At 72.7% G+C, this 54,156-nt stretch carries 46 protein-coding genes, 1 pseudogene and 1 riboswitch; of the genes and pseudogenes, 2 read left to right on the top strand and 45 right to left on the bottom strand.

All coding sequences use genetic code 11. The features are described 5' to 3' along the window. From CED_RS25410 to pyrR, 32 genes and pseudogenes are all read right to left on the bottom strand, one after another. A pseudogene (locus CED_RS25410) lies at window positions 1–351 on the bottom strand (ornithine carbamoyltransferase); the annotation flags it as partial. Next, entirely contained in the window at window positions 348–1,682 is a 1,335-nt protein-coding gene (locus CED_RS15205) for an acetylornithine transaminase (RefSeq protein WP_084680820.1), read from the bottom strand. The gene CED_RS15205 and the pseudogene CED_RS25410, both read right to left, overlap by 4 nt. Further along, window positions 1,679–2,785, bottom strand: a complete 1,107-nt coding sequence (argB, locus tag CED_RS15200) for an acetylglutamate kinase (RefSeq protein ID WP_035911646.1) — start codon at window positions 2,783–2,785, stop codon at window positions 1,679–1,681. Before argB ends, CED_RS15205 begins: the two co-directional genes overlap by 4 nt. Further along, window positions 2,782–3,948, bottom strand: coding sequence for a bifunctional glutamate N-acetyltransferase/amino-acid acetyltransferase ArgJ (gene argJ, locus CED_RS15195; protein WP_035911643.1), 1,167 nt, complete (start codon window positions 3,946–3,948; stop codon window positions 2,782–2,784). Before argJ ends, argB begins: the two co-directional genes overlap by 4 nt. 140 nt (window positions 3,949–4,088) lie before the next feature. Then, window positions 4,089–5,117, bottom strand: a complete 1,029-nt coding sequence (gene argC, locus CED_RS15190) for an N-acetyl-gamma-glutamyl-phosphate reductase (protein ID WP_035911638.1) — start codon at window positions 5,115–5,117, stop codon at window positions 4,089–4,091. 64 nt (window positions 5,118–5,181) lie between these two features. Continuing rightward, window positions 5,182–7,728 carry a phenylalanine--tRNA ligase subunit beta gene (pheT, locus tag CED_RS15185; protein WP_035911635.1) on the bottom strand — a complete coding sequence of 849 codons (2,547 nt, stop codon included), beginning with the start codon at window positions 7,726–7,728 and terminating at the stop codon, window positions 5,182–5,184. 3 nt (window positions 7,729–7,731) lie between these two features. Beyond that, entirely contained in the window at window positions 7,732–8,835 is a 1,104-nt protein-coding gene (gene pheS, locus CED_RS15180; RefSeq protein ID WP_035911681.1) for a phenylalanine--tRNA ligase subunit alpha, read from the bottom strand. A 165-nt stretch (window positions 8,836–9,000) separates the two neighbouring features. Then, window positions 9,001–10,146: a PAS domain-containing sensor histidine kinase gene (locus tag CED_RS15175; protein ID WP_011437563.1), complete on the bottom strand. Its 1,146-nt coding sequence runs from the start codon at window positions 10,144–10,146 to the stop codon at window positions 9,001–9,003. After that, window positions 10,146–11,039 carry an RNA methyltransferase gene (locus CED_RS15170; RefSeq protein ID WP_011437564.1) on the bottom strand — a complete coding sequence of 298 codons (894 nt, stop codon included), beginning with the start codon at window positions 11,037–11,039 and terminating at the stop codon, window positions 10,146–10,148. The genes CED_RS15175 and CED_RS15170 overlap by 1 nt, the downstream gene beginning before the upstream one ends. Window positions 11,040–11,059: 20 nt before the next feature. Next, window positions 11,060–11,440 (bottom strand): 50S ribosomal protein L20, encoded by a 381-nt coding sequence (gene rplT, locus CED_RS15165; protein WP_011437565.1) that lies wholly within the window; start codon window positions 11,438–11,440, stop codon window positions 11,060–11,062. A gap of 125 nt (window positions 11,441–11,565) precedes the next feature. Beyond that, window positions 11,566–11,760, bottom strand: coding sequence for a 50S ribosomal protein L35 (gene rpmI, locus CED_RS15160; protein ID WP_011437566.1), 195 nt, complete (start codon window positions 11,758–11,760; stop codon window positions 11,566–11,568). Window positions 11,761–11,857: 97 nt separating this feature from the next. Continuing rightward, window positions 11,858–12,448: a translation initiation factor IF-3 gene (gene infC / locus CED_RS15155; protein WP_070982428.1), complete on the bottom strand. Its 591-nt coding sequence runs from the start codon at window positions 12,446–12,448 to the stop codon at window positions 11,858–11,860. Window positions 12,449–12,791: 343 nt separating this feature from the next. Then, window positions 12,792–13,679 (bottom strand): SseB family protein, encoded by an 888-nt coding sequence (locus CED_RS15150; protein WP_035911632.1) that lies wholly within the window; start codon window positions 13,677–13,679, stop codon window positions 12,792–12,794. A 2,316-nt stretch (window positions 13,680–15,995) separates the two neighbouring features. Next, window positions 15,996–16,478, bottom strand: coding sequence for a 6,7-dimethyl-8-ribityllumazine synthase (gene ribH, locus CED_RS15140; protein WP_011437570.1), 483 nt, complete (start codon window positions 16,476–16,478; stop codon window positions 15,996–15,998). Beyond that, a complete protein-coding gene (locus CED_RS15135) occupies window positions 16,475–17,995 on the bottom strand; it encodes a bifunctional 3,4-dihydroxy-2-butanone-4-phosphate synthase/GTP cyclohydrolase II (RefSeq protein ID WP_011437571.1) in 1,521 nt (506 codons plus the stop codon). Before CED_RS15135 ends, ribH begins: the two co-directional genes overlap by 4 nt. Beyond that, window positions 17,992–18,699, bottom strand: coding sequence for a riboflavin synthase (locus tag CED_RS15130; RefSeq protein ID WP_023841500.1), 708 nt, complete (start codon window positions 18,697–18,699; stop codon window positions 17,992–17,994). The genes CED_RS15135 and CED_RS15130 overlap by 4 nt, the downstream gene beginning before the upstream one ends. 127 nt (window positions 18,700–18,826) lie before the next feature. Further along, window positions 18,827–18,956: riboswitch (FMN riboswitch) on the bottom strand. Between the two features lie 69 nt (window positions 18,957–19,025). Continuing rightward, window positions 19,026–19,736, bottom strand: a complete 711-nt coding sequence (rpe, locus tag CED_RS15125; protein WP_011437573.1) for a ribulose-phosphate 3-epimerase — start codon at window positions 19,734–19,736, stop codon at window positions 19,026–19,028. Between the two features lie 33 nt (window positions 19,737–19,769). Beyond that, on the bottom strand, window positions 19,770–21,245 hold the full coding sequence (locus CED_RS15120; RefSeq protein WP_035911629.1) for an RsmB/NOP family class I SAM-dependent RNA methyltransferase: 1,476 nt from the start codon (window positions 21,243–21,245) through the stop codon (window positions 19,770–19,772). Beyond that, window positions 21,242–22,255, bottom strand: coding sequence for a methionyl-tRNA formyltransferase (gene fmt, locus CED_RS15115; protein ID WP_035911627.1), 1,014 nt, complete (start codon window positions 22,253–22,255; stop codon window positions 21,242–21,244). The genes CED_RS15120 and fmt overlap by 4 nt, the downstream gene beginning before the upstream one ends. A gap of 293 nt (window positions 22,256–22,548) precedes the next feature. Then, window positions 22,549–24,795 carry a primosomal protein N' gene (locus tag CED_RS15110; protein WP_035911626.1) on the bottom strand — a complete coding sequence of 749 codons (2,247 nt, stop codon included), beginning with the start codon at window positions 24,793–24,795 and terminating at the stop codon, window positions 22,549–22,551. 128 nt (window positions 24,796–24,923) lie between these two features. Next, complete coding sequence (gene metK / locus CED_RS15105) at window positions 24,924–26,120, bottom strand: methionine adenosyltransferase (protein ID WP_035911622.1); 1,197 nt, start codon at window positions 26,118–26,120, stop codon at window positions 24,924–24,926. Between the two features lie 41 nt (window positions 26,121–26,161). After that, a complete protein-coding gene (coaBC, locus tag CED_RS15100; protein ID WP_152569765.1) occupies window positions 26,162–27,472 on the bottom strand; it encodes a bifunctional phosphopantothenoylcysteine decarboxylase/phosphopantothenate--cysteine ligase CoaBC in 1,311 nt (436 codons plus the stop codon). An 18-nt stretch (window positions 27,473–27,490) separates the two neighbouring features. Then, on the bottom strand, window positions 27,491–27,775 hold the full coding sequence (rpoZ, locus tag CED_RS15095; protein ID WP_035911673.1) for a DNA-directed RNA polymerase subunit omega: 285 nt from the start codon (window positions 27,773–27,775) through the stop codon (window positions 27,491–27,493). 155 nt (window positions 27,776–27,930) lie between these two features. Then, window positions 27,931–28,476: a guanylate kinase gene (gene gmk, locus CED_RS15090; RefSeq protein ID WP_035733409.1), complete on the bottom strand. Its 546-nt coding sequence runs from the start codon at window positions 28,474–28,476 to the stop codon at window positions 27,931–27,933. A gap of 250 nt (window positions 28,477–28,726) precedes the next feature. Further along, the gene (gene mihF / locus CED_RS15085; RefSeq protein ID WP_011437581.1) at window positions 28,727–29,044 is read right to left on the bottom strand and encodes an integration host factor, actinobacterial type; all 318 of its coding nucleotides are present in this window, start codon (window positions 29,042–29,044) and stop codon (window positions 28,727–28,729) included. A 227-nt stretch (window positions 29,045–29,271) separates the two neighbouring features. Beyond that, a complete protein-coding gene (pyrF, locus tag CED_RS15080; RefSeq protein WP_035733391.1) occupies window positions 29,272–30,096 on the bottom strand; it encodes an orotidine-5'-phosphate decarboxylase in 825 nt (274 codons plus the stop codon). Then, window positions 30,093–33,500 carry a carbamoyl-phosphate synthase large subunit gene (carB, locus tag CED_RS15075; RefSeq protein ID WP_035911619.1) on the bottom strand — a complete coding sequence of 1,136 codons (3,408 nt, stop codon included), beginning with the start codon at window positions 33,498–33,500 and terminating at the stop codon, window positions 30,093–30,095. Before carB ends, pyrF begins: the two co-directional genes overlap by 4 nt. Continuing rightward, the gene (carA, locus tag CED_RS15070; RefSeq protein ID WP_200875416.1) at window positions 33,487–34,707 is read right to left on the bottom strand and encodes a glutamine-hydrolyzing carbamoyl-phosphate synthase small subunit; all 1,221 of its coding nucleotides are present in this window, start codon (window positions 34,705–34,707) and stop codon (window positions 33,487–33,489) included. The genes carB and carA overlap by 14 nt, the downstream gene beginning before the upstream one ends. A 35-nt stretch (window positions 34,708–34,742) precedes the next feature. Then, window positions 34,743–35,798: a hypothetical protein gene (locus CED_RS15065; RefSeq protein ID WP_035911615.1), complete on the bottom strand. Its 1,056-nt coding sequence runs from the start codon at window positions 35,796–35,798 to the stop codon at window positions 34,743–34,745. Further along, complete coding sequence (locus tag CED_RS15060; RefSeq protein ID WP_235187095.1) at window positions 35,795–37,171, bottom strand: dihydroorotase; 1,377 nt, start codon at window positions 37,169–37,171, stop codon at window positions 35,795–35,797. Before CED_RS15060 ends, CED_RS15065 begins: the two co-directional genes overlap by 4 nt. Continuing rightward, entirely contained in the window at window positions 37,168–38,091 is a 924-nt protein-coding gene (locus CED_RS15055) for an aspartate carbamoyltransferase catalytic subunit (RefSeq protein ID WP_023841496.1), read from the bottom strand. The genes CED_RS15060 and CED_RS15055 overlap by 4 nt, the downstream gene beginning before the upstream one ends. A 49-nt stretch (window positions 38,092–38,140) precedes the next feature. Beyond that, a complete protein-coding gene (gene pyrR, locus CED_RS15050) occupies window positions 38,141–38,761 on the bottom strand; it encodes a bifunctional pyr operon transcriptional regulator/uracil phosphoribosyltransferase PyrR (protein WP_011437588.1) in 621 nt (206 codons plus the stop codon). A gap of 427 nt (window positions 38,762–39,188) precedes the next feature. Here pyrR and CED_RS15045 point away from each other — a divergent pair, with 427 nt between their 5' ends. Beyond that, a complete protein-coding gene (locus tag CED_RS15045) occupies window positions 39,189–39,686 on the top strand; it encodes a transcriptional regulator (protein WP_011437589.1) in 498 nt (165 codons plus the stop codon). Between the two features lie 179 nt (window positions 39,687–39,865). On the opposite strand, the gene nusB is transcribed toward CED_RS15045, so the two are convergent. The 13 genes from nusB to CED_RS14980 form a co-directional block, all read right to left on the bottom strand. Next, window positions 39,866–40,273: a transcription antitermination factor NusB gene (gene nusB / locus CED_RS15040; protein ID WP_011437590.1), complete on the bottom strand. Its 408-nt coding sequence runs from the start codon at window positions 40,271–40,273 to the stop codon at window positions 39,866–39,868. A gap of 53 nt (window positions 40,274–40,326) precedes the next feature. After that, the gene (gene efp, locus CED_RS15035; RefSeq protein WP_011437591.1) at window positions 40,327–40,890 is read right to left on the bottom strand and encodes an elongation factor P; all 564 of its coding nucleotides are present in this window, start codon (window positions 40,888–40,890) and stop codon (window positions 40,327–40,329) included. Between the two features lie 232 nt (window positions 40,891–41,122). Further along, on the bottom strand, window positions 41,123–42,211 hold the full coding sequence (gene aroB, locus CED_RS15030; protein WP_011437592.1) for a 3-dehydroquinate synthase: 1,089 nt from the start codon (window positions 42,209–42,211) through the stop codon (window positions 41,123–41,125). A 2-nt stretch (window positions 42,212–42,213) separates the two neighbouring features. Continuing rightward, a complete protein-coding gene (locus CED_RS15025) occupies window positions 42,214–42,819 on the bottom strand; it encodes a shikimate kinase (protein ID WP_235187094.1) in 606 nt (201 codons plus the stop codon). A 42-nt stretch (window positions 42,820–42,861) separates the two neighbouring features. Continuing rightward, window positions 42,862–44,046 (bottom strand): chorismate synthase, encoded by a 1,185-nt coding sequence (aroC, locus tag CED_RS15020; RefSeq protein ID WP_035911612.1) that lies wholly within the window; start codon window positions 44,044–44,046, stop codon window positions 42,862–42,864. 99 nt (window positions 44,047–44,145) lie between these two features. After that, window positions 44,146–44,811 (bottom strand): A24 family peptidase, encoded by a 666-nt coding sequence (locus CED_RS15015; protein WP_023841493.1) that lies wholly within the window; start codon window positions 44,809–44,811, stop codon window positions 44,146–44,148. A 2-nt stretch (window positions 44,812–44,813) separates the two neighbouring features. Then, the gene (locus CED_RS15010) at window positions 44,814–45,785 is read right to left on the bottom strand and encodes a shikimate dehydrogenase (RefSeq protein ID WP_235187093.1); all 972 of its coding nucleotides are present in this window, start codon (window positions 45,783–45,785) and stop codon (window positions 44,814–44,816) included. Window positions 45,786–45,905: 120 nt separating this feature from the next. Further along, window positions 45,906–47,147 carry an endolytic transglycosylase MltG gene (gene mltG / locus CED_RS15005; protein WP_035911655.1) on the bottom strand — a complete coding sequence of 414 codons (1,242 nt, stop codon included), beginning with the start codon at window positions 47,145–47,147 and terminating at the stop codon, window positions 45,906–45,908. 20 nt (window positions 47,148–47,167) lie between these two features. Continuing rightward, complete coding sequence (gene ruvX, locus CED_RS15000) at window positions 47,168–47,704, bottom strand: Holliday junction resolvase RuvX (protein WP_063613440.1); 537 nt, start codon at window positions 47,702–47,704, stop codon at window positions 47,168–47,170. Continuing rightward, window positions 47,623–50,403: an alanine--tRNA ligase gene (gene alaS, locus CED_RS14995; protein ID WP_235187092.1), complete on the bottom strand. Its 2,781-nt coding sequence runs from the start codon at window positions 50,401–50,403 to the stop codon at window positions 47,623–47,625. The genes ruvX and alaS overlap by 82 nt, the downstream gene beginning before the upstream one ends. Window positions 50,404–50,526: 123 nt before the next feature. Beyond that, window positions 50,527–50,901: a hypothetical protein gene (locus CED_RS14990; protein WP_035911608.1), complete on the bottom strand. Its 375-nt coding sequence runs from the start codon at window positions 50,899–50,901 to the stop codon at window positions 50,527–50,529. Then, window positions 50,902–51,432 (bottom strand): DUF948 domain-containing protein, encoded by a 531-nt coding sequence (locus CED_RS14985; RefSeq protein WP_011437601.1) that lies wholly within the window; start codon window positions 51,430–51,432, stop codon window positions 50,902–50,904. It lies immediately after the preceding gene. Between the two features lie 144 nt (window positions 51,433–51,576). Continuing rightward, window positions 51,577–52,998: a replication-associated recombination protein A gene (locus CED_RS14980; protein WP_049761107.1), complete on the bottom strand. Its 1,422-nt coding sequence runs from the start codon at window positions 52,996–52,998 to the stop codon at window positions 51,577–51,579. Window positions 52,999–53,723: 725 nt separating this feature from the next. Here CED_RS14980 and CED_RS24765 point away from each other — a divergent pair. Next, window positions 53,724–54,156 (top strand): FadR/GntR family transcriptional regulator (locus tag CED_RS24765; protein ID WP_035911606.1); only part of this gene is annotated, 433 nt, incomplete at its 3' end.

Here is a 54,156-nt window from a genome sequence, read left to right as displayed (position 1 = left end):
CNCCNCCAGCCGCTCCAGCCGCTCCTGCGCGAAGGTACGCACGACGATCGCGTCGACGTACCGGCTCAGCACGGCGGCGGTGTCCTCGATGGTCTCCCCCCGGCCAAGCTGCGCGCTCGCCGCGTCGATCACCACCGGGTGGCCGCCGAGCTCAGCGACGCCCACGTCGAACGACAGTCGGGTGCGCGTCGACGGCTTCTCGAACAGCAGCGCCACCGAGCGCCCGGCGAGCGGACGCTCCGTCAGCCGGGTGACGCGGCGGCGTGCCTTGAACCCGTCGGCGAGGTCGAGCAGAGCGGTCTGCTCCGCGGGGGTCAGGTCGGTGTCGAGAAGGAAGTGTCGGACCGTCATGCGCTGACCCTAGAGCCCGGGGCTGACGCGGACTGCGCCGACGCGGACTGCGCCGACGGAACCCGGGCGGCGAGCGCGTCGCCGACGATGCCGGGCAGGGCCGCGACGAAGGCGTCCACCTCGGCGGCGGTGAGGATCAGCGGTGGGGCGAGCCGGATGGCGTCGGGGGCGACGGCGTTCACCAGGTAACCGGCCTCGCGGGCGGCCTTCNCCNCCGCCGGCGCGAACGGGCCGTCGAGCTCGATCGCCCGCCACAGCCCCTGTCCCCGGACCCCCGCCACGCCGGGCACGCCCGCCGCCCGGATCGCCGCGGCCAGCCGCTCCCCGAGCCGCGACGCGTGTTCAAGCAGGCCCTCGGCGGCGATCGTGTCGAGCACCGCGAGCGCCGCCGCGCAGACGATCGGGCCGCCGCCGAAGGTGCTGCCATGATCCCCCGGGCGNAACAGCGNCCCCGCCGCGCCGATGCCGACGCAGGCGCCGACGGGCAGGCCACCGCCGAGTCCCTTGGCCAGGGTGATCACGTCGGGCAGCACGCCCTCGGCCTGGTGAGCGAACCACGAGCCGGTCCGGCCGATGCCGCTCTGTACCTCGTCCAGGACCAGCAGCGCGCCGGCGGAGTCACAGACAGCCCGCGCGGCGGCGAGGTAGCCGGTCGGCGGCGGCACGACACCGCCTTCACCGAGGGTCGGTTCCAGGAACACCGCCGCGGTCGCCTCGCTGACGGCGGCGCGCAGGGCCGCGCCGTCTCCATAGGGCACGAACCGGACGCCGGGCAGCAGTGGCTCGAACGGTGCCCGCTTGGCCGGCTGACCGGTAATGGACAGCGCGCCCAGGGTCCGACCGTGGAACGAGCCCTCGGTGGCGATAATCTCCGGACGGCCGGTCCGGCGGGCGATCTTGATTGCTGCCTCGTTGGCCTCCGCCCCCGAGTTGCAGAAAAAGACCTTCGCCCCCTCGGGCGGAAGCCCGGGGCTCGGCGCGCCGACCCGCAGCAGCTCGACGAGCCGTTCGGCCAGCAGCACCTGAGGCTCGTTGGCATAGAGGTTCGACACGTGGCCGAGAGCGCCGAGCTGGCCGACGACGGCGTCCCGGACCGCCGGGTGGCAGTGACCGAGCACGCTGACGGCTACCCCGCCGACCAGGTCGAGATATTCGCGGCCGTCATGGTCCCACACCCGGCTGCCGGCCCCCCGGGCCAGGGAGATCGCGGGTCGGCCGTAGGTCGCCATCACGACGGCGTCCCGCCGGGCGATCAGATCGGCGTCCTTAGCGATCTCGGCGTTCACTGGGTTCACTGGGTTCACTGGGTTCTCAGCGATCTCGGCGTTCATGGCGTTCCTCCGGTCGGTTCGCCGGCCGGAACGATCCCGGCCGGGCGCGCGGCGGGTGCGGGGGGCGTACCCGGCTCAGGCGAGGTGCCCGACTCGGCCATGATCAAGGTGCCGATGCCATCGTCGGTGAAGATCTCCAGGAGCACCGCGTGCGGCACCCGTCCGTCGAGCACGTGCGCCTGCGGAACACCGCCACGCACCGCCCGCCGGCAGGCCTCCATCTTGGGAATCATGCCGGCGGTGAGCGAGGGGAGGAGCTGTTCGAGCTCGGTGATGCTCAGCTCACTGATCACCTCGTCGCTCGCCGGCCAGTCCGCGTAGAGGCCCTCGACGTCGGTCAGGACGACGAGCTTCGTAGCCCCGAGCGCGACGGCGAGTTCGGCGGCGGCGGTGTCGGCGTTGACGTTGTAGACCCCGCCGTCGACGCCGCGGGCGACCGACGCGACCACCGGCACCTTCCCGGAGCCGAGCAGGGCGTTGATCGTCTCCGGTCGGACCTCGACGATGTCGCCGACCAGGCCGACGTCGACCTCCCGGCCATCGACGATCGCCGGGCGGCGCCGCGCGGTGAAGAGGTTGGCGTCCTCACCGGACAGCCCGACGGCGAACGGGCCGTGGTCGTTGACGAGCCCCACGACGTCCCGATTGACCTGGCCGAGCAGGACCATCCGCACGACGTCCATGGTCTGTGGGGTGGTGACCCGCAGGCCGCCGACGAACGTTGAGGGGACACCGAGGCGCTCCAGATGCGCGGTGATCTGCGGACCGCCGCCGTGCACGACGACCACCCGCAGCCCCGAGTGGCGCAGGAACACGACGTCGGCGGCGAAGGCCTCGCGCAGCGCCGGCTCCGTCATCGCGTTGCCGCCGTACTTGACGACGATGGTCGCGCCCTGGAACCGCGACAGCCACGGGAGCGCCTCGATGAGGACCTGGGTCTTCGCGAGCGCCGCATGGCCGCGGGCGGTGGCGGCCGGGCCCCGCCCGGTGCCCCCGCCCGGGGCGGCGTCGCCGGTGCTGCCGGTGCTGCCGGTGCTGCCGGTGCTGCCGGTGCTGCCGTGCCCACCGTTCGAAGGCGGCGGCGTCCGGGTCGGGGCGTTCATGTCGAGTACGCCGAGTTCTCGTAGACGTACCCGTCGGTCAGGTCGTTCGTCCAGACGGTGACCTCGGCATCGCCGGCGTGCAGATCGACGCCGATGCGCACCTCACGGCCGGACAGGTCGACGAGGTCGCGGTCCTCGCCGGGGGCCCCGGCCCGGCAGACCCGCACCTCGTTGATGGACACGTCCAGCGCGTCGGGCTCGAAGACGGCCTTCGTGGTGCCGATCGCGGCGAGCACCCGTCCCCAGTTCGGGTCCTTGCCGTACAGAGCGCACTTGAGCAGGTTGTTGCGGGCGACGGCCCGGCCGACCTCCAGCCCGTCGTCCTCGGTCGCGGCTCCGGTCACGGTGATGGCGATGGTCTTCGTCGAACCCTCGGCATCGCCGAGCATCTGCTGGGCGAGGTCGATGCACACCTCGGTGACCAGCCCCGTCAGCTCCGCCTCGGGCAGGCTCACCCCGGCGGCGCCCGAGGCCAGCAGCAGCACGGTGTCGTTGGTGGACAGGCAGCCGTCGGAATCGACCCGCTNGAAGCTGACCCGCGAGGACGCCCGGATCACCCGATCGAGGGTGGCGGCGTCCGCGACGGCGTCGGTGGTGACCACCACGAGCATCGTCGCGAGCGACGGCGCCAGCATCGCCGCGCCCTTNCCCANCCCGCCGATGGTGACACCCGGGGTCGTTGACGAGGTGCGGACCGCGGCCTTCGCGACGGTGTCGGTGGTGCGGATCGCCTCCGCAGCCGCGGCGCCGGCGGTGTCGGTGTCAGCGAGGTCCGCCACCGCCTTGGTGGCGCCGGCGAGCAGGTTGTCCATGGGCAGGCGGACGCCGATGAGACCGGTCGAGCAGACCGCGACGTCGCCGGCACCGAGGCCGAGCGCCCCGGCGACGTGCTCGGCCGTGGCATGGGTATCGGCGAATCCGGCCGGACCGGTGCAGGCGTTCGCCCCGCCGGAGTTGAGGATGACGGCGCGCAGCCGGCCGTCGGCGAGGACCTGGCGGGTCCAGAGCACCGGAGCCGCCTGAACCCGGTTGGCGGTGAAGATCCCGGCGGCGGCGTCGGACGGCCCGTCGTTGACGACGAGCGCCACGTCCGGACGGCCGGACGGCTTCAACCCGGCCGCCACTCCGGCGGCGCGGAAGCCCCGTGGGGCGGTAACGCTCAACTCAACCCTCTCCTGTCTCCTGGCCGCGTTGCTGATCGATGTTGCTGATCGATGTTGCTGATCGATGCTCCCGCGTCCTTACCGACCTACCGATCTACCGACCGATCTACCGACCTACCGATCTACCGGGCCGAAAACGGTCAGGGGGCGATGCCCTGAGCGGTCAGCCCGGCGGTCTCGGGCAGGCCGAGCATCAGGTTGGCGCACTGCAGCGCCTGGCCGGCCGCGCCCTTGCCGAGGTTGTCGATCGCGGTGACGACGATCGCCCGGCCGGTCTCCGGGTCGAAGGTCCCTTGCACATGAACGGCGTTCCCGCCGAGCGTCGCCGCGGTGTGCGGCCAGCGCCCCGGCGGCAGCACCCGGACGAACGGCTCCCCCGCGTAGGCGGCCCGCAGCGTCTCGTACACGGCGTCCGCGTCGGTGCCCGGGGTGGCCCGGCCGGTGCTGGTCGCGAGGATGCCGCGGGGAAGCGGGGCGAGCACCGGGGTGAAGGACACCGTCACGGTCATACCGGCGGCCCGGGAGAGGGTCTGCGTGATCTCGGGTCTGTGNTGGTGGGTGCCCACCTTGTAGGCGGTCAGGTCACCCATCACCTCGCTGCCGAGCAGGTTCACCGTGGCCGAGCGCCCCGCGCCGGACGTGCCGCTCGCCGCGACAACGACCAGGTCGGCGGGCTCCACGAGGCCGCCGACCAGCAGCGGCACGAGCCCGAGAGAGGTCGCCGTGGGATAGCAGCCCGGAATCGCCACTCGCCGGCTCGCGGCGATCTCCGCCCGTGCCCAGGGGAGCTCGGGCAGGCCGTAGGTCCAGGTCCCGGCGTGCTCCCCCCCGTAGGCGCGCCGCCACGCCTCCGGGTCGACGAGCCGATGATCGGCACCCAGATCGGCGACCCGCACGGTGTCGGGCAGGGTGGCCGCCACCGCGGCCGACTGACCGTGCGGCAGCGCCAGGAAAACGATGTCCGCGTCGGTCCCGGCCAGCGCGGCCGCGTCCGTGAACACCCGGCCCTCCAGGTCGGGCAGGTGGGGATGCACCTCCGTCACCGGCAGGCCGGCGGACGCGTTCGCGGCCAGCGCACCGATCTTGATTTCGGGATGGGCGAGGAGCAGGCGCAGCAGCTCTCCGCCGCCGTACCCACTCGCCCCCGCAACTGCTACCGTCACACCCATGATTGCAATTTTATACACGCCAACTCATGATCATGCAATGATGCTGGCGTAACCCGTCTCGGCCTCAGGCGCGCAGGGACGCGCCGGTAAGCTCCGCCGCCCGGGCGACCGCCGCGTCCCGCACCGCGTTCGCCTCGGCGGCCGTCAGCGTCCGGTCCCCGGCGCGCAGCCGCAGGCCGAAGGCCAGCGAGCGCTGACCGACCCCGACCTGGGCGCCCTCGAAGACGTCGAAGAGGGTCAGGGACTCCAGCAGGTCACCGGCTCCGGCCCGCAGTGCCGCCGTCACATCGGCGACCGGCACCTCGATCGGCACGACGAGCGCCACATCCCGGTCGGCGGGCGGATAGGTGGAGATCGTCGGCGCGATCATCGGCGGCGCCGCCGACGCGACCTCGATCAGGGCATCGAGGTCCAGTTCCATCGCGCCGGCCCGAGGCGGAAGCCCGACGTCGCTGAGCACCCGGGGGTGCAGCTCACCCGCGTGGCCCACGACCCGGCCGTCGATCGAGAGCTCCGCGAGGCGGCCCGGGTGCCAGGGCATGACATTGCCGGCTCTGACCGTGAGGGTCACGCCCACCGCCTCGGCGACCACGTGCGCGGCGTCCACCGCGTCCGCCCAGTCCGCGTCCCGGGCCGGCGTGGACCAGCCACCTGGCTCACGGCGCCCGGTGAGGAGCGCGGCGACGTGGCGGGGCTGGCCGGGCAGGGNCGAGTCCAGAGCGGCGATCTCCGCGGCGGAGGGCCGACGATCCACCGGCGGGGNGNCGACGTCCGTCGGGATCCGTTCGCGTTCCCGGAACACCAGACCGCTCTCGAACAGGGCGAGATCGCGCTGCCCCCGGCCGATGTTGCGCACGGCCGCCGCGATCAGTCCGGGTAGCAGGGTCGTCCGCAGGTAGCCGGCGTCCTCGGCGATCGGGTTCGCGATCCGGACCGCCGCACGCCGCGGGTCGGCCGCGGCCAGGCTGAGCGCGTCGGCGGCGTCCTCGGGTACGAACGGCAGGGTAAGCACCTCGGCGAACCCCGCATGGGCCAGCGCCCGGCCCACCGCGCGGTGCATCCGCTGCGCGGCGGTGAGCCCGCGCCCCGCGGGCAGCGACGGCAGGGTCACCGGGATGGTGTCGTACCCCTCCAGCCGCATGATCTCCTCGACGAGATCGGCGGGCCGGGNCAGGNCGGGNCGCCAGGACGGCGGCGNCGCGATCAGAACACCGGGCAGGTCCTCGGTCGCCGACCCGTCAGCCACCGCGCAGCCGACGTCGACGAGCCGGCGCCGCACCACCTCGGCGGGGTAGGGCCGGCCGGCGAGGCGTTCCGGTTCCGTCAGCGGCAGGGTCACCGGCGCCGGGGCGGGGCGGTGGTCCAGGTCGGTCACGCCGGGCTCGGGACGGGCGGCGGCGAGCTCGGCGAGCAGGTCGACGGCCAGCGCCGCGGCGACCGGCGCGAGTGCCGGGTCGACGCCGCGTTCGAAACGCCGCGACGCCTCCGAGGACAGCCGGTGCCGGCGGGCGGTGCGGGCCACCGTGATCGGGTCGAAGTGCGCAGCCTCGAGGACGATGTCGGTGGTCGTCGCGGACACCTCCGTGCTGGCCCCGCCCATCACCCCGGCGAGCGCGATCGGACCGGTGTCGTCGGCGATGACCAGATCCTCGGGGTCGAGAGTGCGGTCGACCCCGTCGAGGGTGCGCAGCGTCTCTCCGGCGACGGCCCGGCGCACAATGATCGCGCCGGCCAGCTTCGCCCGGTCGAAGGCGTGCAACGGCTGGCCGAGGCCCAGCAGCACGGCGTTGGTGACGTCGACCGGCACCGAGATTGACCGCATCCCGGACAGCGACAGCCGCCGCTGCCACCCCAGCGGGGTGGTGGCCCGCGAGTCGACCCCGGTCACCACCCGGGCGACGTAGCGGTCACACGCCGCGGTGTCCTCGACGACGACCGGATAGGCCTCCCTGGCGGGCCCCGGGACGGCTGCCGGGTCCGCCGGCGCGCCCGGGTCCGTGAACGGCAGCGCGAAGGCGGTCGCCGCCTCCCGGGCGATCCCCCGCACCGACAGACCGTAGCCCCGGTCCGGGGTGACCGCGATGTCAAGCACCTCGTCGGCGAGATCGAGCAGCTCGGCGACGTCGGCGCCGATCGGCGCCCGCGGCGCGAGCACCAGGATGCCGTCGGACTCCTCGCCGAGGCCCAGTTCCCGGGCCGAGCAGATCATCCCCTCGCTGACATGGCCGTAGGTCCTCCGCGCGGTGATCTCGAACCCGCCGGGCAGCACGGCGCCGGGCAGCGCGACCGCCACCCGGTCGCCGACGGCGAAGTTGTGCGCCCCGCAGATGACGCCGCGCACGCCCTCGCCCCTGGATCCGGCGCTCTCGGCTCCGGCATCCTCGGCTCCGGCGCTCTCGGCGACCCGGACCTGGCACCAGCGGACGGCCTTCTTCTTCGTCTCGACGATCTCGAAGTCGACGATCTCCCCGACGACCACGCCGGAGAACTCGCCCCCGACGCTACGCAGTCCCTCGACCTCGAAACCGGCCCGGATCAACGCGTCGGCGACGGCCCGCGTGGGCGGCAGCCCCGCCACATACTCCCGCAGCCAGGACATCACGATCAGCATGGGTCAGTCCTCGATTCCGAACGGCAGGCTGAACCGGACGTCACCGTCGACGAAATCGCGGATCTCCCGGATGCCATGGCGGACCATCGCGGCCCGTTCCAGCCCCATCCCGAACGCGAAACCGCTGTACCGGGTCGGGTCGACCCCCGCGGCCCGCAGGACGNGCGGGTCGACCATGCCGCAGCCGCCGGCCTCGATCCAGCCCTCGTCCGAACAGACCCGACAGGGCTGGCGGGCCGCCTCCCCGCGGCAGGCGAAGCACTGCACGTCCAGTTCCGCGGACGGCTCGGTGAACGGGAAGAACGACGGGCGCAGCCGCGTCGACAGGCCCGCCCCGAACAACGCCTGGGCGAAGACCTCCAGGGTGCCGCGCAGGTCCGCCATGGTGATGCCCCTGTCCACGGCCAGACCTTCGAGCTGACCGAAGACCGGCGAGTGCGTCGCATCGATGGTGTCGTTGCGGTATGTCCGCCCCGGGCACACGACGTACACGGGCAGCGGGCGGTTCAGCAGGGAGCGGATCTGCACCGGGGAGGTGTGGGTACGCAGCACCCGGCCCGCCCCGGTCGGCGCGACGTAGAGCGTGTCGTGCTCGCTGCGGGCCGGGTGATCGGGCGCCATGTTCAGGGCCTCGAAGTTGAACCAGTCGTGTTCGACCTCGGGTCCCTCGGCGACCTCGTAGCCCATCGCCACGAACACGTCGGCAAGCCGGTCGGACAGGGCGGTCAGCNGGTGGCGGGCACCACGGCGGCGGCGGTCGACGGGCAGGGTCACGTCGACCCGTTCCTCGCGCAGCACCCGGGCGTCGCGTTCGGCGGTGAGTTCGGCCAGCCGGGCGTCGTAGGCGGCCTGTACGGCCGTGCGGGCGGCGTTGTGCCGGCGACCGGCGTCGGCACGCTCCGCACGGGGCAGGGCACCGAGCTCCCGGCGGGCCAGCACCAGCGGTGCGGAGGCACCCTGGATGTGGGCGGTACGGACGGCTGCCAGCGCGTCGAGATCGGCGGCGGCGCGGATCGACTCCCGCGCCGCGTTGACGGCCGCGTCGAGCTGATCGGGGTCGAGGGCGTGGACCCGGGACGGGTCGACAGTCTCTCCAGGGGCGGGCACGATGCTCATCCTCGTCATCGGGTGAAAAGCAGGGTCATCCCGGCGGGAAGCCGGGGTCGTCCGGCCTGCGGCGGGGNTCGTCCGGNCCTGGGGNGTCCGGTCCTGGGGCGGCGGCGCGCGCCTGGCCGCCCGGGGCGCCCACCGGTCGGTTCGCGGTGCTCGGCGTCAGCCGAACACCGGGCCACCGGCGGGCACGAAAAATCGGAACTCGGCGCCGCCACCCGGGGCCCGGCCGACCGAGATGGTGCCGCCGTGCGCCTCGATCAGCGCCTTGGCGATGTAGAGCCCGAGGCCGGTGCCGTTCCCGCGGCTGGCGCCCCGCCAGAACTTCGTGAACACGCGCGCGGCGTTCGATTCGGACACGCCTTCACCCTCGTCGGCCACGCTTACCTCCGTGCCGCTGTCCCTGCCACGCAGCAGTACCGTCACAGTACCCGCACCATGCCGCAGGGCGTTGTCGACGAGGTTGTGCAGTACCTGTTCAATCTTGTCCGGATCGACCCACATCTCGGGCAGTTCGCCCTCCTCGCGGATGAAGAACCGGTCGGCGCCCGCCGCGCCCGAGGCCACCTTGCCGTCCACCACCGAACGCACCCGGGCGGGCAGGTCGACGATCTGCTTGCGGACCTGGATGCGTCCGGAGTCGATCCGAGAGACGTCCAGCACCTCGGTGAGCAGGCGCGTGACCCGGTCGGCGTCGGTGTTGACCGTGTTCAGCATGAGCTTCTTCTGCTCGTCGGTGAACCGGTCCCACTTGGCGAGCAGCGTCGCGGTGAATCCCTTCACACTGGTCAGCGGCGAGCGCAGCTCGTGCGCCACGGTCGCGACCAGGTCCGCCCGGTTGCGTTCCAGCCGCTCGCGGCTGAGGGTGTCGCGCAGGGACAGCGACACCCGCACCAGCCGACCGGCGACCCGGTTGAACCGCACCGTGACGTGGAAGTCACGGTCGTGGACTGGACCCGCGTAGGTCAGGCGCCGCTCCGGCTGCCCGGTGACCCGCGGCAGGTTCCGGCTGGCTGTAGAGCACTCCCACCAGTCGTTGCCCCGCTCGTCCAGCAACGGGAGGACCTCGGTCAGATGCCGGCCGATCGCGGACGGTCCATCCACCCCGGTGAGCTTCGCCGCCGCCCGGTTGAACACCTCGACGACGCCGGCGGCGTCGGTCACGATCACCGAATCCGGTAGCAGGTCGAAGGCGGCGGCAGGCAGTGGGCCGTCCTGCGCGGCCGACACGGCTGAATCGGTGGCATCGGGCGCGCAGCCGGGGCCGGAGGGCGGCACCTGCCCGGATGGCGACGTGACAATGTTCATCACCGTCGACCACCTCCTCCGGTGCCGTCAGTACCGGACCTGCCCGTTCTCTGCGCCCGCGCCGACGCGTAAAGGCACAGGGCGGACGCAACCGCAAGATTCAGGGACTCGGCCTGACCGTACACCGGTACCCGCAGAACCGCGTCCGCGGCGGCCAGAGTAGCCGAAGCCAGCCCATGTGCCTCGTTACCGAACAGCCACGCCGTCGGCCCGTCGAGCTCACCGGCCGCGACGGCGGTGTCAATGTCGCGATCCGCGGCTCCGGACGTCGCCACGATGCGGCAACCCCGGGCCCGCAGCCGGTCCAGCACCCCGGCCAAGGCTGGTTCCACGATCACCGGGAGGTGAAAGTGGCTGCCGGCCGAGGAGCGCACGCACTTGCCCCCGAAGGGGTCGACACCGCTCCCGGTGAAGACGACGGCGTCCGCTCCGGCCGCGTCCGCGCTGCGGATCACCGTGCCGGCGTTACCCGGATCGCCCGCGCCGATGCACACCGCGACCAGCCGGGGGGCGTGCAGGTCGGCGAGCCGATGAGCGGGCAGGGCCGCGACCGCGACGAGGCCCTGGGGGGTCACCGTCTCCGACAGCGACGCCACGGCCTCGTCCGTCACGACCCGGACCGGCACCCGGACCGCCCTCAGCAACTCCTCGTGCCGGGGAGTCGCAGAGACTCCGACGAACACCTCAAGCAGCTCGCCGACGGCCAATGCCGCGCCCACCGCCTGCACCCCCTCGACCAGGAACCTGCCCTGCTCGCGCCGGGCCGCGGGCCGCTTGAGGCGACGCGCGGCGCCGACCCGCCCGGAGCGCGCTCCGGCGATCGGCGCCGGCCCCGGCGAAGGGGCGTCCGGCGAAGGGGCGTCGGTCGTGGAGGACACGCGGGAGGCGGGCACGGGCCGACGTCGCGACGGGCTCAGGCGGCGGTGGGCTCCGGCGCCGCCGCCAGCGCGGCCCGTGCCACCTCGACCAGGGCGGTGAACGCGACCGCGTCGTTGACCGCGAGGTCGGCCAGGATCTTGCGGTCGACTTCGACGCCGGACAGCTTCAGACCCTGCACGAAGCGGTTGTAGGTCAGACCGTTCGCCCGCGCCGCCGCGTTGATCCGAGTGATCCACAGCTGCCGGAAGTCGCCCTTGCGCGCGCGGCGGTCCCGGTAGGAGTAGGTCATCGAGTGGAGCATCTGCTCCTTGGCCTTGCGGTAGAGCCGCGAGCGCTGGCCCCGGTAGCCGCTGGCCTGCTCGAGGACCGTACGGCGCTTCTTCTGGGCGTTGACCGCCCGCTTCACGCGTGCCATGAGGGCACCTGTCTCCTTCGTTCGGGTGCGTCCGGCGGCCCGGGCCGGAGTCGGCCGCCAACGGCGGGCCGACCGCGACCGGCGGGCCCGCCGCAGTCGGGGCCGGAGTCGTCAGCGGGCCACGGTCAGCGGGCGAGCAGGCGCTTGACGCGTCGGTTGTCCGCCTTCGTCAACGGCACCACGCCATCCAGTCTGCGGGTGAGGCGGCTGGTCTTGTGCTCCAGGTAGTGGCGGCGGTTGGCCCGCTGGCGCAGCACCTTGCCGGAGCCGGTGACCCGGAACCGCTTGCTCGCACCGCTGTGGGACTTCTGTTTGGGCATGTTGACATCCTGACGGGTTACGTGGGTGATCGAACAACCGGCGTGGCGAGATCCGGAACCGGTGGCGGCGCCACCGCGCGGACTGCCCGCCCTCGAGTCAGACGTGGCCGGCCGGTTCCGGCACCCGCTGCGGCTTCGAGCCCTTGTGCGGGGCCATGACCATGGTCATGTTCCGGCCGTCCTGCTTGGGCTGAGCCTCGACATAACCAAGGTCGGCCACGTCGGCGGACAGCCGTTGGAGCAGGCGGATGCCGAGCTCGGGCCGGGACTGCTCCCGACCGCGGAACATGATCGTAATCTTGACCTTGTCGCCGGCCCGCAGGAAACGCACGACGTGACCCTTCTTGGTCTCGTAGTCGTGCGGATCGATCTTCGGCCGCAGCTTCATTTCCTTGATGACGGTCTGGACCTGGTTCTTCCGAGCCTCCCGACGCTTCTGGTCGGACTCGTACTTGAACTTTCCGTAGTCCATCAGCTTGCAGACCGGGGGACGAGCGGTCGGCGCGACCTCGACGAGGTCGAGATCGACCTCCTGCGCCATACGCATGGCCTCACCGATCGAGACGATGCCGATCTGCTCACCCTCCGCGCCGACGAGGCGAACCTCGGGGACGCGAATCCGGTCGTTGATACGGGACTCTGTGCTGATGTGTTTCCTCCGTTGCTCGACGCGCGGGCATGACCTCACCGCAGCGGAGCACCGAGCCTGGTACACCAGGCTCCCGGCCGACGACCGCGGAAACGGCTCGGCCGACCGGCGACCCGGCCACCGCGGCCCCCAGCCGGAACTCCGGCCTGAGGACCTGCTGACGTCCCGGGGNGGCGACATCAGTGCTGACATCGGGTGGAGGGCGAACCCCCGCTTGGTCCTGCCGATCAGGCTCCGCGCCGTGCCCTGGCTGCCTGGAAACGGCAACGCCAGCGGACGGAACAAAACCAGCCGGCAGGCGGTCTGCGGCCCAGCGTAGCACCAGACCGGGCGACACGACGATCACATCATCGTCCGGGCGCTCCGAAAGGGCCGGCGGCGCTCACCTCGCGAACCGCACCGGCCATCGGCGCGTCGGGCGCAGGCCCCGCCCCAGATGGCGGCGCACCGCCTCGGCCTCCCGCGCGCTCACGAGCAGCACGGCCGGGCCCGAGGCCCGCTCCTGCTCCCGCGCCTGCGCCGGGGCCGGATCGGCGGCGAGCAGCCGGGACAACCGCCGGGCAAGCAACTCCCCGGACCGCGCGTCCGCATCTCCGCCCTGACGTACCGCGACGGCGAGCACCGGGCGTGGGGCGCCGGCACCCGGGAGGAGCAGTTCCGCCGGCCACACCTCGACCCGCTCAGTCACGGTCCGCAACGCCTCCCGAACCCGCCGCCGGGATAACGGACCATCCGGATCGGACGGACGGCGCAGGGCGGTCACCCTCAGCTTGTCGAGGTCCGCGGCTTCGGTCACGCGCGGCGTGTCGAGGGTTCCGGACGGCGCGTCGGAGCCGGATCCGCCGGGCACCGGCGCGGGACCGCCCGGGCCGACGTCCAGACTGGCCGAGCGCGGACCGGCCACGTCGATCACCACCGCTCCGAGCCCCAGCCGGACCGCCTCCGTGCAGGCGTCCACCGCGGCGACCGGAACCGGCCGGGCCGAGGAGCGCCAGGCGGTGAGCGCGCTGACGCTGGAGAAGATCGGTAGCGCGGTCGCGCCGGACGGGGTGCGCAGGGTCGTCAGCGCCATCTCGCTGGTCTTGTCCGCACCGGTGACGGCGTCGGCGGCGGTGAGCCGAGCCTCGACTCCGACGAAGACCCGGGCCTGGCGCAGCGCGGCGGTCAGAACGGCGGGGNCGACCGGGNTGGNGGCGNGCGCTCGGGNGAGCGACTCGTCGGCGCGGCCGTCATCGCCCTGACCAGACGGAGTCAGCAGATCGCGTGCCATTCTCGCCAGCCTAGGGCCCAGGCGGCGCGGCGGGCCGGTACCGGATCGGGTCCGTGGCGTTCACCATGGCCCGGACGGGCCCGGGCCATGGTTGAGGGCCCCGACCGGGGGCTGCGATGGCGGGCCGGGCCAGCACGGTGGCCGGTTGCGACCCGGGAAGCGGGGCGGTGGCGACCGCCCCGGCGAGACGCTGGAAGGCAAACCTGGTCCGGCGACGCAGGCGGTACCAGCTGATCGGACGGCTGTCGGCGAGCGCCGCGTCGAACGGCACCGGCACCGTCATGTAGGCCCGGTCCTCGAGATGTTCGAGACGCAGCCGCGCCCCGCGGCTCAACCGGGAGGGATACGTCTCGACGACGGCCACGATGACGGTGGCAGCGAGATCTGGCCGACCGGCCGCGGTCAACGCGCTCAACGCGTCGTCCGCACCGGCGATCTCCGTCTCGNCGGCCCGGATCGTCAACACGACGAGGTCCGCCCGCGCCAGCAGGGTGGCCGGCACCGGCTGGCTCCACCCCGGTGGGGCGTCCGCGACGACGACCGGATACCAGTGTCCGAGCAGGTCGAGTGCCCACGCCAGCTCCTCGGGAAGCAACCCCGGCCCGGTAAGATCACGCAGTCCGGCCAGCACCTCCAGGCCACCGGAGCCGTCGGAGGCGACAAACCGGCGCACGTCCTCCAACGAGGACACCGGTGGCCGCGCCGTGGCCAGCTCCCGCAACCCCACGCCCGGTGACATGAGGCCGACCCGGTGCGCAAGCAGCCCGGACTGGTCCGGGGATGCGTCCACGGCCATCACCCGATGACCGTGGTGCTCCGCGATCGCCAGTCCCAGACCCGCGGCGACCGTCGTCCGGCCGCCTCCGCCACCGAATCCCCCAACCAGCACCCGCCGCCCACCGGCCCGCGCCCGCGCGACCGACGAACCGCCCGTTCCCGCGACGGCCGGGNNCACCGCCCGACCACCGGACGGCGTCACCGCGGCCACCGCCGCNCGGACGGGCAGGGAAGGGGCCAAGCCGGACCGCCGCGCCGGCAGGTTCGCGGGGACCGGGATGGACCAGGCTGGCTCCAGACCAGGCGTTTCGACCGCCTGTCGGCCGACCGTGGGTCCGCCCAAGGAGTCGGCGTCGGGCCACGCCTCCGGCACCGGCCAACCCGGGTCAGCCGCCGCGGACGGGGGAAGCCGCCCGGATACGGGCCCGGCACCGGGCGAGCCGTCGGGGGGCGGCGCGGTGGCGGCCCGGGAAACGGGGACGACCGGCGTTCCATCCGGGAGGTTCACCGGCTGCCCGGCCGCGGGGACCAGCACCGCGATGTTCTCCCAGGTCTCCCCGGGCGGCGGGACGGCCGGGAGCGGTGGGGAAACCGCCGGGGGCGGCGGCGCACCGGGCGGTGGATCCGGTGGCGTCGGGTACGGGTCCACCGGGTACGGATCCGGACCGGTCGGGTCCGGGTCCGGCGGCCCGGCCGCCGACGTCGCGGCGGCGAGGTCGGGCGTCCACCCCGCTCCGCCGGACACGGTGAGCGAGGCACCGGGCCAGGCGGAGCTCGGGCCGGGCGGCGCGGTCAATGGAAGGCCCACGGGGGGCGCGCTCCGGCCCGGCGGGAGCAGTGGCGCGGGCGGCGGGAGCAGTGGCGCGGGCGGCGGGGCCGGTGGCACGGGGGTGGGCGGCGGGGCTGCCGTGCTCCCGCGCCCCCCGGAGGGGCCCCCTGTCCGACCGGTAGCGGGCTCCGAACGGGTCCCGCCCGGACGTGATCGGGCGGGACGACGGGTAACCAGCGCGTTATGGGGCGCCTGAGGCTCGGTCAGTCGTAGGCCAAGCAGCGAGATGGGGCGCGCGTCCCCGCCACCACCCGGTTCGGTCGCGTCGGGATCCCGCCGGCCGGGGCCGGCCGCGACCCGTTCCCCGGCCTCCGGANTCCCCCCGACCGGGCCGGTCGACGCCGACGCCTCGTCACCGTTCCAACTCCCACCGTGACTTACCATCCGCGCCACCCCCGCCCCCATGTGTGCCGGCCGACGGGACCTCCGCCGATCCCACCGCGAAGTATGACGCCAGAGCGCAAGGGCACCGATACGACGTGAGACCACAGTCTCGTGTAACCGGCCGTCCCGACAAGAGCACCGGACTGATCGGGACAGCCGGAATCAGAGCCACGAGCAGCGAACACACGACCGGCACACCCGATCCACTTCGAATCGCCATGTGACGGCAACACCATACCGAGAGCATGTCACGCGGACGGATCGGCCTCGCACCGTGTGTGTGAACTCCTGATGCGGAACGTTTCGGTCGGTGACGGCGTGGGAGCTCAGCCGGCGAGTTCCAGATCGCGCAGCACCGCGGCGGTGTCCAGCGCGGCCAGGGTCGCCTCCCGGCCCTTGTCCTCGCTGGACCCGGGCAGCCCGGCGCGGTCCCGGGCCTGCTCGACGGTGTCGCAGGTGAGCACGCCGAAGCCGACGGGGACGCGGGCGTCGAGGGTGACGCGGGCGAGCCCCGCGGTGACGAACTGACAGACGTAGTCGAAGTGGGGGGTGCCGCCCCGGATGACGACACCGAGGGCGACGACGGCGTCATGCCGCGCAGCCAACGCGGCGGCGATCACGGGAAGCTCGACCGCACCGGAGACCCGCACGACGGCGGGTGCCGCCGCGAGGCCCGCGTCCTTCGCGGCGCGCAGCGCGCCAGCGAGCAGCGCATCGGTGATCTCGGCGTGCCACCGGGTGGCGACCACCGCCAACCGCATGCCCGCGACGGGCGGAAGCACCTCCGCGGGAGCCCCGAGGCCGCTCACAGACCCTCCCCCTCGGCACAGTCGACCCCGGCGGACGTACCCGGGCCCGCGACGGCCGTGCAGCCGGAGGTGACGGGTACCCTCGGCGCCCTCGGCGCCCCCGGGATCCAGCGCGAGCCGGCCGGCTCGTCCTCGCCCACGGCCCTAGGCAGATCGGACAGGCCGGGTGGACCCGGAAGGCCGGGCGGACCCGGAAGGCCGGGCGGACCGGGAATGCTGGGCAGACCGGGAATGCTGGGCAGACCGGGAATGACGTGTCCCATCCGGTCCCGCTTGGTGGTCAGGTAGCGCAGGTTCTCCGGCGTCTGGGTGACCGGCATCCCGATGAGTTCGACGATGCGCAGGCCGTAGCCCTCCAGCCCGGCCCGCTTCGTCGGATTGTTGGACAGCAGCCGGATGCCGCGCACGCCGAGGTCGACCAGGATCTGGGCCCCGGTGCCGTAGTCACGGGCGTCGGCCGGCAGACCCAGCGCGAGGTTGGCGTCGACGGTGTCGTGGCCGGCGTCCTGCAGCTGGTAGGCCCGCAGCTTGTGCATCAGGCCGATGCCCCGGCCCTCGTGGCCCCGCATGTAGAGCACCACTCCGCGTCCCTCGGTCGCGATTATGCGCAGTGCCGCGTCGAGCTGGGTTCCGCAGTCGCAGCGCCGGGAGCCGAAGACGTCCCCGGTGAGGCATTCGCTGTGCACCCGGACCAGCACGTCCGCGCCGTCACCGAGCTCGCCGCGGATCAGCGCGATGTGTTCGACGCCGTCGAGGATGTTGCGGAACCCGACCGCCCGGAACGCCCCGTAACGCGTCGGAAGCGACGCCTCCGCGACCCGCACCACCTGCTTCTCGGTCCGCCGACGGTAAGCGATGAGATCGGCGATGGAGATCAGCAGCAGCCCGTGCTCGCGGGCGAACTCGGCGAGCCGGGGAAGCCGGGCCATCGTCCCGTCGTCGTTCACGATCTCGCAGATCGCACCGGCCGGCCGCAGCCCGGCGAGCCGGGCCAGGTCGACCGCGGCCTCGGTGTGGCCGGGGCGGCGCAGCACCCCGCCGTCCTTGGCCCGCAGCGGGAAGATGTGGCCCGGCCGGCTCAGGTCGCCGGGCGTGGTCCGCGGGTCGGCCAGCAACCGGATGGTGCGGGCCCGGTCGGCGGCGGAGATCCCGGTGGAGACGCCGTCGCGGGCGTCCACGGTGATGGTGAACGCGGTGCCCATCCGCTCCGTGTTGTGCGGGACCATCTGGTCCAGTTCGAGCCGGTCGGTGTCGGCGGCGTCCATCGGCACGCAGATCACACCGGAGGTGTACCGCGTCATGAACGCGACCAGCTCGGGTGTCGCGGCCTCCGCCGCGAAGATCAGATCACCCTCGTTCTCCCGGTCGGCGTCGTCGACGACGACGAGCGGGCGGCCGGCGGCGATCTCGGCGAGCGCGTCCTCGATGGCGGCGAACCGCACGTCGGCGTAGCCGGCGGGAAGGGCACCGGCGGGAAGGGTGGCCGTCGAGGAGGCGCCGGCCGCGGATGTCGTCATCGGTGTCGTCCGTTCGGTTCGATGGGGCCGGCATGCAGCTTCTCGACGTACTTGGCCAGCACGTCGACCTCGATGTTGACCAGGGAACCCGGCGCACGGCGACCCAGCGTGGTCAGTTCGAGCGTGGTGGGGATCAGGCTGACCGTGAAGGTGGCCGGTGAGTCGCCACCGGCCGGCGAGATGTCGACGACGGTCAGGCTCACCCCGTCCACCGTCACCGAGCCCTTCGCCACGAGGTAGCGGTCGAGCCCCTCGGGGAGCGCGACGCGCACGAACTCCCAGCCCTCACCGGGCTGCCGGTCGAGGACCGTGCCGACGCCGTCGACGTGCCCCTGGACCAGGTGGCCTCCCAGCCGGTCCGCCAGCCGGACGGGACGTTCGAGATTCACCCGGTCACCGACGGCGAGCTTCCCAAGAGAGGAACGCACCAGCGTCTCTCGCATCACGTCAGCAGTGAACGCCGACGGGCCGTCCGTTGTGCCGGGTGGGCCGGGTGGGCCGCCGGCCGTACCGGTCTCGGCGCCCCCGTCGAGCCCCGGGCGGGCGAAGGAAGTCACCGTGAGACAGACACCGTTGACGGCGATGGACGCGCCGTGACTCACATCACCCAGAACCGTCTGACAGGCGATGGTGAGTGCCGCCGACTCCGACCGCGCATCCACCGCGGTCACCACGCCAAGTTCTTCAACGATGCCGGTAAACATCCGACCCGTGCCCCTCGCTCCCGGGCACCCGCACCCTGGGCGAGGAAAAACCACGCGGGACCACGCCGGCACGCTCACGCCGACACGCGCCCGCGAGCGGTCAACGACCACCGCGGGCACTCGGCCCGCGCGCGTCCTCCCATCCGGACTTTCACCGTCGGTCCCGGAATTCCACCGGGTCAGCCGTCCCAGTNCCTGCGGACGGGTCGCGGACTGTCACCGCCGGTTCGGAATTTCACCGACCCCGGAGCGCGCGTGCTGCTGGTTGTACTGCCTCAAGTCTGGCATATGAAGCCGCCGGACGCCGGTGAAGCCACCGGACGCGGTCACGCCGGCCCGACCGCCGAGCGTGGCGCGGGCGGGGACAGCCGGGGCGCCGCCCGCAGCGCCTGCTCACGCAGCCGCTCGACGGCCTGGCCCGGATCGGCCGCCCCGAAGACGGCCGTGCCGGCGACGAACACGTCCACACCCGCCACCGCGGCCCGCTCGATCGTCCCGGCGTTGACCCCGCCGTCGATCTGCAGCCACAGGTCCAGCCCACGGGCGTCGAGCAGGCGCCGGGCGGCCTCGATCTTCGGCAACACCTCGGTCATGAACGTCTGACCGCCGAAACCCGGCTCGATGGTCATCAGCAGCAGCAGGTCGAACCGGTGCAGGTCGTCGAGATAGTGCTCGACCGGGGTGTTCGGCTTCACAGCGAGGCCGGTGCGGGCCCCGGCCGCCCGGATCGCCCTGGTGGTGCGGGGCAGGTCGGACACGGCCTCGGCGTGAATGGTGACGTTCGCCGCGCCGCGCTCGGCGTACCCGGCCGCCCAGCGGTCGGGATCGTCGATCATGAGATGGCAGTCAAGCGGAGTATCCGTCACCGCGCGCAGGGCCGTCACCGTGTCCGGCGCGAACGCCAGGTTCGGGACGAAGTGGTAGTCCATCACGTCGACGTGCAGCCAGTCGGCCTGCCCCTCGACCGCCAGGGCCGCGTCGGCGATCCGGCCGAAGTCGGCGGCGAGCAGGCTGGGGTAGATCTGCGCGGTGGCCATTTCGCGAGGGTATCGGCTCCCGGGTCCGACGCCTCAGCTGTCGACCCGGCGCAGCAGGGCGACGAACATCGCATCCGTGCCATGGAGATGCGGCCAGAGCTGGACGAACGGGCCGTCACCGAGCCGGTCGACCTCCGGCAGGGTCAGGCGGGCATCGAGGATGGAGGTGTCGGCGCGTTGTCCGGCCACGCCACGCACCACCTCGACGGTCTCGGCCGGGTGCGGGGAACAGGTCGCGTACGCCACCACCCCGCCCGGGCGGACCAGGTCGAGCGCGGCGACGAGCAGCGCACGCTGGAGCGGGACGAGCGCGGCCACATCGGCCGAGGTCCGCCGCCACCGGGCCTCCGGCCGGCGCCGCAGTGCTCCGAGGCCGGTGCAGGGGACGTCGACCAGCACCCGGTCGGCTCCATCGGGCCGCAGCGGCACCGCCCGGCCGTCGGCGCGCACCGTCCAGGCCCGCGCCGCGTCGCCCAGGGACCGGGCCACCATGGCCGCCCGGGTCGCCCGGGGCTCGACCGCGATCAGGGCCGGCCTGTCCGGTGGACCCGGCCTGTCCGGCAGACCCGGCCCGTCCGATGGGGCGGAGCCGCCGAGCAGCGCGGCGAGCAGGGCCGCCTTCCCGCCGGGGCCCGCGCACAGGTCGACGGTCAGCCCGAGGTCACGGCCCACCGTCGCCGCGCGGGCCAGGGCCAGGGTGACGAGCTGGCTGCCCTCGTCCTGCACGGCGGCCGCGCCCGCGGCCACGGCGGGCAACCCCGCCGGGTCCCCGCCGTCGAGGCGTACCGCATACGGCGAGTAGGGGCCGACTCGGGCGGTCAGACCTGCCTGCGCGGCCTCGGCGAGCAGCCGGTCACGGTCGACCCGGCCCGGACGGGCGACCAGGTGTACCGCGGGTCGGACGTCGTCTGCCTCCAGCGCGGCGCGGGTCGCCGTGAGGTCGCCGGCCAGGGCCTCCGCGACGACCTCGACGATCCAGCGGGGATGCGTCGTCACGACCGCCAGGTGACCGACAGGGTCGACGTCGAACCGCGGTGCGGACAGCATCGTGGCGAGATCGCCGCCGGTCTCGGCCACCCGGGCGGCCACCCGACGCAGCACGGCGTTCGCGAAGCGGACCGGGCGCTCGCCACTCGTCGTGCGGACCAGCTCGACGGTGCTGGCCACGGCCGCGTGGGCCGGGACCCTGGTCCGCAGCAGCTGGTAGGCGCCCAGGCGCAGCGCGTCGCGCACCGGCGGGTCGATGGTGTGGACGGGNCGACTCGTCGCCGTGTCGAGCACCCCGTCGAGGGTGCCCTGCGCACGCAGGGAGCCGTAGGCGAGCTCCGTGACGAACCCGCGGTCCCGGGCGGACAGCCCGCTGCCCGCCAACAGGGACGGCAGCAGCAGGTTGGCGTAGGAGCCGCGCTCGTCCACCGCCCGCAGCACCTCCCAGGCCAGCAACCGCGGCCGGTCGACGCTTGACGCTGGCCGGGGCCCACGGGTGCCCGGCGNACCGGCCGATCTCACGACGTTCCTCCACTGACCGGCATCGCGCCGATCGCGCCGAGGGTCTCCCCCTTGGCGATCCGGACCCCGCGGGCCCAGGCCGCGGCCGCCATCGGGCCTCGCCCCTCGGGACGCACCTCACCGAGGAGCACTGGGCTCGTGCCCGTGCCGACCGCCACGTCCCCGCCGGGGAGCACCATGATCTGCCCCGCCGGCAGCCCCCCCGCCGGCAGCCCGGCGGGCAGCGCTACCGGCCCGGCCGGCCGACCGGACACCGCACCGAGGCGCACCGGACCGATCTTGAGCCGCCGGNCGCGAAACGTCGTCCAGGCTCCCGGCGCGGGAGTGGCGGCCCTCGCCAGCCGATCCACCGCGATCGCCGGCTTCGTCCAGTCGATCCGGGCCTCCTCGGCGGTCAGCTTCGGCGCGAAGGAGATCCCCTCGGCGGGCTGGGCCACGGGCCGCACCGTCCCGTCGGCGATGCCGTCCATCACCGCGACCAGCAGCCCGGCGCCGGCCTCGGCGAGCCGGTCCAGCAGGTCACCGGAGGTGTCCGTCGGCCGAACCCGCTCGGTGAGGACACCGTAGACCGGACCGGAGTCCATCGCCGGTTCGATCTGGAAGACGCTCGCGCCGGTCAGGTCGTCCCCGGCGAGCAGGGTGCGCTGCACCGGAGCCGCCCCGCGGTAGGCCGGCAGCAGGGAGAAGTGCAGGTTCACCCAACCGTGGCGGGGAATGGCGAGCGCCGCGGGCGGTAGCAACGCGCCGTAGGCCACCACCGGGCAGCAGTCGGGCGCGAGGCCAGCGAGCGTGGCCAGGAACTCCGGGTCCCGGGGCCGGTCCGGGCTGAGCACCGGGATGCCGGCCTCGTCGGCCAGGACGTGGACGGGGGGCGGCTTCACCTTCCGCCCCCGCCCGGAGGGCCGATCGGGCCGGGTGACAACCGCGACCACGTCATGGCGCGGGCTGTCGATCAACGCCCGCAGGCTGGGCAGAGCCACCGCCGGGGTACCGGCGAAAACAAGACGCATACGCGAAGCACCGATCCGTCGCGACGTCATTGCCGACGCCGTGACCGTCTCCGGGGGTCATCGATCCGAGGTGTCCGACCGGGCCGGGAGCATCCCGCCGTTCTCCGGCCGGGGAGTATGGGCTGACGTCCACAGGCCTGTCGCCGCCGACGACCGTACCCCGCCGACGCTCGGAGGTGGCGGACGGCCGCGGTCCGGACCGGGCCCGCGGCCGAAGATCATGATCCATGACGCGTACCCGGGCCGTGGTATGCGGGGCCACGCCATGCGGTGCGAACCAGACCATGCCGGCGCTACCCGAGGATCAGGGGATCGAGCTGGATCCGTAACCGGCCGGTGGTTCGCCGGGTCGCGAGGACGCCGCGAGCGGATCGCAGCGAGGCCGCGAGGGCCGCACCGCGCTCGCGCCGGACCCGGATCAGGACCCGTTCGATCTCCTCGGGGCCGGAGGTGGCGCCGTCGGGGCCGCGCCGCCCGGCACCCACGGCAGACGAATCGCCCTGGTTCGCGCCGTCGGGAACGGCCCGCGCGGACGGTGCGGGGGGCAGCGGTACCGGCCCGAGCACATCGGCGCCGTCGGGAAGCTCGACGGCGGCCAGCAGCTCCGCGACCGCCGCGGCGGTGCCCGCTACGGACGCCATCCGGGTCGCCGGCGGGAACCCCAGCTCCGCCCGCTCGTCGGCTTCCCGGGCAACGAACGTGCCGGGATCCCAACGGACGAGCGCCTGGACCGGCCCTAGTCCGGCATCGGCCGCGACGATGACCCGCCCCCCGCGAGCGGCGGGCCGGGCGAGCGCGGCGGCGGCGGNCCACCNGCGCAGAGNCTCCTCCCCCGCGCGCAGGTCGGGACGGCCCAGCAGAGCCCAGCCGTCGAGGAGCAGCACCGCCCCGTAGCCGCCGTCCGCCACGGGCTCCGCCCCCGGGGTCGAGATGACAAGGGCCGGTTCTGCGGGCACGGTGGCGAGCACCCCGCCCCGGCCGGAGGTGCGGACCGGAACGCCCGGAAAGGCCCGCCCCAGTTCCTCCGCCGTGCGACGATCTCCCGTTACCGAGGCGCGCAGCCGCGGGCCCGAACAGGACGGGCAGTGCCAGACCGCCGCGGCGACCGGACGGCCGCACCACCGGCAGGAGAGCGCACCGCCGCCCGCCGCCCGGCCCAGCGGCCCCTGACAGTGCGGGCACCGGGCGGGCCGTCGGCAGTCCGCGCAGGCCAGTGACGGCTGGTATCCCCTCCTCGGCACCTGGACCAGTACCGGCAGACCGGCCGCCAGCGCATCCCGGGCGGTCCGCACCGCGAGGGAGGGCAGCCTCGCCGCCCGGGCGGCGGGGTCACGGGCGTGTTCGAGGTCGGAGCCGGTGGCCTCGACCCGGGGAGCCAGCGCGCGCACCTGCTCCCGGGGCGGCACCACCGGGTGCGCCCNCCCCGTGCGCACCAGCGCCTCGGCATCCGTCGACGGGCAGAACCCGCCGATCACGAGCGCGCACCCCTGGAGCCGGGAGCGCAGGACGGCGACGTCTCGGGCGTGCGGGTACGGGGCCAACGGCTCGGCATGCAGGTCGTCACCGTCATCCCACACCACCACCAGGCCAAGCTCGGCCACGGGCGCGAACATCGCCGCGCGGGTACCCACCACCGCCCGCGCCTGTCCGCGGCTGACCGCGAGGAACGCGCGATATCGCCGGGCCGGGCCGAGATCGGCCCGCAGTGCGACGGTGGTCTCCCGACCGACCGCGGCGACCATCGCCGCCTCGACCCGGTCGACATCACGATGATCGGGTACGACGACGAGTACGCCGCGACCGGACACCGCCGTGGCGGCGGCCGCGGCGGCGATCATCTCCGGCCAGGCGGGGCCGGGCGGGGCCCACCAGACCGCCCTTGGTGACCTGCCCGCCGCCAGGGCGGTGAGCAGCGACGGCCCCGTGGGATAGCGGCCCCACTCGCCGGGTTCCGGCGGCACGGCCTCAAGCCCCGGTGAGACAGCCGCAGGCCCCGGCGAAACGACCTCGGGCCTCGGTGAGGCGGCCTCCGCCCGGCCGTGGCGGGGAGGCACGGCGAGCCGGAGGACGTCGGCCAGCGTGCCGGCGTAACGATCGGCAACCGCGCGGGCGAGTTTCGCGACGGGCTCGGACAGCACAGGCTCCGGCGAGATCGACCGGGCCAGCGGCGCGAGCTGACCGGAATGGTCGGAACTCTCGCGACGCTCCAGCACGAACCCGTCGACCAGCCGGCCCGCGAACCGGACCCGGACCCGGGATCCCGGCACCGCCAGGTCAGCCAGGTCCGCCGGCACGAGGTAGTCGAAGGGACGGTCGAGATGGGCGAGCGCAGTGTCGACGGCAACCCGCGCCACCGGCAGCCGCGCGGCGAGCGGCCGCGGCGAACCGGAACCCGCGGAGCGCGAAACCCCCGACCGGGCACCCCCCGGCCCGGCCGCTGCCCGGCCGACCTCTGCCCGGCCGACCTCTGCCCGGCCGACCTCTGCCCGGCCGACCTCTGACGGGCTGAGGCCGGGGAGGGTGCCGGGGTGCTCGGTCATGACGGCATTCGTACCAGCCGCCTACGACATCCTCCATCCCCGTTCCCTCGCCGGAACAGCGACCGGCGGGACAGGGGCCCCGGGNGGGGCCGGGGNGATCCCACGGGGGCCGAGGGAGGAGCGTCGGGTCAGCCCTTGACGGCGCGCTGGAGAGCCTCGGCGCGTGCGGTGGACTCCCAGGTGAAATCGAGCTCGGGGCGACCGAAGTGGCCGTAGGCGGCCGTCTGGGCGTAGACCGGCCGCAGCAGGTCCAGATCCCGGATGATCGCGGCGGGACGGAGGTCGAACACGCTCGTCACCGCGTCCTGGATCTGGATGTCCGGGACGGTTCCGGTGCCGAAGGTCTCCACGAACAGGCCGACCGGCTGCGCCTTGCCGATCGCGTACGCCACCTGGACCTCGCAGCGGCTGGCGAGACCCGCGGCGACGACGTTCTTGGCGACCCAGCGCATCGCGTACGCGGCGGAGCGGTCGACCTTGGATGGGTCCTTGCCGGAGAAGGCACCACCGCCGTGGCGGGCGTAACCGCCGTAGGTGTCGACGATGATCTTACGGCCGGTCAGGCCGGCGTCACCCATCGGGCCGCCGATCTCGAACCGGCCGGTCGGGTTGACCAGCAGCCGGCGACCCTCGGTGGCGATCTCGAGCAGGGCCAGCTCCGGCTCGACGACGTACTCGGCGATGTCCGGCGCGAGCAGGGTGTCCAGGTCGATGTCGGCGGCGTGCTGCGAGGAGACGACGACCGTGTCGAGCCGGGCCGGTTTCCCGTCGACGTACTCGATGGTCACCTGGGTCTTGCCGTCCGGGCGCAGGTAGCCGATCTGGCCCTCCTTGCGGACCGCGGACAGCCGCCTGGCGAGGCGGTGCGCCAGCGCGATCGGCAGCGGCATGAGCTCGGGGGTCTCGTCGCAGGCGAACCCGAACATCAGGCCCTGGTCGCCGGCGCCCTGCCGGTCGAACTCGTCGTCGGCGGAACCCTCGACGCGAGTCTCGTGCGCCGTGTCGACGCCCTGGGCGATGTCCGGGGACTGCGCGCCGATCGACACGCTGACGCCGCAGGACGCGCCGTCGAAGCCCTTCTTGGAGGAGTCGTAACCGATCTCCAGGATGCGCTCGCGGACGACGGAGGCGATGTCGACGTAGGTCTTCGTGGTGACCTCGCCGGCGACGTGGACCTGACCCGTCGTGATGAGCGTCTCCACGGCGACCCGGCTCTTCGGGTCATCCTTGATCATGGCATCGAGAATCGAGTCGCTGATCTGATCGGCGATCTTGTCCGGATGCCCCTCGGTGACGGACTCGGNCGTGAACAGGCGCGTCGCCACTGGACTAACCCCCTGGGTGATCCGGCTGATTCCGACGAAGCTTACCGAGGTGCCGCGAGGGGTACACGTAGCGCCTCCGCGGGCGTTCCATCGGTCCGATCGGCCGTGAGGCCGACCACGAGGTCGAGGATCCGATGCGCGAGGAGGTCCTTGCTCGTGTGCTCGATCGCCGTCTCGCCACCGCGGGGGTCCAGTACCACGGCGGCGTTGTGTTCCACCTCGAATCCGAGGCCGGCGCCGACCTCGTTGACCACGAGCAGGTCGACCGGCTTGCGCGCCAGTTTGGCCNGGGNGTGGTCGAGTNCCCCNCCGCCGGGACCGCCGGTCTCGGCCGCGAAACCGACGAGGACCTGACGGGGCCGGCGGTTCGCCAGCAGCTCGGCCAACACGTCGGGATTCGCCACGAGCGGGATGGAGCCCGGGGCCGCGGACTCCTTCTTGATCTTGTAGGCCTGCGGCGCCCCGGGGCGGAAGTCAGCGACCGCGGCCGCCATGACGACCACGTCCGCCGAGGGCGCGACCTCGTGGACCCGATCGCGCAGCTGCGCCGCGGAGGTGACCGGGATCGTGCGGGCGCCGGCGACCTCGGGCAGCGCGACGTTCGCCGCCACCACCGTGACGGAGGCTCCCCGCACCACGGCAGCCCTGGCCACGGCGTACCCCTGACGGCCGCTCGAGGCGTTGCCGAGGAACCGGACGGGGTCGAGGTACTCCCGGGTGCCNCCGGCCGTGACCAGGACATGCCGGCCGGCAAGATCGGGCCGCNCCCCGGCCGCNCCCCGGGCCAGCACCGCCATGCCGAGCGCGGCGATCTCCGCTGGCTCTGGCAGGCGACCCGGACCCGAGTCGGCGCCGGTCAGCCGGCCCACCGCCGGCTCAACCACCACCGCTCCCCGCGCCCGCAGGGTCGCCACGTTCGCCCGGGTGGCCGGGTGCTGCCACATCTCGGTGTGCATCGCCGGCGCGTAGACGACCGGGCAGGTCGCCGTCAGCAGGGTGCCGGTGAGCAGGTCGTCGGCGCGCCCGGCGGCCGCGCGGGCCATCAGGTCCGCGGTGGCTGGCGCGACGAGGACGAGGTCGGCCTCGCGGCCGATCCGGACATGGGCGACCTCGTCCGCATCGTCCCACACGTCCGTGGTGACCGGGTTTCCCGACAGCGCAGCCCAAGTCGTCGCGCCGACGAACCGCAGCGCCGACGGCGTGGGCACCACCCGGACCTCGTGGCCGGACTCGGTGAACCGGCGGAGCACCTCCACCGCCTTGTAGGCGGCGATGCCGCCCGCCACACCGAGCACGACCCGGGGACGCCGAGGGTCGGACAACCCGGTGCCGGAGCGCTCCGCATCGGGCATCTCGGTCATCGTCCTACATCAGGAGACCGGCGGGAGGCTGTCGGCGACGGNCTCGTGGGNGAGCAGGCCGGCGTTGATCTCACGCAACGCGATCGACAGCGGCTTCTCCTGCGCGTTGGTCGTCTCGACCAGCGGGCCGACGTACTCCAGCAGACCCTCGCCGAGCTGCGAGTAGTAGGCGTTGATCTGACGAGCTCGCTTCGCCGCGTAGATGACCAGGCTGTACTTCGAGTCGGTCGCCTCGAGGAGCTCGTCGATGGGGGGGTTGGTGATGCCTTCGGGATGGGCGGCGGTACCGGCCACGATGTCCTTCCGGAATGGGACGTCCAAGGCGGCTGCGCCGTCCGGACAGTGCGGAGCGCAGGCTACGCGGGGGCAGGGCGGGCTGCGCGGAGGAGGCTGTACGGCATGTGGGCTGTACGGAGATGCCGGCTGCGCGGGCGACCGGTGGGCCGGACCTACGAGCCGATCATCAATGCTACCAAGCGGGCTGCCGCGGACCGCACGTCGTCGTTCACGATCACGTCGTCGAACTCCGTCTCGGCCGCGAGTTCGATGCGCGCCCGGTCCAGCCTGCGGGCGATGACCTCGGGTGACTCGGTCCCCCGACCGGTCAGCCGACGGACGAGCTCGTCGAAGGTGGGCGGGGCGAGGAAGACGAAACGGGCCTGTGGCATCGCCGAGCGCACCTGCCGGGCGCCCAGCAGCTCGATCTCCAGCAGGCAGGGCACACCCGCGGCGAGCCTTTCGAGAAGCGGACGGCGGGGGGTGCCGTAGGCGTGTCCGGCAAACATCGCGTGCTCGACGAACTCCCCGGCCTTGACCATCCGGGCGAACTCCTCGGCGTCGACGAAGTGGTACTCGACACCGTCAGTCTCACCCGGACGCGGTGGCCGCGTGGTGGCGCTGACCGAGACCCAGACCTCGGGGTGACGTTCCCGGACTGCCGCGACGACGGTGTCCTTCCCGACTCCGGACGGCCCGGACAGCACTGTAAGACCCATGGGCACCACGATAGGACCTCTCAGTCAGTCGGCGCGCACCCGGTCATCAGTCCCCAGAGGACACGAGGACGGGACTGGTTTCCCGGGGACGGCCGGATCGGGGGAGGTTAAAGAAATGCCGCCCCCCGATCCGACCGGAAGGAAGGGCAACATCGCCGGAAGAATGTGAGTGACGCCACCCTCCCGTCAACGCCGCTACCCGCCGTAACCATGATCCGGGCTGGCGGAGTGGTTTTCCCACTCCACCGGATCAGGCCATGCCGAACTCCTCGAGGAGTGCGGCACGCTGCTTGGCGCCGAGTCCTCGCAGTCGGCGGGTCGGACTGATCCCGAGCCGTTCCCGGATCTTCTGGGCGCGTACGCGCCCCACTCCGGGAAGCGACTCAAGAACAGCCGAAACCTTCATCTTGCCGACGACCTCATCAGCCTCGGCCTGTTCCAGGACGGCGGCCAGCGTGGTCTCCGCCTTCTTCAACCGCTCCTTGAGTTCCGCACGCTGCTTACGAGCCAACGCTGCTTTCTCGAGGGCGGCGGCCCTCTGCTCGGGCGTTAGGGGCGGCAGGGGCACGGGTACGCCTCCTCAATTCGGTGATCGCGCCGCGCAAACTAGCGAGGAAGGGACTCCTCAGTCCAGCCTTGGCCATAACACTCTGATGCGAACATATTGTCAGCACAAGAGAAGGCTTTGACGGACGAAAGGGGTGGCCCACTCGTGCCGCACCCTTTCGGTCTACGGCGGCCCCACCGTACCGCTTCGTACCGCACCAGGACGAACACACCCTGGTCCCATCGGCGTCACAGCAGGTCAGCAGCCCTGCCGGCAGCGCTGAGACCTGCGGCGATGGCCCTCGCGGCGACCCCGGGGTCGGGCGCACCGGTGATCGGGCGACCCACCACGACCAGGTCAGANCCCCCCACAAGGGCAGCTTCCGGCGTCGCGGTTCGGGCCTGATCGCCGNTTTCCGNCCCCGCCGGTCGCACGCCTGGAGTGATGAGAGTCACATTGCTACCAAGCTCCATACGGACCATTCGAACCTCCCGCGGACTGCACACCAGGGTGCGCGCACCGGCTTCGACCGCAAGCACGGCGAGCCTGCGGACGGCGTCGGAAGGGGGTCCGGCGAGCCCGATCGCGCTGAGCGCCGCCACATCCAGCGAGGTGAGTACGGTCACGACGGCTACCTCGACATCCGGGGCCGCCTCGATCGCCGCACGTATCATCGCCGCCCCCCCAGCCGCATGCACGGTCACGAAACGAGGGCCCAACGGGGTGATTGAGCGCATTCCCCCGGCGACCGTGGCGGGAATGTCGTGCAGTTTGAGATCGAGGAACAACTCCGGGGCACTCCCGGTGCCGCCCGCGGCGACCGCCGCGCCGCCAGCCCCGGCGAGCACGCCGGCCGCGCGCAGCGCCGTCACGATTGCCGGGCCCTCCCGGTAGAACAGCTCCAGACCGATCTTCAGCACGGCCACGGTAGGGGCGACCGCGGCGGCCCAGCGCAGCGCGGTCGCGGCGTCCGGGGCATCCAGCGCGACCGCCAGCGGCGCCCGGCCCCGCGGCGGGGTGAAGCGGGGCGCGGCCGCGCTCCTCCCGCCGGAGCTCCTCCGGCCGGCGCTCATCCGCTCCTCCTGGCCGCCGGTCCGAACACGGCGGACTCAGGCGCCGCGGACTCAGACGCCGCGGACTCAGACGCCGCGGACTCAGACGCCGCAGAGCCGGAGGATTCGGGCGGCGAGCCGCCCGGTTGTCCCCCGCCCCACGCCTGCCGCAGCGCCGCGTGGTATTCCTGCAACGATCGGACCCCCAGCTCCCCCCGTACCAGCGCTTCCACGCCCTGCACGCAGGCCGCCGCACCCTGGATCGTGGTGATGCACGGAACCCCGGCACTCACGCAGGCTGTGCGGATCTCATAGCCGTCCAGGCGCGGGCCGACGCCCCACGGGGTGTTGATGACGAGGTCGATCTGCCCGGATGTGATCATCTCGACACAGTCGAGTAGCCCCTCGGTGGGGGCCCAGTGCTTGCCGAGGACGACCGCCTTGACCCCGTTGCGCCGCAACACGTCCGCGGTCCCCTCGGTGGCGTAGACGACGAAACCGAGATCCGCGAGCCGCTTGATCGGAAAAACCATCGCCCGTTTGTCCCGGTTGGCCACGGAGACGAACACCCGGCCGTAGGTGGGCAGCGAGGCGTACGCGGCGGCCTGGGACTTGGCGTACGCCGTGCCGAAGCCGTCGTCGATGCCCATCACCTCACCGGTCGACTTCATCTCCGGCCCGAGGACGGTGTCGACGCCGCGGCCACCGGCGTCACGGAAGCGCCCGAAGGGCAGCACGGCCTCCTTGACCGAGATGTGCGAGTCCAGCGGCAGGGTGCCACCGTCGCCGGAGCGCGGCAGCAGGCCCTCGGCCCGCAGCTCGTCGATGGTCGCGCCGAGCATCACCCGGGCGGCGGCCTTGGCCAGCGGCACCGTGGTGGCCTTGGAGACGAACGGCACGGTCCGCGACGCCCGGGGATTGGCCTCCAGGACGTAGAGCACATCGGACTGCAGGGCGTACTGGACGTTGAGCAGACCCCGCACCCCGACGCCCTTCGCGATCGCCTCGGTGGACGTCCGGATACGGTCGAGCTCCGAACGGCCCAGCGTGATCGGCGGCAGGGCGCAGGCCGAGTCGCCCGAGTGGACCCCGGCCTCCTCGATGTGCTCCATCACCCCGGCGAGGTAGAGCGTCTCCCCGTCGTAGAGGGCGTCAACGTCGATCTCCACCGCGTCGTCGAGGAACCGGTCGACGAGCACCGGATGTTCCGGGGAGATGGCGGTGGCCCGATCGATGTAGTCGCGCAGCATCGTGTCGTCGTAGACGATCTCCATGCCACGCCCGCCGAGCACGTAGGACGGCCGCACCAGCACCGGGTACCCGATCCGCTCGGCCACCGTGCGCGCCTCGGCGAAGGAGGTCGCCACCCCGTGCGGCGGCGAGGGCAGGCCCGCCCGGGCCAGCACACGCCCGAACAGCCCACGGTCCTCGGCCAGATGGATCGCCTTGGGCGGGGTGCCCACGACGGGCACGCCCGCCTCGGCGAGCGCCGCGGCGATGCCGAGGGGGGTCTGCCCGCCGAGCTGGACGATTACCCCGGCGAGCGGCCCGGCCTGCTGCTCGGCGTGGACGACCTCAAGCACGTCCTCGACCGTCAACGGCTCGACGTAGAGCCGGTCGGCGGTGTCGTAATCGGTGGACACCGTCTCCGGGTTGCAGTTGACCATGACGGTCTCATAGCCGGCGTCGGAAAGCGCCATCACCGCATGACAACAGGCGTAGTCGAACTCGATGCCCTGGCCGATGCGGTTGGGCCCGCTGCCGAGCACGATCACCCGCGGCCGTTTGCTCGGCGCGACCTCGGTCTCGGCGTCGTAGGCGGAGTAGTGGTACGGGGTCTCGGAGGCGAACTCCGCCGCGCAGGTGTCGACGGTCTTGAACACCGGCCGGATGCCGGTGCGGTGGCGGAACGCCCGGACCACGTCCTCGGAGGTGCCGAGGATCTCGGCGAGCTGGACGTCGGAGAACCCGGCTCGCTTGGCCCGCCGGATGCCCGCCGGATTGCGGCTGATCATCGCCGCGGTCTCGTTGAGGAAGACGAGCTGGTCGACGAACCACGGGTCGATCCCGGTGACCCGGGTGACCTCGTCGGGATCCGCGCCGGCAAGCAGCGCCTGCTGGACGGTACGCAACCGGCCGTCGTGGGGAACCCGCGCGGCTTCCAGCAGGTCGGCGGCGTCCGCCTCGGGCGGGACGAAGGAGAACACCGAGCCCGGGGCCTCCATCGAGCGCAGCGCCTTCTGCAGCGCCTCGGCGAAGCTGCGGCCAACCCCCATCGCCTCGCCGACGGACTTCATCGTCGTCGTGAGCGTCGGGTCGGCACCGGGGAACTNCTCGAACGCGAACCGCGGCACCTTCACCACGACGTAGTCCAGCGCCGGCTCGAAGGCCGCGGGCGTGGTGCGGGTGATGTCGTTGGGGATCTCGTCAAGGGTGTATCCGAGCGCGAGCTTCGCCGAGATCTTCGCGATCGGGAAGCCGGTCGCCTTCGACGCCAGCGCCGAGGACCGCGACACCCGGGGGTTCATCTCGATGACCACCTGCCGGCCCGTCGCAGGGTCGACGGCGAACTGGATGTTGCAGCCGCCGGCGTCGACGCCGACGGCCCGCATCACCGCGATCGCCATGTCCCGCATGCGCTGGTACTCGCGGTCGGTCAGGGTCATCGCCGGCGCCACCGTGATCGAGTCGCCGGTGTGCACCCCCATCGGGTCGACGTTCTCGATCGAGCAGACCACGACCACGTTGTCCGCGCGGTCGCGCATCAGCTCGAGCTCGTACTCCTTCCAGCCGAGGACCGACTCCTCCACCAGCACCTCGGTCGACGGGCTCGCGGCCAGTCCGTCCGCCGCCATCCGGCGCAACTCGCCGGAATCATGGGCGAAGCCGCTGCCGGCGCCGCCGAGGGTGAAGCTGGGTCGCACGACCACCGGGTAGGAGAACTCCTCCCCGGCGGTCAGGCACTCGGCGACGGTGTGGCAGATGGCGCTGCGCGCGGTCTCGCCGCCGACCGCGGCGACGATGTCCTTGAACGCCTGACGGTCCTCCCCGGCGCGGATCGCGTCGATATTCGCGCCGATCAGACGGACCTCGAAGCGGTCCAGGACACCGGCGTCGTGCAGGGCGACGGCGGTGTTCAGCGCGGTCTGGCCACCCATGGTGGCCAGGATCGCGTCGGGCCGCTCCCGTTCGATGATCTTCGCGACGATGTCCGAGGTGATCGGCTCGACGTAGGTCGCGTCCGCGATCTCCGGATCGGTCATGATTGTCGCCGGGTTGCTGTTGACCAGGATGACCCGCAGGCCCTCCGCGCGCAGCACCCGGCAGGCCTGGGTACCCGAGTAGTCGAACTCGCACGCCTGGCCGATCACGATCGGCCCGGAGCCGAGGACCAGGACGCTGCTCAGATCCTCATGCTTCGGCATGACCGGCCTCCCGCACAGATCGCTCACTCCGCTCCCGGCCACCCTCCCGGGTGTCCGNCATCAAAGCGCGGAACCGCTCGAACAACGGGGAGGCATCATGCGGCCCCGGCGCGGCCTCCGGATGGAACTGCACGCTGAAGGCCGGCACGTCCAGACACTCCAATCCCTCGACGACGTTGTCGTTGAGGCCGCGGTGGCTGACCACCACCCGGCCGAACGGGGTGTCGGTCACCCCGGTGAGCGGCGCCCGCACGGCGAAGCCGTGGTTCTGGCTGGTGACCGCGATCCGCCCGGTCGCCATATCCCCGACCGGCTGGTTCACGCCGCGGTGGCCGTAGGTGAGCTTGTACGTCTCGAAGCCAAGAGCGCGGGCCAGCAGCTGGTGCCCGAAACAGATCCCGAACACCGGGACACCGGCCCGCAGCACCGTCCGCAGCGCGTCAACCGCATAGTCCGCCGCCGCCGGATCGCCGGGACCGTTCGACAGGAACACCCCGTCCGGTTCCAGCGCCAGCAGCTGTTCGCCGGTGGTGCGGGCCGGCAGCACATGCACCTCGCAGCCCAGCGCGGCCATGGCGGCCGGCGTCGCGCGCTTGATGCCGAGATCGAGCGCGGCGACCTTGAACAGCGCGGCGCCCGCCACCGCCTCCACCACATAGGGGGTAGGGGTGGAGACCCGGGGCGCGAGATCCGCGCCGAGCATCTCCGGGGAGGCGCGGACCCGGTCGAGCAGGGCGTCGAGCGCCGCCGCCCGCTCGCCGTCCGCGCCGGAACCCGGGCCCGGGCCGACCGGGCCACCGTCGGCGTCGGCGTCGGCGTCGAGCACGCTGCTGATCCCGCACCGCATCGAGCCGAGCTCACGCAGGTGACGGGTCAGCGCCCGGGTGTCGATCCCGCTGATCCCCACCACACCGGCCGCGGCCAGCTCGTCGTCGAGCGTGCCCCGGGCGCGCCAGTTGGAGGCCCGCCGGGCGGGGTCACGCACGACGAACCCGGCGACCTGGATCCGCTCGGACTCGTAGTCCTCGTCGTTGACGCCGGTGTTGCCGATGTGCGGGGCGGTCATGATGACGACTTGGCCGTGGAACGACGGATCGCTCAGCGTCTCCTGGTAGCCGGTCATCCCGGTGGAGAACACGGCCTCGCCGAAGGTCTCGCCGATCGCCCCGTACGCCTCGCCGACGAAGCTGCGACCGTCCTCCAGCATCAGGACCGCTCGCGTCGGCGTCGTGGTGGGAGTGCTCACCGATCCTCCTTCAGCCTGTTGACCTCACCGAGCGGTGAGGTCAACGGGTCGACCGACGACCAGCCGGGGTCAGACTGATCAAGCTGTCCCGGGTCCACCCACCCGGGGTCCGATTCCGGATCCGCCGGCCACTGATCGGGATGACGCCGCTCGGGGTGGCGCGGGTCGGAGCGGCGCGGGTCGGGGTGACCCTCATCCTGGTGTCGCCGATCGGGGAGTCGCTGGTCCGAGCGCCACCGCTCCGCGTAGAGCCGCCGGTCGGCGGGCACCGCCCGCTCGCCGCGGGCCTGGGCCCGCTCCCCCCGGGAACGCAGCCGAGGGCCGGTCCGGATCGCCGGCATCTCCTCGGTCGGTTGTCCGGAACCCGGCCGCTGCCCGGACCGGCCCACCGGCCCGGGGCCGGGCGCGACGGCCCGGGGCCGGATCCGCGGGCGGATCCGCGGTACCGCGTGCGGCGAGGTGACGTCGCCCGGTGCCAGATGCGCGGGCGGGGGGCCGATCAGGTCGTGGACGGCGCGCACCACCTTGGGCTGGCGGGCACGGTCCTCACCGCGGAAACCGGTCTCCAACTCGTGCCCGCCGAACGACCACGCGATGACGATCAGACGCCCGGGGGCGGAGACCTTGCCGGCGTGCGCCCGCTCCAGGCGGGCACCGCGGACGGCCTCGCGCGGGATCCAGAACGCCTCGCCGGGGCGGTCCACCCGCACCCCGGTCTCGTACACGCTGACGTAGCCGCCGGCCCGCCCGCCCAGCCCGCGGGCGGCGATCCATTCCAGCCAGTGCCCGGCGTCGACGGTGCCGAGGTACATCCCGCGCAGCGGAGCGGCGAACACCGTGCCTGGTTCCGCCGGCGGGACGGGCAGCTCGGGAAGGTCCTCCTCCTGACGCTCGGCCCGGTTGCGCCACGCCCGTCGCATCGAACCGACCGCCGCGACGAACACCAGCAACAGGCCAAGCAGGAGAAGCAGGTGCAGCCCCAGGCGATCCGGCGCCCGGTCCAGGGCGACGGCGGGCCCGGCGGCCGACAGGGCGGCGCGCGAAACAGTCATACGATCTTCCCGTCGAGCACGGTGGGCCGTCCCCGCAGGAACGTGGCGCGGATCGTTCCCGGCAGCGACCGGCCCGCATAGGGCGTGTTGCGGCTGCGGCTGGCGAGCGCGTCCGGCTCGACCATCCGCCACGGCGCCGGGTCAAGCAGGGTGACGGTCGCGGGCGCGCCCACTGCTATGGAACTCCACACCTCGGCCGCGGTTCGCGGCAGGCCACCGATCCTTGCCGGGGCCAGTGCCATCCGCTCGGCGACCCCGGCCCAGTCCAGCCGGCCCGGGATGACCATCGTCTCGATGACCACCGACAGCGCCGTCTCGAGACCGAGCATGCCGGGACGCGCGGCGGCCCACTCCGTCTCCTTGTCCTCCAGCGCGTGCGGAGCGTGGTCGGTGGCGACGCAGTCGATCGTGCCGTCGGCGAGCCCGGCGCGCAGCGCGGCGACGTCCTCGGCGGTGCGCAGCGGCGGGTTGACCTTGTAGACCGGGTCGAACGAGCAGACCAGGNNNTCNNTGAGCAGCAGGTGGTGCGGGGNCACCTCGGCGGTGACGTTCCAGCCCTTCGCCTTGGCCCACCGGATGATCTCTACCGATCCGGCGGTGGAGACGTGACAGACGTGCAGTCGGGAGCCGACGTGCCCGGCCAGCAGCGCGTCCCGGGCGATGATCGCCTCCTCGGCGACCGCGGGCCACCCCGGCAGCCCCAGCCTGGCAGCCACCGTGCCCTCGTTCATCTGGGCGTTCTCGGTCAGCCGCGGTTCCTGCGCATGCTGGGCGATCACCCCGTCGAACGCCTTGACGTACTCCAGCGCCCGGCGCATGAGCAGCGCGTCCGACACGCAGTGCCCGTCGTCGGAGAAGACCCGCACGCCCGCCGCGGAGGAGGCCATGGCGCCGAGTTCGGCGAGCCGCTCGCCGGCAAGTCCGACGGTGACCGCGCCGACCGGCCGGACATCGCAGTGACCCGCGTCCAGGCCGAGCCGCCACACCTGCTCGACGACCCCCGCGGTGTCGGCGACCGGATTGGTGTTCGCCATCGCGAACACGGTGGTGTAGCCACCGAGGGCCGCGGCGCGGGTGCCGGAGGCGACCGTCTCGGCGTCCTCCCGGCCGGGTTCCCGCAGGTGGGTGTGCAGGTCGACCAGGCCGGGGAGCAGGATCAGCCCGTCCGTGTCCAGCACGGTGGTGCCGGCGGGCAGTCCCCCGGCCCCGGCGTGCGTGGAGCCGGCCGGTCGCCAGGCGGCCACCACCCCGTCCGCGAGGACGACGTCGACGGGGTCCCCGCCGAGCGGGCGGNCCCGCCGCAGGACCCAGGAGGTCCCCGCCGACCTCCCCACCGGCGTTTCCTCCGACGTTTCCGCCGCGGGCGTCGTCATGAGACCTCCCCGGAACCACCCAGCAGCAGGTACAGCACGGCCATCCGCACGCTCACCCCGTTCGCAACCTGTTCCACGACTGTCGACCGGGCGGAGTCGGCGACCCGAGAGGCGATCTCCATCCCGCGTACCATCGGGCCGGGATGCATCACCAGGGCGTGGTCGGGCAACATCTCCGCCCGGTCGGCATCCAGCCCGTAGCGCCGGCTGTACTCCCGTTCGGTCGGGAAGAAGGCCGCGGACATCCGCTCCCGCTGGACCCGCAGCATCATCACCACGTCGCTCTTGGGCAGCACGGCGTCGAGGTTGTACGACACCTCGACCGGCCACGAGGAGATTCCGAGGGGCACCAACGTCGGCGGGGCCACGACGGTCACCGTCGCGCCCAGCGTGGCGAGCAGCCACACGTTCGATCGCGCCACCCGGGAATGCAGCACGTCGCCGACGATGGTGACGGCGAGGCCGTCGATCCGGCCGAGCCGGCGGCGCATGGTGAAGGCGTCGAGCAGGGCCTGGGTCGGGTGCTCGTGAGTGCCGTCTCCCGCGTTCACCACGCTGCCGCGTACCCAGGAGGCCAGTCGGTGCGGCGCGCCACTCGCGGCATGCCGGCAGACCACGGCGTCGGCACCCATCGCCTCAAGGGTCTGCGCCGTGTCCTTCAGACTTTCGCCCTTCGACACGCTTGACCCGCGCGCCGAAAAATTGATCACATCGGCCGACAGTCTCTTGGCGGCTACCTCGAAGGACGTACGGGTGCGGGTGGAGTCCTCGAAGAACAGGTTGACGACGGTGCGGCCCCGCAGGGTCGGCAGTTTGCGCACCGACGCCTCGGCGACCCGCGCCATCCGTTCGGCGGTGTCCAGCACCAGCAGCGCGTCGTCCCGGTCGAGATCCTCAGTCGACAGGAGATGGCGGTTCACGCCCGTCCCCCGAACCCGGCTTGTGCTCCCCACACGGCACTTCCCCCGATCATGGCTGGTTCCCGGGGGGCGCGTCGTCGGCGCCGTCCCCCCCGGCGGCCGANAGGATCAGCACGCCGTCGGCGCCGTCGATCTCCCGCAGCCGGACTGCCACCGACTCCCGGCGCGAGGTCGGCATGTTCTTCCCGACGTAGTCGGCGCGGATCGGCAGCTCGCGATGGCCCCGGTCGACCAGGACCGCGAGCTGGACGGCACGCGGCCGGCCGTAGGCGGCCAAGGCGTCCAGCGCCGCCCGCACCGTGCGCCCGGAGTAGAGGACGTCGTCGACGAGGATCACCACGCGGCCGTCGACACCACCCTCGGGAATGTCGGTCACCTCGAGGGGACGCACGCCGCGCAGTCGCAGATCGTCGCGGTACATGGTCGGGTCAAGGGAGCCAACCGGGAGACGCACCCCCTCGACGGCCTGCACCCGCTGTGCCAGCCGGTGCGCAAGGGGTACCCCTCGGGTGGGTACTCCGAGCAGGACGACCCCGGCGCCACCGGAGGTCTTCTCGAGAATCTGATGCGCCATCCGGCTGACGATCCGGGTGATGTCGTCTGCGGACAGTACTGCCCGGGCGGTGCCGGGACGGCGCGATGCGGGGTCGCTCGCGGCAGCCGGGGCCACGCGGCATCCCTCCTTCCCCGCCTCACGGGACGGTCCTTAAAGGAGTGGTCCCAGCGACGTTACCAGGGCCCTCAGGACGTGTGAGGATCTCGCCGCCGGACGCCGACGCCCCTGGCGCCCGGCGCGACGACGGGTCGCCCACCGGTCCGGACAGCGCGGGACGTTATTGCCGCGCCAACCACGCAGCATCATGTTGTCACTACTTGTCACTGGGTTCGATGCCGTCGCCACAGCGGTGGCGGCATCCGGAAGTTCCCACCGCTCAGGCGTAGGGCGCAACCAGAGGGCTACAGAAAGTGGTANAAAGAAAGAGGCGACACGNCCCCCCGGGTGTCGAGCGTCANCCCGGCGGGCACTACTATCGGTAACCGCCGGCGGCACGAGCCCCGGTTCCAACTGATCGACCACGACAGGAGTGGGCACTCCGATGTCCGACTATGCGAAGGCGCTCGGTGCTCGGCTGCGCGCGATACGCACCCAGCAGGGGCTCTCGCTTCATGGCGTCGAGGAGAAGTCGCACGGTCGGTGGAAAGCCGTCGTCGTGGGTTCCTACGAACGTGGGGACCGCGCCGTCACCGTGCAGCGCCTCTCCGAGCTCGCGGAGTTCTACGGCGTTCCGGTGGGGGAGCTTCTTCCCGAGGGTTCCACCGTCGCTCCGCTGGAGCAGTCTCCTCGGATCGTTCTCGACCTCGAGCGTCTCTCCCAGGTTCCCAAGGAGCAGGGTGGTCCGCTCGCCCGGTACGCGGCGACCATTCAGAGCCAGCGCGGCGACTACAACGGCCGGGTGCTCTCGATCCGGTACGAGGACCTGCGCTCGCTCGCGGTGATCTACGACACCTCGCCGAGCAAGCTCACCGAGCAGCTCGTCTCTTGGGGCGTGCTGTCTCCGGAGCAGGGCGCGGACGCCGCGGCGACCGACGTCTAGCCTCGCTCCGGTATCGCGGTACCGGTACCGCGATACCGGTACCACAATCCGCCGGCTCGCATCCGCGCCACCCGCGGCACACGTATCCGGGGAAGGACCCGGTACGTCGCCTGGGCGACGTACCGGGAACGCCGATCCCGGTTCCCTCCCGGCAACCGGGCAACCCCGGTGGACCGCCGCTACGACGGCTGGCCGGGAATTGAATCCACCGCCGATCCCCGTCCGGTCGACTCGGCCGGGGTGGCCAGGCCCTTTCCCTCGACCAGACTCGCGAGCAGCCCGTTGACAAACGCCGGCGACCGGTGGGTGGAGAGGTTCTTCGCCAGTTCCACGGCTTCGTCGATGGCGACCCGATCCGGGACGTCGGGACGCCAGAGCAGTTCCAGCACGGCAATCCGCAGAATGTTGCGGTCGACCGGCGGCATCCGCTCCAACGTCCAACCCTCGGCGTACCGGGCGATCCGCTCGTCGATCTCCCCGCGGCGCTCGACGACCCCCTCGACCAGCTCGACGGCGTATTCCGACACCGGTGGATCGGACTGGGCCAGCCGGGCAGCGAGGATCTCCGGCACGGCGCTCGCGCGCACGTCCGCTTCGTAGAGGATGTCCAGCGCCCGTTTACGGGCTTTGGACCTGGCGCTCAGCTCGTCACCCGGCCCAGGTACCGGCCGTCACGCGTGTCGACCTTGACCTTTTCCCCACTGGTGATGAACAGCGGCACGTTGATGGTGGCGCCCGTCTCCAGGGTGGCCGGCTTCGTCCCGCCGGTCGAGCGATCGCCCTGCACCCCCGGGTCGGTCTGCGAAATGGTCAGCTCGACGCTGGCCGGCAGTTCGACATAGAGCGGGGCGCCGTCATGTAGCGCGACGGTGGCCACGGTGTTTTCCAGCATGTAGTCGGCCGTCCCACCGACGACATCCGGCGGGATCGGGATCTGATCGTAGGACTCGCTGTCCATGAAGACGAAATCGGCACCGTCCCGGTAGAGGTAGGTCATCTCGCGGCGGTCGACGGTCGCGACGTCAACCTTGACCCCGGCGTTGAAGGTGCGGTCGACGACCTTCCCGGTGAGCACGTTCTTCAGGGTCGTGCGGACGAACGCCCCACCCTTACCCGGCTTGACGTGCTGGAAGCCGACGACGTTCCACAACACCCCGTCGATGTCGAGCGTCATGCCGTTCTTCAGGTCGTTGGTGGTCGCCACTGCGCGCGTTCTCCGTTTCCATCGCCGTACGCCGACGGCGGGTGTGGTCGTTCCCCGGACCCTCGTGCGAGGACCGCGGTGCTCTCTCCCCAGGCCATCCCCAGGCTCCCCAGGCCATCCCCAGGCCGCTTCCATCCTCAGGCCGCTTCCGGACCCCGCCACCGGGCGAACGCACCGGGCGCGGACACCGGGCGCGGACGTGGCGGCGATCCTACAAACCGCCGCGACGAGTCTACCGACCCTCGGCGACAGTGGTGAACGCCGCGATCAGCAGGCCAGCGTCCGGATTGTCCAGGATGACGGTGCGGCCCTGCGCCTCGAGGCCGACGAAACGCATCCGCCGTCCCCGCGCCTTCTTGTCGACCCGCATCGCGTCGAGCAGCGCCGCCCACCGGTCGTCCCGGTAGGTCACCGGCAGGCCGATGCGGGTCAGCAGCTCACGGTGCCGGTCGGCGGTGGCGTCGTCGAGGCCGACGACGAGCCGGGACAGCTCCGCCGCGAACACCATGCCCACCGAGATCGCCGCGCCGTGCCGCCAGCTGAAGTGCTCGACCTTCTCGATGGCATGACCGAGGGTGTGACCATAGTTGAGGATCTCCCGCCGGCCGTCCTCCCGCGGATCGCCGGAGACCACCTCGGCCTTGACCCGGATGGACCGCTCGATCAGCTCGGGCAGATGCGCGGCGCCGGTCGGATCGGCGTCGAGCAGATCGAGGATCGCCGCGTCGGCGATGAAACCGGTCTTGACGACCTCGGCGAGCCCGGCGCGTACCTCGACGGCCGGCAGAGACTCCAGCGCCGCCAGATCGCACAGCACGCCGAGCGGCTGGTGGAAGGCCCCGACCAGGTTCTTGCCCGCGTCGATGTCGATGCCGGTCTTCCCGCCGACCGCCGCGTCGACCATGCCGAGCACGGTGGTCGGCACCTGGACGACGTCCACCCCGCGCAGCCAGCTCGCGGCGACGAACCCGGCCAGGTCTGTCACGGTGCCGCCGCCGAGGCCGATCACCATGTCGTCCCGGGTGAAGCCGATCCGGCCGAGCACGTCCCAGCAGAAGCCGGCGATCCGCAGCTGCTTGGCCTCCTCGCCGTCGGGCACCTCGATGGCGTGCGCCTCCACGCCCGCGTTCTCCCGCAGGTCGGCGACGACGGCGTCCGCGGTGGCCCGCAACGCCCCGGGATGGATCACCGCGGCGCGGGTCCGCCCGACGACGGTCTCGGCGAGCTCGCCGAGCAGGCCCACCCCGAGCACGACGTCGTAGGGACGCCCGCCGCCCGGCCGTACCGGGATCCGCACGATGTCGGAGGCCTTCACCTGCATACTCACCGTTTGCCCCCCGCGGCGTCCGCCGCCTCGTCCGGTTCGCTGCCCCCCGCGAGCAGCGGGCCCAGGGCCGCCGCCAGCAGGTCGGTCACCTCGTCCGGCTCGTGCCCCGCGGTGTCGATGACCACCGTCGCCACCTCGGCGTAGAGCGGCCGGCGCGCCCTGAGCAGGGCGGCGAGCCGCGTGCGGGGCCCCTCGACCAGCAGTGGACGGTCCCGGGCGAGGCCCACCCGCCGCACCGCGTCGGAAACTCCCACCTCAAGATAGACGACCCGGTGCCCGGCCAGCCGGGTCCGGTTCTCGGCGTCGAGCACCGCTCCCCCGCCAAGGGCCAGGACCCCCCGGTGATCCGCGAGCGCGGCCGCCACCGCCCGGCGCTCGGCCAGCCGGAAGTACTCCTCACCATGATCGAGAAAGATGTCCGCGACGGTGGTGCCGAGCGCCGCCTCGATGTCGGCGTCGGTGTCGCGGAAACCCACCCCCCACCGCCGCGCCAGCTGGGTGCCCACCGTCGTCTTCCCCGCTCCGGGCGCTCCGACCAGCACCACCATCGGCCCCGTCCAGGCCATCGGCCCCGTCCACGCGTCCGTCGCCGGCTCCCCCACGATGATCCTCTGTCTTCGCCGCCTGCCGATTCCCGCCGCCGATCAGCGGATGACCAGGGACTTCAGGTACCCCTCGTAATTACGCCGGGTCTCCTCCACCGAGTCCCCCCCGAACTTCTCCAGCGCCGCGTCGGCGAGCACGAGGGCGACCATCGCCTCCGTCACCACCCCGGCCGCGGGCACCGCGCACACGTCGGACCGCTGGTTGATCGCGACCGCCGCCTCGCCGGTGGACACGTCCACCGTGGACAACGGCCTGGTCAGCGAGGAGATCGGCTTCATCGCCACCCGCACGCGCAACGGCTCGCCCGTGGTCATGCCGCCCTCGACCCCGCCGGCCCGGTCAGTCNCCCGCCGCACCCGCCGGCTGCCGGCACCGGCCGGCTCGATCTCGTCGTGCGCCCCGGAACCCCGCCGCCGCGCGGTGGTGAAACCGTCCCCGAACTCGACGCCCTTGATCGCCTGAATGCCCATCAGCTCGCCCGCGATCCGGGCGTCGATGCGCCGGTCGCCGTGCACGTAGCTGCCGAGCCCGGGCGGGCAGCCGTACGCCAGCACCTCGACGATGCCGCCGAGGGTGTCCGCGTCGGCGTGGGCCACGTCGATCTCGGCGACCATCCGCACGCTGGTCGCCTGGTCGGCACAGCGGACCGGGTCCGCGTCCACCGCCGCCAGCGACGTCGGGGCGGGCACCCCCGGGGGCACCTCGACCGCGCCGATCGCGACGACATGCGAGATCACCTCGATGCCGTAGGCCTGCCGCAGCAGTGCCTTGGCCGCGGTGCCGAGCGCGACCCGCGCGGCGGTCTCCCGGGCGCTGGCGCGCTCCAGCACGGGCCGGGCGTCGTCGAACCCGTACTTCTGCATGCCGGCGAGATCGGCGTGGCCGGGCNGGGGCNGGGTCAGNGGGGCTGCGCGGCCCAGGCCCGCCAGCGCCGCCGGATCGACCGGGTCGGGCGACATGACCCGCTCCCACTTGGGCCACTCGGTGTTGCGGACGACCACGCTGACCGGGCCGCCGAGGGTGACGCCGTGGCGGACTCCACCGAGCAGCTCGACCTCGTCACGCTCGAAGCTCATCCGCGCGCCGCGACCGTGCCCGAGCCGGCGGCGGGCCAGCTCGGCGGAGATGTCGGAACTGGTCATCCGGATCCCGGCGGGCAGCCCCTCGACCGTCGCCACCAGGGCGGGACCATGGGACNCCCCCGCCGTCAGCCAACGCACCATGACCCCAGTCTTTCACGCTCACCGCCCCTGTCACNACCGCGCTCAGGCAGGACAACCGGAATCAAACGGAACTATCAGTATCAAGTAGGACAAACGAGATCAGCCGGCGCGACCGAGGACGGCGAGCAGCGTCCCGGCGAGCAGAAAGGGACCGTAGGCGATGCGGTCATGCCGGCCGACCCGGCCCGCCACGAGCAGCGCGCTCGCCCAGAGCCCCCCGAGGACGATGCCGGCGAACAGCCCGAACACCACACTCGGCCAGCCGAGCCAGCCCAGCGCACCGCCCAGCAGGCCGGACACCTTGACGTCCCCGCGCCCGAGCCCCGCCCTCGGCAGGCAATGCACCCCCAGGAAGATCACCCAGACGGCAGCCGCGGCCATCCCGGCGCGCAGCAGACGGCCGGGCTCGCCGGTGAGCAGCGCGGCGAGGCCGAACAGCCCGGCGAGCACCGGATAGGACGGCAGTACCAGATGGTCGGGCAGGCGGTGCACCCGAAGATCGATCACGGCCAGCCAGACCCCGACGACCGCCAGATACACATAGGCCGGCAACCAGCTCGGATGATCGTGCAGGGCGACGGTCACGGCCGCGGCGACCAGCACCGTCACGGCACCGAGCGCCGCCGCCCCGGGCGCCTCCCGGTGCGGGGCCTGCCCGGGCAGCGCCGGCACGCCGGCCACGATCCGGCGACCGAACGGCAGGGCGGCGAGCGCAGGAAGGGCGATCAACGTGCTGAGCGCGCCGCCCGGCACCACTCCCGGCACCGCTATCCGCCGGCAGGTCCACCGCGGCCGCGGGGACCGCTCCCCGCGAGACCGTGGCCGCCCGGCACGCCGACCTCCACCGCCGGGGGCCTGTTCCCCCGCGTCCGCTCGTCCAGCGCGGCCTGACCCGCGGCCAGCAGAACGCTGGTGGGAACCACCTGCCCGGTGAAGTGCTCGACCTGCCCCACGGCCTGGGCGGCGAGGATCTCCAGGCCACCTGCGACCCGGGCACCGGCCCGGTAGGCCGCGGCGGCCAGCGCCGTGGGCCAGGGATGATAGAGCAGTTCTACGAGCTGGCAGGCTGGCGGCCACGGTCCGGTGGCGAGCCCGTCGGTCGCGCCGGCGGGCGTGGTGGAGATGACCAGATCCGGACCGGCAGGCAGGCCCGCGGCCAGCAGCTCCCAGGGCAGCGCGGTGACCTCGACGCCCAGCCGCGACCCGATCTCCGCCACCTCCGCCACGGCGGCGGGCCGGCGGGCGACGACGCCGAGGCGGGNGCAGCCCNCCGCGGCGACCGCCGCGACCGCGGCGCGGGCCGTGCCACCGGCACCGAGTACGAGCGGCTGGCCTGGGACCGCGCCGCGCATCACCCGGCGCAGCGCCATGCCGATGCCGTCCACGTCGGTGTTGTAGCCACGCAACCGGCCGGCGGGCCCGACGACGACCGTGTTGACGGCGCCGATGACCGCCGCCGTCGCGTCCACCTCGTCGAGCAGGTCGAGCGCGACGGTCTTGAGCGGCATGGTCAGGGACAGCCCGACCCAGCCCGGATCCGTGCGGACCCGGGTGAGCATCGCGGCGAGCCCGGTNTCGTCGCAGTGCACGGCGGTGTACGTCACCGCGAGACCGAGCTTGGCGTAGGCGGCGGCATGCAGCAGCGGGGAGAGCGAATGGTCCACCGGTGCCCCGAGCACGGCGGCGCGGGTGGGGCCCGACGGCGGCGCGGTGGCCGCGACGGTCGCCGGCGGTTCCATGGGCCGACGACGGCACTCAGGGGGCCGACGGCGGGCCGGGGTAGTGCCGGCGGGAACGATCTCCGGCACTACCGGGCCCTCCTCATGCTTGCGGGCCTCATGCTCGCGGCTTCCCTCGCACTACTCACGACCTCCTTCACGCCGGTACTGGGCCTCTGCCTGCTCCCACTCCCGCTCCGTGGTGGCGAAGACCGTCACCTTGCTCTGCGGCATGGAGACGAAATAGAACCACGATCCGTCGGCCGGTTCCAGTGCCGACCGCAGCGCCCAGACGCCGGGGTTGGAGATTGCGCCCGGCGGCAACCCTTTCACGGCCCGCGTGTTGTACGGGTTGTTCTGGGCGAGTTGTTCCTTGGTCAACGGCCCCTCGTACCCGTCCGTGGCGTAGCGGGTGGTCGAGTCCATGTCGAGCCGGCCAAATCTTCCCGATGTGTCCCTGAGCCGATTGTAGATCACCCGGGCCACCTTCGGACCCTCGTCGCGGTTGGCCACCTCCTTCTCGATGATCGAGGCGATGGTGACGATGTCCTTCGGCGGGACCCCGAGCGCGGCGGCCCTGCCCTCCAGATCGATCGCCGCGGTCTCCCGCTTGAAGCGGTCGACGAAGGAACGCAGCAACTGCTCGGGCGTGGCCCCGGGCACGAGGTCGTAGGTAGACGGGAAGAGNTAGCCTTCCAGCAGGTTCGGCGGCGCGTAGGACGGCAGGCCCAGCTGGGCGGGGTTCTTCGCGATCGCCTCCAGGTCCGCCATCGACGTGCCCGGGAGGCGTTCATGCAGTGCTGTGAGGACCTCACGGACGGTCATGCCCTCTTTGATGACGAACTTGAACGGCGCGGACGAGGCAGGGTCGAGCAGGGCCTCGAGCGCCGCGGCGGCGCTCATCCTGGTGTGCAGACGGTAGGTGCCCGGCTGGATGCCCAGCGACTTCGGATTCGCGGTGGCGGCCTTGACGAACGCGGCGACACTCGCGGTCACGTTCGCGTCGTGNAGCTCCCCGGCGATCTCCCGGGTACTCGCCCCGGCCGGGATCTGGACCATCGCGATGCCCTCGCCGGAGCCGGAGTAGTCGGCGGGCTCGCCAGCCGAGATGTGCCCGACGACCTTCCCCACCCCGTAGATCCCCAGTCCCAGCAGGGCGGCGACCACGACAAGCACCGCGATGAGCTTCGGCAGCGCGCGACCGCGCCGGCCGCCGTCGGGACCGGGCTCGTCCCAGCCGCCGCCGTCGTCCCAGGCGCGGTGGTCCCAGTCGACCCCGGCACGGTCGTCCGGGTACTGATCATCGGCGTAGTGTTCATCCGAGTAACGATCACCGCGCTGGCGGGCCCGACGGCGACGCGAGTAGGGGTCCTCGTCGAGCATCTCGTCGAGGTCGCCGCCGGTCACCTCTCGTCCGACGGCGGGACAACACCGTCCGGAGCCCGGGGGCCGTCTCTCGGAGCCCGGACCACGCCGTCCGGACCCGCGGCCGGGGCGGCACACCCGATCACGCCGGGCGCGGCGCTCCCCCGGCGGCTGTCCAGGTCGTGCTGCAGGATCTGCACGGCTGCCTCCTGATCCACGAGACTCCGGCGGGCACGCGAACGAACGCCACGCTCGGCCATCCTGCGATGAGCCGCAACCGTGGTGAGCCGCTCGTCCACAAAACGCACGGGGACGGGTGCGATCCGCTCGGCGAGTACCTCGGCGTACTGCCGCACCAGCCGGACCGCCCGGCCTTCCTGCCCGGACATCTGTCTGGGCAGGCCGACCACGACCTCTACAGCCTGCCGCTCCCGGACGATGAGGACGAGCTGATCTATGTCCGCATTACCCCGTCTGTCCCTGGCCAGGGTAGTCACCGGAACCGCGAGCACGCCGCCCGGGTCGCTCGCGGCGACCCCGACCCGCACCGAGCCGACATCGACCCCGATCCGCACCCCGGGCCGAGAATCCCCGGGCCGAGAATCCCCGGGCCGNGAGCCCGAGCCGCTCNCCGCGAGGCGTGCTCGGCCACCAGCCCCCGCAGCCTGGCGAACACCGCCGGCACCAGCTGTGGGTTCCCCCCGCCGCCCTGGGCCACGTCCGGCTTGCCGCCACCCTTGCCACCCAGGCTCGCCCAGGACTGCCGCACCAGGTCACCGGCGCGCAGCCCCCGGCCGCGCGCGGCGTCGTCGGTCACCACGACGATCGACGACCCGTCGGCCTTGGCCACGGCGACGACGGCGGGCCGCCCCGCCAGCCGCCCACGCACGTCCAGCGCCAGCAGCCGCACGTCGTCGGGGGCGGTGCCGGCGGGCACCTCGGCGGNGACCACGGCGACGCCAGCCACCTCCTCGGCACCCTCGGCCAGCGCCCCGGCCCCGGCGAGTACCGCGGCGGCCCGCAGTCGTTCCAGCTCCCGCTCGGCGTCGCGCAGCCGGCCGACGATGTCGGTGACCCGGTCCACCAGCTCATCCGGACGGGCCTTCAGCGCGGTGGACAGCTGCGACACCAGGAGATGCTCGCGCGCCAGGTAGCGGAAGGCGTCGAGGCCGACCAGCCCCTCGACTCGGCGGGTGCCCGCGGAGATCGACGCCTCCGACAGCAGCTTCACCGCGCCGAGCTGCGCGGAGCTCGCGACGTGCGTGCCACCGCACAGCTCGCGGGCGTAGTCGCCCACGTCGACGACCCGCACGGCGTCGCCGTACTTCTCGCCGAACAGCGCCATCGCGCCGAGCCGGCGGGCCTCCTCCTGCGTGGTTACGAAAGCCCGCACCGGCAGGTCACGCAGGGCAACCTCGTTGATCTCGTCCTCGACGTCGGCGAGCACCGACGGCGGCACCGCGCCGAGGGCGTGGAAGTCGAACCGCAGCCGGCCCGGGGAGTTCAGCGAACCGGCCTGGGTCGCGCCCTCGCCCAGCGCGCGACGGAACGCGGTGTGCACGAGATGGGTGGCGGTGTGCGACCGGGACACCGCGCGGCGACGATCGGCATCCACCTCCGCGAACACCTCCACGCCGAGCCGCAGCTCGCCGCCGAGCACCCGCACCCGGTGCAGGACCAGGTCGGGCACGGGCCGCTGGACGTCGAGCACCTCGACCTCGCCGCCGTCGAAACGCAGCCGACCGAGGTCGGGCTCCTGGCCGCCGCTCTCGGCGTAGAAGGGGGTCGCGTCGAGCACGACCCCGACCTCGGTGTCCTCCCCCGCCGCCGCCAGCCCCGCGCCGTCGGCGATGCCGACGAGGCCCACCACGCCGNAGGTCNGGCTGAGCTCCTCGTACCCGGTGAAGGTCGTCGGGCCGGAACGGGCCAGGATCGGCCGGAACGCGGACAGGTCGACGTTGCCGATCCGCCGCGCGGCCCGGTCCGCCTTCGCGGCCTGCCGCTGGCGGTCCATCAGCCGGCGGAAACCCGCCTCGTCAACGGAAAGGCCCGCCTCAGCGGCCATCTCCAGTGTCAGGTCGATCGGGAAGCCGTAGGTGTCGTGCAGCTTGAAGGCCGCCTCGCCGCCCAGCGTGGTCGAGCCCAGGGATCGGGCCTGGCGCGCCGCGGTGTCGAAGATCGTGGTACCGGTGCGCAGCGTCTCGGCGAACGCCTGCTCCTCCGCGACGGCGACCCCGGTGATCGTCTCGGCATTGTCGAGCAGTTCGGGGTAGATCGTCCCCATCGCCGACCCGACGACCGCGAACAGCTCGCTCATCACCGGCTCGTGGGCACCGAGCAACCGGGCGTTACGGATCGCCCGGCGCAGCATGCGGCGCAGCACGTAGCCGCGCCCCTCGTTGGAGGGGACGACGCCGTCGGAGATCAGCATCGCGGCGGTGCGGGTGTGGTCGGCGATCACTCGCAACCGCACGTCATCGGCGGGGNCCGCGCCGTAGCGCCGCCCGGTCAGCCGGCCGGCGGCGTCGAGCACCGGCCGGGAGATGTCGATCTCGTAGAGGTTGTCGACACCCTGGAGGATGGTCGCCATCCGCTCCAGGCCCATCCCGGTGTCGATGTTGCGGGCCGGCAACTCACGCTCGATCGGATAGTCGTACCCGGCGCCCTCGCCCCGCTCGTACTGCATGAAGACGAGGTTCCAGACCTCGAGGTAGCGCTCCTCGTCCGCGATCGGACCGCCCTCACGGCCATAGGCGCAGCCGCGGTCGAAGTAGATCTCGCTGCACGGCCCGCACGGCCCGGGCACGCCCATCGACCAGAAGTTGTCCTCCTTGCCGCGGCGCTGGATGCGCTCGGCGGGCAGCAGCTTGCGCCAGATCCCCTCGGCCTCGTCGTCGTCGAGGTNGACCGTCGCCCACAGGTCGTCGGCCTTGAAGCCGAACCCTTCGGTGAGCAGCTCGAAGGCGAACGGGATCGCCTCGGCCTTGAAATAGTCGCCGAACGAGAAGTTGCCGCACATCTGGAAGAAGGAGGCGTGCCGCGCGGTGTGCCCGACATTCTCGATGTCGACCGTCCGGACACATTTCTGCACGCTGGCCGCCCGCGGCCACGGCGCCGGGAGATCCCCGAGAAAATAGGGCTTGAAAGGCACCATGCCGGCGTTGACCAGCAGCAACGTCGGATCCTGGGCCACCAGTGAGGCGCTCGGGACGACGGTGTGCCCGCGCCGGGCGAAGTGGTTGAGAAAGCGGCTACGGATCTCGGCCGTGTCCATCGGGTTCACGTCGTCCAGACTCGTGGGAAGAGGTTCGACNTCCCGGGGTGGCGTGCTGTGGTCGGGCGCGCCTTCCGGGCTGCGGTGAGGGCGGGTGCCCCCGGCCCGCGGGCAAGGGAGTCCTCAGGGCCGCCGGGCGCCGGGGACGAGCCGCATCGTGCGTTCGGCGTCGTCGAGGTCAGCGGGGTAACGCGGCGCGCCGGAGCCGGCGACCCGCGCCGCGGTGTCCCGGGGCGGGGCAGCCCCGACCGCGTCGCCTCGATCCGCTTCGTCGCCTCGATCCGCTTCGTCCGGATCACCGTCGAGGCCGAGCGCGACACGGATCTCCTCCTCCCGCTCGGCCGCGGCCTCGCGCACGTCCGCGAGGAACTCCTGTACCGACTGTACGAGAGAGCCGGCCAGACTCGTCGGTGTCAGGGAGGCTGCGGCCTTAGCCACCTGGCGCACCACCACGACGCCGGCCGCCGCCCCGAAAGCGAGATAGAAGANCCTCGACATCTACCGGCCTCCCCGACGCCCGCCCGCCGCGCCGGCGGCCGTGGACACCGACGGGGTCTTCTCGCCCGCGGGCTGCGGGCCGCCGCGCCCGGCCGGCCGCCGCGCCGCCTTCTCGGCCTTCATCTGGGCCGTCACCCGGGACTCGACCTCCGAGCGGGTCCGCTTGGCCGCCGCCTTGCGCACGCCGTAGCTGAACGCCGCGACGCGCACCATCGGGCCGCCGAGCGTCGCCGCGAACAACGACGTCAGCGAGGAGACGTTGGTCGTGATCGACTGCACGTTCGCCGTGATCGCGTCGACCCGGTCGAGTTCCTTGTTGACATGCGAGAGCGCCAGATTGACCTCGTCGACCGTCGCGCCGGCCTGCCTGACCCGGGCGGTTCCCTCGTCGAGGGCGAGACCGGTCTGACGTACCCGGGCCGCGGCCTCATCGAAGATCTTACCGAGCTTGAGCAGGACGTAACAGCCGAAGAGGACGAGCACCGCGAACGCGCCCGACGCGATCAGGCCCGCGACCGCACCACCGGACATATGTGCTCCTGCCTCCATCGTCGTTGGGCCGGTCCCACCCCACCCGATTCGATCCGCCGTGCCGCGGGCGCCACCCAGCCGACGCTCCTGGAGTGACCTTACCGAGACGGCTACCGGGGCCACGGGTAGCCCCCACGAGAGGAGTCAGGACGGCGAGGAGGGCGGTGGGGAGGGCGGTGGGGACGAGCCCGGGGACGGCGGTGGGTCACCGCGCACGACGCCACGCAGCTCATGGACCCGATCGGCCGCGCGGCGCTCGAAGCCGTTACCGCTCGGCTGGTAGTAGTCGGTCGAGGTCAGCCCGTCCGGCGGGTACTGCTGACGCACGACGTTGCCGGGGGCCTCGTGCGGGTACCGGTAGCCCGCGCCGTGGCCGACCCGCCGCGCGCCGCGGTAGTGGGCGTCGCGCAGATGCGCGGGCACCGGTCCGGCCCGCCCGGCACGAACATCCGAGGTGGCGGCGTCGATCGCCCGGATCACCGCGTTCGACTTGGGCGCCAGCGCCAGGTGGATGACCGCCTGCGCGAGCGCCAGGCGGGCCTCGGGCAGGCCAACGAACTCCAGCGCCTGGCTGGCCGCGACCGCGACACCGAGCGCGCCCGGATCGGCCATGCCAATATCCTCACTGGCAAGGATGATCATCCTCCGGGCGACGAACCGGGGATCCTCGCCGGCCTCCAGCATCCGCGCGAGGTAGTGGAGGGCCGCGTCGACGTCGCCGCCCCGCATCGACTTGATGAAGGCACTGATCACGTCGTAGTGCTGGTCCCCGGACCGGTCGTAGCGCACTGCGGCTCGGTTGACGGCCCGCTCCAGCAGGTCGAGATCGAGCCGTGGCCGCGGGTTGACGAACGCCTCGGCGTCTGCCCCGGCATCGGCACCCGCTCCGGCCTTCCCACCCGGTCCGGACTCGCACTCATGGGCTTCGAGCAGCGCCTCGGCCCCGGCCTCCAGGGTGGTGAGGGCCCGGCGGGCGTCACCTCCGGCAAGGCGGACCACGTGCTCGCGGGCCTCGTCGGACACCGACAGCCGCCCGTCGTACCCACGCGGGTCGCGCAGCGCCCGGGTCAGCACCCCGCGGATGTCGTCGTCGGTCAGCGGCTCCAGCGTCAGCAGCAACGACCGGGACAGCAGGGGGCTGACCACGGAGAAGAAGGGGTTCTCGGTGGTGGCGGCGACCAGAGTGACCCAGCCGCGCTCGACCGAGGGCAGCAGCGCGTCCTGCTGCGTCCGGGTGAACCGGTGCACCTCGTCGATGAACAGCACCGTGCGCGCACCGGACGTTGACAGCGTCTCGCGAGCCTCGTCGATGACGGCGCGGACATCCTTCACGCCGGCGGTGACCGCGGACAACTCCCGAAAGCGTCGCCCGGTCGCCCTCGACACGATGTGCGCCAGCGTGGTCTTGCCGGTGCCGGGCGGTCCCCACAGCACGACCGAGGTGGTTGCGCCCCCCTCGACCAGCCGGCGCAGCGGGCTTCCCGGCCCGAGTAGATGCCGCTGGCCCACGACCTCGTCCAGGGTCCGTGGCCGCAGCCGGGCGGCGAGCGGAGCCGCGCGGTCCACCCCCGGACCGCCGCCACGCCGATCCCGGAGAGCGGCGAACCCCGAGGCGGAGCGGGACGCCGTCCCGGCCTCCGACGCGTCGGACGCCCCGGCACCAGCCCCGGCACCATCGGAGAGATCGGCGTCGAACAGGCTCACCCGTTCACCGTACGACCGTCGTACGACCGCTGGGAGGCACGATCAGCCCGGAGCACGGCAGACGGCGGCCTCCGACGGCGGCTCACCGAAGCAGGCATATTACATACAACGGTATAAGTGTCTTAAATTGGCCCTTAAGCCTACGCCCATTCCCCCGACCACACTCGGACCACCAGAGCTTCATTGCCGATGCACCGGAACGCGGCCAATGCGCCGGAACGCGCGGCGAACGGGTAGTGCACCGCGCGCCATCCGGAACAATCCCCCGAGAGACCACGCTTCGTTCACGTCGGACACCGGACCTCAATGGCGCGCGTATTATCATTCAGCTAGTCCGTTCAGCTGCTCGACTGAGCACATGTGCCGCCTTCGTGGTAATGCACGGTGTTCCGGACGGAACCGCGCCCGAAACCAGGCCGGATTACGAAATCGCCCTGACCAGCCCAGATCGCAACGACGGGCTACCGCCCCTCACCCGGGGCGGGTGCCCGCAGAACCCACCCTCGCCACGGCACAGCCACACCACACCGTCAGAACCGACCAGCTCACCCGGAGACCGAAACCCTGCCCCGGAGAGGTGTCATCCGATGACCGTGCTACAGCCGCCCCGCGCCCTCGGAAACCGTGCCGCCGCATCACGCGGGCACCGCTTCGACAAGAACAGCGCGATACCCGAAGCTCCGATCGCATCAGCCGAGCCGACCGGGCATCCGGTTCGGCTGGCCCGCCCGGGGGAGACGGACGACCGCGAGTCGCGCCCCGCCCGGGACACCACCACGACAATCACCCGAACCGGCACCCCCGGCATCGGCGGCATCACCGCCACCGGCCCCGGCCACCCCCTACCCNCCCCCCTGCTAGCCACCAACCGCGTCGGCCAACACGTCCGCGTCCCCAAGACCGCCGAACTCGTCGCCGCCCACCTACGCCGCCAGATCGTCCGCGGCGAACTCCAAGAAGGCGACGCCCTACCCCCCGAAGCCGTCCTCATGGAACAGTTCGGCGTCTCCCGCCCCACCC

Origin of the sequence: Frankia sp. CeD (genome assembly GCF_000732115.1) — a bacterium.
GTDB classification, from domain to species: domain Bacteria; phylum Actinomycetota; class Actinomycetes; order Frankiales; family Frankiaceae; genus Frankia; species Frankia casuarinae.
This window is presented reverse-complemented; position numbering and strand designations above follow the sequence as displayed.

Excerpts from the sequence above, each read along its gene's own strand:
- argB (WP_035911646.1), bottom strand. The coding sequence starts at position 2,785 with ATGAACGCCCCGACCCGGACGCCGCCGCCTTCGAACGGTGGGCACGGC.
- CED_RS15175 (WP_011437563.1), bottom strand. The coding sequence starts at position 10,146 with ATGAACATTGTCACGTCGCCATCCGGGCAGGTGCCGCCCTCCGGCCCC.
- rplT (WP_011437565.1), bottom strand. The coding sequence starts at position 11,440 with ATGGCACGCGTGAAGCGGGCGGTCAACGCCCAGAAGAAGCGCCGTACG.
- rpmI (WP_011437566.1), bottom strand. The coding sequence starts at position 11,760 with ATGCCCAAACAGAAGTCCCACAGCGGTGCGAGCAAGCGGTTCCGGGTC.
- CED_RS15135 (WP_011437571.1), bottom strand. The coding sequence starts at position 17,995 with ATGACGACATCCGCGGCCGGCGCCTCCTCGACGGCCACCCTTCCCGCC.
- CED_RS15130 (WP_023841500.1), bottom strand. The coding sequence starts at position 18,699 with ATGTTTACCGGCATCGTTGAAGAACTTGGCGTGGTGACCGCGGTGGAT.
- rpe (WP_011437573.1), bottom strand. The coding sequence starts at position 19,736 with ATGGCCACCGCGCAGATCTACCCCAGCCTGCTCGCCGCCGACTTCGGC.
- gmk (WP_035733409.1), bottom strand. The coding sequence starts at position 28,476 with ATGGGTCTTACAGTGCTGTCCGGGCCGTCCGGAGTCGGGAAGGACACC.
- CED_RS15065 (WP_035911615.1), bottom strand. The coding sequence starts at position 35,798 with ATGACTGTTTCGCGCGCCGCCCTGTCGGCCGCCGGGCCCGCCGTCGCC.
- CED_RS15045 (WP_011437589.1), top strand. The coding sequence starts at position 39,189 with ATGTCCGACTATGCGAAGGCGCTCGGTGCTCGGCTGCGCGCGATACGC.
- aroB (WP_011437592.1), bottom strand. The coding sequence starts at position 42,211 with ATGCAGGTGAAGGCCTCCGACATCGTGCGGATCCCGGTACGGCCGGGC.
- CED_RS14985 (WP_011437601.1), bottom strand. The coding sequence starts at position 51,432 with ATGTCCGGTGGTGCGGTCGCGGGCCTGATCGCGTCGGGCGCGTTCGCG.